This is a genomic window from Pseudomonas sp. NFACC51, assembly GCF_900103575.1.
Lineage (GTDB): Bacteria > Pseudomonadota > Gammaproteobacteria > Pseudomonadales > Pseudomonadaceae > Aquipseudomonas > Aquipseudomonas fluorescens_Q.
This window is the reverse complement of the sequence record NZ_FMXH01000009.1, coordinates 134,751-191,173: the sequence shown is the minus strand read 5'-3', so window position 1 is coordinate 191,173 and position 56,423 is coordinate 134,751. Positions and strand designations below refer to the sequence as shown.

General features: G+C 61.1%; 52 protein-coding genes. 30 read left to right on the top strand and 22 right to left on the bottom strand.

Annotation, left to right across the window (positions count from 1 at the left end; all coding sequences use genetic code 11):
- Positions 1-2: 2 nt before the first annotated feature.
- A complete protein-coding gene (locus BLT00_RS19295; protein ID WP_092148845.1) occupies positions 3-980 on the bottom strand; it encodes an NADPH:quinone reductase in 978 nt (325 codons plus the stop codon).
- A 329-nt stretch (positions 981-1,309) separates the two neighbouring features.
- On the opposite strand from BLT00_RS19295, the gene hemF reads away from it, so the two are divergent.
- Positions 1,310-2,224, top strand: coding sequence for an oxygen-dependent coproporphyrinogen oxidase (gene hemF, locus BLT00_RS19290; protein WP_063323592.1), 915 nt, complete (start codon positions 1,310-1,312; stop codon positions 2,222-2,224).
- Between the two features lie 13 nt (positions 2,225-2,237).
- Positions 2,238-3,059, top strand: a complete 822-nt coding sequence (gene aroE, locus BLT00_RS19285; protein ID WP_092148848.1) for a shikimate dehydrogenase — start codon at positions 2,238-2,240, stop codon at positions 3,057-3,059.
- Positions 3,060-3,204: 145 nt separating this feature from the next.
- Here the strand turns inward: aroE and BLT00_RS19280 are convergent, their stop codons facing one another.
- From BLT00_RS19280 to betC, 3 genes are all read right to left on the bottom strand, one after another.
- Positions 3,205-4,773 (bottom strand): SulP family inorganic anion transporter, encoded by a 1,569-nt coding sequence (locus tag BLT00_RS19280; protein ID WP_092148853.1) that lies wholly within the window; start codon positions 4,771-4,773, stop codon positions 3,205-3,207.
- A 307-nt stretch (positions 4,774-5,080) separates the two neighbouring features.
- Positions 5,081-6,001, bottom strand: a complete 921-nt coding sequence (gene choX, locus BLT00_RS19275) for a choline ABC transporter substrate-binding protein (protein WP_092148856.1) — start codon at positions 5,999-6,001, stop codon at positions 5,081-5,083.
- Between the two features lie 15 nt (positions 6,002-6,016).
- Positions 6,017-7,531: a choline-sulfatase gene (gene betC, locus BLT00_RS19270; RefSeq protein WP_092148859.1), complete on the bottom strand. Its 1,515-nt coding sequence runs from the start codon at positions 7,529-7,531 to the stop codon at positions 6,017-6,019.
- 114 nt (positions 7,532-7,645) lie between these two features.
- Between betC and BLT00_RS19265 the strand changes: the two genes are divergently transcribed.
- Positions 7,646-8,596, top strand: coding sequence for a choline sulfate utilization transcriptional regulator (locus BLT00_RS19265; protein ID WP_092148862.1), 951 nt, complete (start codon positions 7,646-7,648; stop codon positions 8,594-8,596).
- A gap of 84 nt (positions 8,597-8,680) precedes the next feature.
- Here BLT00_RS19265 and BLT00_RS19260 read toward each other — a convergent pair whose 3' ends face one another.
- Positions 8,681-9,340, bottom strand: coding sequence for an NAD(P)-dependent oxidoreductase (locus BLT00_RS19260; protein WP_092148865.1), 660 nt, complete (start codon positions 9,338-9,340; stop codon positions 8,681-8,683).
- 85 nt (positions 9,341-9,425) lie between these two features.
- On the opposite strand from BLT00_RS19260, the gene BLT00_RS19255 reads away from it, so the two are divergent.
- The 10 genes from BLT00_RS19255 (at position 9,426) to BLT00_RS19210 (ending at position 20,654) form a co-directional block, all read left to right on the top strand.
- Positions 9,426-9,764, top strand: a complete 339-nt coding sequence (locus BLT00_RS19255; protein ID WP_092148868.1) for a DOPA 4,5-dioxygenase family protein — start codon at positions 9,426-9,428, stop codon at positions 9,762-9,764.
- A gap of 365 nt (positions 9,765-10,129) precedes the next feature.
- Entirely contained in the window at positions 10,130-11,437 is a 1,308-nt protein-coding gene (locus BLT00_RS19250) for a CitMHS family transporter (protein ID WP_092148871.1), read from the top strand.
- A gap of 59 nt (positions 11,438-11,496) precedes the next feature.
- Entirely contained in the window at positions 11,497-12,264 is a 768-nt protein-coding gene (locus BLT00_RS19245; RefSeq protein ID WP_092148874.1) for a TerC family protein, read from the top strand.
- A 268-nt stretch (positions 12,265-12,532) separates the two neighbouring features.
- Positions 12,533-14,191, top strand: a complete 1,659-nt coding sequence (locus BLT00_RS19240) for a Na/Pi cotransporter family protein (RefSeq protein WP_092148877.1) — start codon at positions 12,533-12,535, stop codon at positions 14,189-14,191.
- A 186-nt stretch (positions 14,192-14,377) separates the two neighbouring features.
- Entirely contained in the window at positions 14,378-15,769 is a 1,392-nt protein-coding gene (locus BLT00_RS19235; RefSeq protein WP_092148880.1) for a M16 family metallopeptidase, read from the top strand.
- A gap of 286 nt (positions 15,770-16,055) precedes the next feature.
- On the top strand, positions 16,056-17,081 hold the full coding sequence (locus BLT00_RS19230) for a DUF5924 family protein (protein ID WP_092148883.1): 1,026 nt from the start codon (positions 16,056-16,058) through the stop codon (positions 17,079-17,081).
- Positions 17,082-17,133: 52 nt separating this feature from the next.
- Positions 17,134-18,282: an ABC transporter permease gene (locus BLT00_RS19225; RefSeq protein ID WP_092148886.1), complete on the top strand. Its 1,149-nt coding sequence runs from the start codon at positions 17,134-17,136 to the stop codon at positions 18,280-18,282.
- Positions 18,279-19,082 (top strand): ABC transporter ATP-binding protein, encoded by an 804-nt coding sequence (locus BLT00_RS19220; RefSeq protein WP_092148889.1) that lies wholly within the window; start codon positions 18,279-18,281, stop codon positions 19,080-19,082. Before BLT00_RS19225 ends, BLT00_RS19220 begins: the two co-directional genes overlap by 4 nt.
- Position 19,083: 1 nt before the next feature.
- Entirely contained in the window at positions 19,084-20,022 is a 939-nt protein-coding gene (locus tag BLT00_RS19215; RefSeq protein ID WP_092148892.1) for an MlaD family protein, read from the top strand.
- Positions 20,019-20,654: an ABC-type transport auxiliary lipoprotein family protein gene (locus tag BLT00_RS19210; RefSeq protein ID WP_092148895.1), complete on the top strand. Its 636-nt coding sequence runs from the start codon at positions 20,019-20,021 to the stop codon at positions 20,652-20,654. The genes BLT00_RS19215 and BLT00_RS19210 overlap by 4 nt, the downstream gene beginning before the upstream one ends.
- A 20-nt stretch (positions 20,655-20,674) precedes the next feature.
- On the opposite strand, the gene BLT00_RS19205 is transcribed toward BLT00_RS19210, so the two are convergent.
- The 5 genes from BLT00_RS19205 to BLT00_RS19185 form a co-directional block, all read right to left on the bottom strand.
- A complete protein-coding gene (locus BLT00_RS19205) occupies positions 20,675-21,904 on the bottom strand; it encodes a nucleoside recognition domain-containing protein (protein ID WP_092148898.1) in 1,230 nt (409 codons plus the stop codon).
- Between the two features lie 180 nt (positions 21,905-22,084).
- The gene (gene gltP, locus BLT00_RS19200; RefSeq protein ID WP_092148901.1) at positions 22,085-23,416 is read right to left on the bottom strand and encodes a glutamate/aspartate:proton symporter GltP; all 1,332 of its coding nucleotides are present in this window, start codon (positions 23,414-23,416) and stop codon (positions 22,085-22,087) included.
- A 703-nt stretch (positions 23,417-24,119) separates the two neighbouring features.
- Positions 24,120-24,584 (bottom strand): inhibitor of vertebrate lysozyme family protein, encoded by a 465-nt coding sequence (locus BLT00_RS19195; RefSeq protein ID WP_092148904.1) that lies wholly within the window; start codon positions 24,582-24,584, stop codon positions 24,120-24,122.
- Between the two features lie 2 nt (positions 24,585-24,586).
- The gene (locus tag BLT00_RS19190) at positions 24,587-24,751 is read right to left on the bottom strand and encodes a DUF1328 domain-containing protein (protein ID WP_003177151.1); all 165 of its coding nucleotides are present in this window, start codon (positions 24,749-24,751) and stop codon (positions 24,587-24,589) included.
- An 80-nt stretch (positions 24,752-24,831) separates the two neighbouring features.
- Complete coding sequence (locus BLT00_RS19185; RefSeq protein ID WP_092148907.1) at positions 24,832-25,152, bottom strand: hypothetical protein; 321 nt, start codon at positions 25,150-25,152, stop codon at positions 24,832-24,834.
- Between the two features lie 437 nt (positions 25,153-25,589).
- Here BLT00_RS19185 and algB point away from each other — a divergent pair, with 437 nt between their 5' ends.
- Together algB and BLT00_RS19175 are read left to right on the top strand one after the other, a co-directional pair.
- A complete protein-coding gene (gene algB / locus BLT00_RS19180; protein ID WP_063323612.1) occupies positions 25,590-26,936 on the top strand; it encodes a sigma-54-dependent response regulator transcription factor AlgB in 1,347 nt (448 codons plus the stop codon).
- Positions 26,937-26,946: 10 nt separating this feature from the next.
- The gene (locus BLT00_RS19175) at positions 26,947-28,737 is read left to right on the top strand and encodes an ATP-binding protein (RefSeq protein WP_092148910.1); all 1,791 of its coding nucleotides are present in this window, start codon (positions 26,947-26,949) and stop codon (positions 28,735-28,737) included.
- A 19-nt stretch (positions 28,738-28,756) separates the two neighbouring features.
- Here BLT00_RS19175 and BLT00_RS19170 read toward each other — a convergent pair whose 3' ends face one another.
- From BLT00_RS19170 to BLT00_RS19140, 7 genes are all read right to left on the bottom strand, one after another.
- Positions 28,757-30,370 (bottom strand): EAL domain-containing protein, encoded by a 1,614-nt coding sequence (locus BLT00_RS19170; RefSeq protein WP_170862087.1) that lies wholly within the window; start codon positions 30,368-30,370, stop codon positions 28,757-28,759.
- A 75-nt stretch (positions 30,371-30,445) separates the two neighbouring features.
- The gene (locus BLT00_RS19165) at positions 30,446-31,225 is read right to left on the bottom strand and encodes an N-acetylmuramoyl-L-alanine amidase (protein ID WP_092148916.1); all 780 of its coding nucleotides are present in this window, start codon (positions 31,223-31,225) and stop codon (positions 30,446-30,448) included.
- 104 nt (positions 31,226-31,329) lie between these two features.
- Positions 31,330-33,438 carry a GGDEF domain-containing protein gene (locus tag BLT00_RS19160; protein ID WP_092148919.1) on the bottom strand — a complete coding sequence of 703 codons (2,109 nt, stop codon included), beginning with the start codon at positions 33,436-33,438 and terminating at the stop codon, positions 31,330-31,332.
- Positions 33,435-34,313 (bottom strand): endonuclease/exonuclease/phosphatase family protein, encoded by an 879-nt coding sequence (locus tag BLT00_RS19155; RefSeq protein ID WP_003196237.1) that lies wholly within the window; start codon positions 34,311-34,313, stop codon positions 33,435-33,437. The genes BLT00_RS19160 and BLT00_RS19155 overlap by 4 nt, the downstream gene beginning before the upstream one ends.
- Before the next feature lie 15 nt (positions 34,314-34,328).
- A complete protein-coding gene (locus BLT00_RS19150; RefSeq protein WP_092148922.1) occupies positions 34,329-34,970 on the bottom strand; it encodes a thiol:disulfide interchange protein DsbA/DsbL in 642 nt (213 codons plus the stop codon).
- Between the two features lie 198 nt (positions 34,971-35,168).
- Positions 35,169-35,780 carry a c-type cytochrome gene (locus BLT00_RS19145; protein WP_063323618.1) on the bottom strand — a complete coding sequence of 204 codons (612 nt, stop codon included), beginning with the start codon at positions 35,778-35,780 and terminating at the stop codon, positions 35,169-35,171.
- A 46-nt stretch (positions 35,781-35,826) separates the two neighbouring features.
- Entirely contained in the window at positions 35,827-36,117 is a 291-nt protein-coding gene (locus tag BLT00_RS19140) for a c-type cytochrome (RefSeq protein WP_003196231.1), read from the bottom strand.
- A 191-nt stretch (positions 36,118-36,308) separates the two neighbouring features.
- Here BLT00_RS19140 and yihA point away from each other — a divergent pair, with 191 nt between their 5' ends.
- A complete protein-coding gene (yihA, locus tag BLT00_RS19135; protein WP_003196227.1) occupies positions 36,309-36,950 on the top strand; it encodes a ribosome biogenesis GTP-binding protein YihA/YsxC in 642 nt (213 codons plus the stop codon).
- A 374-nt stretch (positions 36,951-37,324) separates the two neighbouring features.
- Here the strand turns inward: yihA and polA are convergent, their stop codons facing one another.
- Positions 37,325-40,093 (bottom strand): DNA polymerase I, encoded by a 2,769-nt coding sequence (polA, locus tag BLT00_RS19130; protein ID WP_092148924.1) that lies wholly within the window; start codon positions 40,091-40,093, stop codon positions 37,325-37,327.
- A 74-nt stretch (positions 40,094-40,167) separates the two neighbouring features.
- Here polA and BLT00_RS19125 point away from each other — a divergent pair, with 74 nt between their 5' ends.
- Both BLT00_RS19125 and BLT00_RS19120 read left to right on the top strand, forming a co-directional pair.
- The gene (locus BLT00_RS19125; RefSeq protein WP_025211087.1) at positions 40,168-40,455 is read left to right on the top strand and encodes a DUF2782 domain-containing protein; all 288 of its coding nucleotides are present in this window, start codon (positions 40,168-40,170) and stop codon (positions 40,453-40,455) included.
- A 59-nt stretch (positions 40,456-40,514) separates the two neighbouring features.
- On the top strand, positions 40,515-41,465 hold the full coding sequence (locus BLT00_RS19120) for a homoserine kinase (RefSeq protein ID WP_092148926.1): 951 nt from the start codon (positions 40,515-40,517) through the stop codon (positions 41,463-41,465).
- A 160-nt stretch (positions 41,466-41,625) separates the two neighbouring features.
- Here the strand turns inward: BLT00_RS19120 and znuA are convergent, their stop codons facing one another.
- Positions 41,626-42,555: a zinc ABC transporter substrate-binding protein ZnuA gene (znuA, locus tag BLT00_RS19115; RefSeq protein WP_092148929.1), complete on the bottom strand. Its 930-nt coding sequence runs from the start codon at positions 42,553-42,555 to the stop codon at positions 41,626-41,628.
- A gap of 66 nt (positions 42,556-42,621) precedes the next feature.
- Here znuA and zur point away from each other — a divergent pair, with 66 nt between their 5' ends.
- From zur to BLT00_RS19095, 4 genes are read left to right on the top strand one after another with little or no spacing between them, the layout of a single operon-like run.
- Entirely contained in the window at positions 42,622-43,104 is a 483-nt protein-coding gene (zur, locus tag BLT00_RS19110; protein WP_063323623.1) for a zinc uptake transcriptional repressor Zur, read from the top strand.
- Entirely contained in the window at positions 43,104-43,886 is a 783-nt protein-coding gene (znuC, locus tag BLT00_RS19105) for a zinc ABC transporter ATP-binding protein ZnuC (protein ID WP_063323624.1), read from the top strand. The genes zur and znuC overlap by 1 nt, the downstream gene beginning before the upstream one ends.
- The gene (znuB, locus tag BLT00_RS19100; protein WP_003196213.1) at positions 43,879-44,667 is read left to right on the top strand and encodes a zinc ABC transporter permease subunit ZnuB; all 789 of its coding nucleotides are present in this window, start codon (positions 43,879-43,881) and stop codon (positions 44,665-44,667) included. The genes znuC and znuB overlap by 8 nt, the downstream gene beginning before the upstream one ends.
- Positions 44,668-44,704: 37 nt before the next feature.
- Positions 44,705-45,418: a PA5502 family lipoprotein gene (locus tag BLT00_RS19095; protein WP_092148932.1), complete on the top strand. Its 714-nt coding sequence runs from the start codon at positions 44,705-44,707 to the stop codon at positions 45,416-45,418.
- Between the two features lie 101 nt (positions 45,419-45,519).
- Here BLT00_RS19095 and katE read toward each other — a convergent pair whose 3' ends face one another.
- Positions 45,520-47,658, bottom strand: coding sequence for a catalase HPII (gene katE / locus BLT00_RS19090; RefSeq protein WP_092148936.1), 2,139 nt, complete (start codon positions 47,656-47,658; stop codon positions 45,520-45,522).
- A 264-nt stretch (positions 47,659-47,922) separates the two neighbouring features.
- On the opposite strand from katE, the gene BLT00_RS19085 reads away from it, so the two are divergent.
- The 3 genes from BLT00_RS19085 to BLT00_RS19075 all read left to right on the top strand — a co-directional run bounded on the left by BLT00_RS19085 (position 47,923) and on the right by BLT00_RS19075 (position 50,457).
- Positions 47,923-48,930 (top strand): methionine ABC transporter ATP-binding protein, encoded by a 1,008-nt coding sequence (locus BLT00_RS19085; RefSeq protein WP_063323627.1) that lies wholly within the window; start codon positions 47,923-47,925, stop codon positions 48,928-48,930.
- Positions 48,930-49,604: a methionine ABC transporter permease gene (locus tag BLT00_RS19080; protein ID WP_003196204.1), complete on the top strand. Its 675-nt coding sequence runs from the start codon at positions 48,930-48,932 to the stop codon at positions 49,602-49,604. Before BLT00_RS19085 ends, BLT00_RS19080 begins: the two co-directional genes overlap by 1 nt.
- A 79-nt stretch (positions 49,605-49,683) precedes the next feature.
- On the top strand, positions 49,684-50,457 hold the full coding sequence (locus BLT00_RS19075) for a MetQ/NlpA family ABC transporter substrate-binding protein (protein ID WP_072407698.1): 774 nt from the start codon (positions 49,684-49,686) through the stop codon (positions 50,455-50,457).
- Between the two features lie 493 nt (positions 50,458-50,950).
- Here the strand turns inward: BLT00_RS19075 and BLT00_RS19070 are convergent, their stop codons facing one another.
- On the bottom strand, positions 50,951-51,310 hold the full coding sequence (locus BLT00_RS19070; RefSeq protein WP_072343771.1) for a DUF6124 family protein: 360 nt from the start codon (positions 51,308-51,310) through the stop codon (positions 50,951-50,953).
- A gap of 691 nt (positions 51,311-52,001) precedes the next feature.
- On the opposite strand from BLT00_RS19070, the gene BLT00_RS19065 reads away from it, so the two are divergent.
- Positions 52,002-52,376, top strand: a complete 375-nt coding sequence (locus BLT00_RS19065) for a lysozyme inhibitor LprI family protein (protein ID WP_092148941.1) — start codon at positions 52,002-52,004, stop codon at positions 52,374-52,376.
- Between the two features lie 149 nt (positions 52,377-52,525).
- Here the strand turns inward: BLT00_RS19065 and BLT00_RS19060 are convergent, their stop codons facing one another.
- Positions 52,526-53,221 carry a glutathione S-transferase gene (locus BLT00_RS19060; protein ID WP_092148944.1) on the bottom strand — a complete coding sequence of 232 codons (696 nt, stop codon included), beginning with the start codon at positions 53,219-53,221 and terminating at the stop codon, positions 52,526-52,528.
- Positions 53,222-53,372: 151 nt separating this feature from the next.
- On the opposite strand from BLT00_RS19060, the gene BLT00_RS19055 reads away from it, so the two are divergent.
- The 4 genes from BLT00_RS19055 to BLT00_RS19040 form a co-directional block, all read left to right on the top strand.
- Complete coding sequence (locus BLT00_RS19055; protein WP_092148947.1) at positions 53,373-53,936, top strand: TetR/AcrR family transcriptional regulator; 564 nt, start codon at positions 53,373-53,375, stop codon at positions 53,934-53,936.
- 208 nt (positions 53,937-54,144) lie between these two features.
- On the top strand, positions 54,145-55,269 hold the full coding sequence (locus tag BLT00_RS19050; RefSeq protein WP_092148950.1) for a GGDEF domain-containing protein: 1,125 nt from the start codon (positions 54,145-54,147) through the stop codon (positions 55,267-55,269).
- 490 nt (positions 55,270-55,759) lie between these two features.
- A complete protein-coding gene (locus BLT00_RS19045) occupies positions 55,760-56,179 on the top strand; it encodes an organic hydroperoxide resistance protein (protein ID WP_003196182.1) in 420 nt (139 codons plus the stop codon).
- A gap of 41 nt (positions 56,180-56,220) precedes the next feature.
- On the top strand, positions 56,221-56,423 hold a 203-nt coding region (locus BLT00_RS19040), incomplete at its 3' end, for a hypothetical protein (RefSeq protein ID WP_092148953.1).

Sequence of the window (56,423 nt, the reverse complement as noted above, 5' to 3'; positions counted from 1 at the left end):
TCTCAGGGCAGGAGAATGGTCGACCCGGTCGTGCGCCGTGCCGACAACTCGGCCTGGGCCTTGGCCGCTTCCGCCAGGGGATAACGCTGGTTGATGTCCACCTTGATCTTGCCGCTGCTGATCATCCCGAACAACTCGTCGGCCATGCGTTGCAGGTTTTCGGCGTTGTTGGCGTAAGTCGCCAGGGTCGGGCGGGTGACGTACAGCGAGCCCTTGGCCGCGAGAATTCCCAGGTTCACCCCTTCCACCGCACCCGAGGCATTGCCGAAGCTCACCACCAGGCCACGGGGGGCGACGCTATCCAGCGACGTCAACCAAGTATCCTTGCCAACCCCGTCGTACACCACGGGCACCTTCTTGCCGCCGGTCAGTTCAAGCACTCGCTGTGCGACGTTTTCCTTGCTGTAGTCGATGGTTTCCCAAGCGCCGTGGGATTTGGCGATGGCGGCCTTTTCCGGCGAGCTGACGGTGCCGATCAGCTTCACGCCCAAGGCCTTGGCCCACTGGCAGGCCAGGGAACCCACGCCACCGGCGGCAGCGTGGAACAGGACGGTTTCGCCACCCTTGAGTTCATAGGTCTGGCGCAGCAGATACTGCACGGTCAGGCCCTTGAGCATCACGCCGGCCGCCTGTTCGAAACTGATGGATTCGGGCAGATGAACCAGGTTGGCCTCGGGTAACACATGCACATCGCTGTAGGCCCCCAGTGGGCCGCTGCCGTACGCCACCCGGTCGCCGACCTTGAACCGCGTGACGTCCGAGCCGACCGCCTCGACCACGCCCGCGCCTTCGGCACCCAGGCCCGATGGCAACGCCGGTGGCGGATAAAGGCCGCTGCGGTAGTAGGTGTCGATGAAATTCAGGCCGATCGCCTTGTTGCTGACGCGCACCTGCTGCGGGCCGGGCTCGGCAGGCGAGTAATCGACGTACTCGAGCACTTCGGGACCGCCATGGGAACTGAACTGGATACGTTTGGCCATCTTCACTTTCTCCTTGTCGCAGTGATGCTATTGACTTAAGGCCACCGACAAACCCATGGCGAGGGAGCTTGCTCCCGCTCGGCTGCGAAGCAATCGTGATTCGTCGGCGCGGTGTGCCTGATGCGGCGCATTCGGCAAGTTTTGGGGCCGCTTCGCGACCCAGCGGGAGCAAGCTCCCTCGCCACAAGACTTTTTACCAAGCCTGCTATCGGACTCCTAAGCTTGACCGTCGTCAACTGTGGCGTGGGCAAGTGCGGTGGTATCCTGTGCGCCCATTTGCCACCGGCCCGCCATACGCCGCGTAGCGTAGCCCTGATCAAGGTGATGTCATGTCCACTCGCACCGAGGCCGTGAAAGCCTACCTGCTCGACCTGCAAGACCGTATCTGCACCGCCCTGGAAACCGAAGACGGCGGCACTCGCTTCGTCGAAGATGCCTGGACCCGGCCGGCCGGTGGTGGCGGTCGCACGAGGGTGATCGAGAACGGCACGGTGATCGAAAAGGGCGGCGTCAACTTTTCCCACGTCTTCGGCAGCGGCCTGCCACCCTCCGCCAGCGCCCATCGGCCAGAACTGGCCGGGCGCGGCTTCGAAGCCTTGGGCGTGTCGCTGGTCATTCACCCGCACAACCCGCACGTGCCGACCTCCCACGCCAACGTGCGCTTCTTTATCGCCGAAAAGGAAGGCGAAGAGCCGGTCTGGTGGTTTGGCGGCGGCTTCGACCTGACGCCTTACTACGGCGTCGAGGAAGACTGCGTCCATTGGCACCGTGTCGCCGAGCAGGCCTGCGCGCCGTTCGGCCCCGAGGTGTACCCGCGCTACAAAGCCTGGTGTGACAGCTATTTCCACCTCAAGCATCGCAACGAGCCCCGGGGCATTGGCGGCCTGTTTTTCGACGACCTGAACACGTGGGATTTCGACACCTGCTTCGCCTTCATCCGCGCCATCGGTGACGCCTACATCGATGCCTACCTGCCGATCGTACGCCGCCGCAAGCACGATGCGTTCACCGCCAAACAGCGGGAATTCCAGGAGTTTCGCCGTGGGCGCTACGTGGAATTCAACCTGGTCTACGACCGCGGCACCCTGTTCGGGCTGCAATCGGGCGGGCGTACCGAATCGATCCTGATGTCCCTGCCACCGCAAGTGCGCTGGGGCTACGACTGGAAAGCCGAGCCGGGCAGCGAAGAAGCGCGGCTGACGGAGTACTTCCTGCAGGATCGCGATTGGCTGGCGACGGCCTGAACGAGGATTGTCCATGGACCGCTACGTTGTAATGGGTAACCCGATCGGCCACAGCAAGTCGCCGTTGATCCATCGCCTGTTTGCCGAGCAGACCGGGCAAACCCTGGACTACAGCACGCTGCTGGCGCCCTTGGAGGATTTCGCCGGTTGCGCCCGAGAATTTTTCCACGAGGGACGTGGGGCAAACGTCACGGTGCCGTTCAAGGAAGACGCCTTCCGCCTGGCCGACACCCTGACCGAGCGGGCCCAGCGGGCCGGGGCGGTCAATACGTTGAGCAAACTGGCCGACGGTCGCCTGTTGGGTGACAACACCGACGGCGCCGGGCTGGTCCGGGACCTGACCGTCAATGCCGGCTTCAGTCTCAAGGGCAAGCGCATTCTGTTGCTCGGGGCCGGCGGCGCGGTGCGCGGTGCCCTGGAACCGCTGCTGGCCGAAGCGCCGGCCTCGGTGATCATCGCCAATCGCACGGTGGAAAAGGCCGAATTGCTGGCCGAGTTGTTCGCCGACCTGGGCCCGGTCTCCGCCAGTGGGTTCGACTGGCTGCAAGAGCCGGTGGACCTGATCATCAACGCCACCTCCGCGAGCCTGTCGGGGGATGTGCCACCGATTGCCGCCAGCCTGATCGAGCCCGGCAAGACGGTTTGCTACGACATGATGTATGGCAAGGAACCGACCTCGTTCTGCCGCTGGGCCAGTGAGCATGGGGCGGCGGTGTCGATGGATGGCCTGGGCATGTTGGCCGAGCAGGCGGGCGAAGCCTTCTTCTTGTGGCGTGGAGTTCGTCCGGACACCGCGCCAGTGCTGGCGGAGTTGCGCCGCCAGTTGGCGCTCTGACCCCCTGTTTGGTCCGGGGACATGGTTAACCCCCCTGTGGCGAGGGAGCTTGCTCCCGCTGGGCTGCGAAGCAGCCCTAAAATACTCGACATGACAGGTTTGCGGGCGCTTCGCACCCGAGCGGGAGCAAGCTCCCTCGCCACGGTTAATCCTCGAAGAGAATCGGGCAATTCTGCGCCCCTTCCAGCTTCTTCAACTCCTCCACCACATGCGGCCTGGCCTTGCGCAACGTCAGGCTACGCCCCTGGCCGCGCAGGCGCCGGGCTTCCTGGTGGAGCATTTCCACCCCGGAATAATCGATGAAGTTGATCTGCTGGGCATCAATCACCACCCGCGGCGCTTGCAGCCGTTGCAACCGGACTTGCAAGTAATGGCTGGCACCAAAAAAGATCGAGCCACCCACCCGTAGGATGTCTGCCCCCCCTTCGTGGGAATGGTGCACCCGCGGCTGTGAAGTGCGCTTGAGGTAAAAGAACAACGAAGCCAGCACACCGGCATAGATGGCGGTTTGCAGCTCCAGCAACAGTGTGGCCAGGCAGGTCAAGCCCATTACCACGAATTCGGCGCGGCTCACGCGGTACAACGCACGGATGCCGCGATGGTCCACCAGCCCCCAAGCGATCAGCAGAATGCTGCCGGCCATGGCCGGAATCGGGATGTGCGCGATCAGGTTCGCCCCGGCGACCGCAAACAACGCCACCCACAAGGCCGAGAACACCCCAGCCAGGGGCGAGCAGGCCCCGGCTTCATAGCTGAGGCCGGAGCGGGTAAAGGAACCAGCCGACAACGATCCGGAGAAAAATCCGCCCACGATGTTGGAAAGCCCCTGCGCCCTCACCTCCTGATTCGCGTCGAGCAATTGCCCGGAACGCACCGACAACGAACGGGCGATGGACAGGCTGGTGACCAGCCCGAGCATGCCCACCGCGACGGCACCGGGCAGCAGGCGCAGGATCAACTCCAGGTCCAGCGGCAGCGGCGTGAACGGCGGCAGGCGCCCGGCGAAAGCGCTGACCAGCGCCACATGCCCGAACATCGCCGGCCACAACCAGACCACCAGGCTGCTGATGACCAACGTTATCAACAGGCTCGGCCAACGCGGCAGCAAGCGCTTGAGCACCACGCCCAGGACCAGGGTCCCCAAGCCCAGCAGCAGCGATGGCTTATCCACAGCCCCGATGTGGCTGACCAGCATCAGCAGCCCCCTCAACGCCGTGGCTTCGTTCGGCAGGTCGAGGCCCAGCAGGTTCGGCAACTGCCCAAGGGCGATGACCACCGCCGCGCCCAGGGTGAAACCCAGCACCACCGAGTGCGAAACGAAATTCACCAGCGCCCCGAAACGCAGCAGCCCCAGCAACCATTGGAAAATACCCGCCAACACCGTCAACAGCAGGATCAAGGTGATGTAGTCCTGGCTGGCGGGGACGGCCAGCGGACTGACGGTGGCGTACAAGACGATGGAAATCGCCGCCGTGGGCCCGCAGATCAGGTGCCACGACGAACCCCACAGGCAGGCGATCAGTACCGGCACGATCGCCGCATACAAGCCGTATTCCGGTGGCAAACCGGCAATCAGGGCGTAGGCAATGGACTGCGGCAACGCGAGAATCGCACCGCTCAGGCCGACAACAAGATCGCGGCCGACACTGGCTCGGGTCTGCCGGGGCAGCCAGCTCAGGAACGGAAAGAGTGAATGGCGAGTGGGGATTGCCATGGGGCCTCAAAGACTGGGTTTGGCGCAAGAGTATCAGGACAGGGCACCGCTCTCCCTGTGCCAGGGGATTTATCTGTGGCCAGGCCTGTATCTGTGGTCATGGAGATTATCTGTGGCGAGGGGATTTATCCCCGCTGGGGTGCGAAGCGCCCCCAAAACGACTGAACACAATTGACCTGACATACCGAGTCGACGCAATTTGGGGCCGCTGCGCGGCCTAACGGGGATAAATCCCCTCGCCACAGATAAATCCCCTCGCCACAGTGCTCCGCGTCACTCAGGGAGAGCACGCGGAGCAGCATGTTGGTCAGAGCTTGGCCTTCACCACCGCCAGCGCATCCTTGCCATCCAGGGTCTTCACACCGTCCAGCCATTTATCCAGGACCGCCGGGTTGGCCTTGATCCAGGCCTTGGCCGCGTCGGCGTTGCTGACCTTGTTGTTCACCACCTCGGCCATGATGCTGTTTTCCATTTCCTGGGTGAAGCTCAGGTTGGTCAGCAGCTTGCCCACATTCGGGCAGGCCTGTGCATAACCTTTGCGGGTCAGGGTGTAGACACTGCCCGTATCGCCGAAGTATTTCTCGCCGCCTTTGAGGTAGTGCATTTTCAATTGCACGTTCATCGGGTGCGGGGTCCAGCCGAGGAAGGTCACGAACTTCTGTTTCTTCACCGCCCGGGAGACTTCCGCCAGCATCGCCTGCTCACTGGATTCCACCAGTTTCCACTCGCCCATGCCGAAATCATTGGTCTTGATGATTTCTTTCAGGGAGAGGTTGGCCGGGGCGCCGGAGCCGATGCCGTAGATCTTCTTGTCGAACTTGTCGGCGAATTTGTTCAGGTCGGCAAAGTTATGCACACCAGCGTCCCAGACGTAGTCCGGGACCGCCAGGGTGAACTCGGTGCCGTCCAGGTTCTTGGCCAACTGCGTGACGTCGCCATTGGCCACGAACTTGTCATAAAAGCCCTGCTGCGCCGGCATCCAGTTACCCAGGAACACATCCACCTGGCCATCCTTGAGGCCACCGAAGGTGATCGGCACCGCGAGGGTGTCGACCTTGGCCTTGTAGCCCATCCCCTCCAGCAGGAAACCGGTGATGGCATTGGTGGCGGCGATATCGCTCCAGCCCGGGTCGGCCATCTTCACCGTTTCGCAGCTTTGCTCGGCCCAGGCCGAAACACTGCTCAATGCCAACAGTCCAGCGGTCAGTACTGTGGATAACTTTTGCATGGCTTGCCCCTTACGTTATTGGTTTTGGCAGGGTTGTGGATAACGGGCCTTGCGCTCCAGATCGTCGAGGTCGATGTGGTTACGCATGTACTGCTGGCTGGCGTCCACCAGCGGCTGGTGATCCCAGCTCTTGAGTTTGCCCAGGGTCAGCGCCTGGGCGACGAAACGGCGGCGGCGCTGGCTGGCGAGCACCTGTTGATGAATGGTCGAAATGTCCCACTTGGCGCGCGCTTCGGCGAGAAAATCGGCGAACAGAGCCTGATGCTCAGGGGATTGGCTGAGGTTCTCCAGTTCTTTGGGGTCGTTGCGCACGTCAAACAGCAGGCACGGGTCATCTTCGCTGTAGATGAATTTCCATGGGCCGCGACGGATCATCATCAGGGGGCTGATGGTGCCTTCGGCCATGTATTCACCGAAGACTTCATCATGCCCGCCCTGCCCTTGCAGATGGGGCACCAGCGAACGGCCATCCAGCGGCAAGCCCGGTTCCAGCATGCCGCCGGCCAGCTCCACCAGGGTCGGCAGCAAGTCGGCGGTGGACACGGCCGCGCCCACCCGGCCACTGGCGAACTGCCCCGGAGCGCTGATCAGCAACGGCACGCGGGCGGCCATTTCGAACCAGTGCATTTTGTACCAGAGGCCCTTTTCGCCGAGCATGTCCCCGTGATCGCCAGAGAACACGATGATCGTGTCGTCCAGTAGACCGGTGTCTTCCAAGGTCTGCAGCAGCTTGCCGACATTGCTGTCAATGTAGCTGCATGCGCCGAAATAGGCGCGGCGGGCATCCCGGATCTTATCCACAGGCAGCGGCTTGTCCCACAGGTCATAGACCTTCAGCAGCCGCTGGGAATGGGGGTCGAGCGTCGTTTGCGCCGGGGTCTGCGGCAAAGGGATGTCGTTGTCGTCATACAAATCCCAGAACGCCTTGGGAATCGTGTACGGGTCGTGTGGGTGGGTCATCGATACGGTGAGGCAAAACGGCTGGTCACCGTCTTCGCGGATGTGGTCGAACAGGTACTGCTGGGCCTTGAACACCACTTCTTCATCGAAATCCAGCTGGTTGGTACGCACGCACGGCCCGGCCTGCAACACCGACGACATGTTGTGATACCAACTCGGCCGCACGTCCGGCTCGTCCCAGTTCACCGCCCAGCCGTAATCGGCGGGGTAAATGTCACTGGTCAGGCGTTCTTCGTAGCCGTGCAGTTGGTCCGGCCCGCAGAAGTGCATCTTGCCGGACAGCGCCGTGCGGTAGCCGAGGCGACGCAGGTAATGGGCATAGGTCGGCACGTCCGCCGGGAAATCCGCCGCGTTGTCGTACGCACCGATCTTGCTCGGCAACTGGCCGCTCACCAGGGTGAAACGCGACGGTGCGCACAGCGGGCTGTTGCAGTAGGCGGCATCGAACACCACGCCCTCGGCGGCCAGGCGCGAGAGGTTCGGCAGCTTGATCGGCGAAGGACCGTAGATCGGCAACATTGGCGCGGCCATTTGATCGGCCATGATGAAAAGAATGTTCTTGCGCTTCATGTATTCGCGGCATTCCATAGTAGGCAGTTATGCGACATTGCTGCGATTGAGCATGTAGCCCCCGGGTTTTGGGGTAAAGCCCATGCAGGATAATGACTAGGATAAGCACAGCTTATGTATGACGCCCTGGGTAACCTGTCCCTGGAACTGTTCCGTGCCTTTGAAGCCGCAGCCCGCCAACAAAGCTTTACCGCAGCGGCGATTGAGCTGGGCACCACGCAACCGGCCATCAGCCAGCAGATCAAGCGCCTGGAGGAGCAACTGGGTACGCGGTTGTTCGACCGCATCTATCGCGGGATCGAACTGACTGAGGCCGGGACCATCCTGTTCGAGCAGGTCCAGGCCGGCTTGCAGAGCATCGATGCCGGGCTGAGTGCAATCACCGCCCAGCATCAGCATGAGGTGCTGCAAGTCGCCACGGACTTCGCATTCGCCGCCTATTGGCTGATGCCGCGCCTGCATCGCTTTCACGCCGCCAACCCCCAGGTGGATGTGAGCCTGGTGACCAGCGAGCGCAACCACAACATGTTGCGCACCGATATCGACGTTGCCGTGCTGTTCGGCGACGGTCGCTTCAAACAAGGTGAAAGTCGTTGGCTATTCAGCGAAGAAGTCTTTCCGGTGTGCAGCCCGCTGTTGCTCAAGGATCGTCCCCTGCCCTTGTCCGCGCTGGCCTTGGCGGAGTTTCCATTGCTGCACCTGCGCGCGGGCAACAGCAACAGCTGGTTCGACTGGAGTGGGGTATTCCGCGAGCTGGGCATCACGTCACCACCGGCGCCCGGGCAACTGCGCTTCGACAACTACACACTACTCATCCAGGCGGCGATTGGCGGTCAAGGCGTCGCCATCGGCTGGCGGCACCTTGTGGATAACTTATTGGCCCAGGGGCTGCTGTGTCGTCCGATCGCTGAAACGGTGCTGTCGCGGCTGGGGTATTACGTGGTCTTGCCTCAGCGTAAACGGCGCGGTGTGTTGATCAGACAATTCGTCGATTGGCTGATGGAAGAACAGGCCAACAGTGCTGAATCGCTCACGGGGTTGCCGTTGCCTTCGATTGCGGTTTGAGGCCGTGGCGAAAGCCATGTTTTTGGGGCTGCTTCGCAGCCCAGCGGGAGCAAGCTCCCTCGCCACGGATGTGGATGTCGACAGCTAGTGGGCGGCCACAAAGCTGACATGCTCGCCCACATGCAGGTTCAGGCGCAGCTCATCGGCGATGCCGACCGCCACCCGGTTGAGCCGCTCCAGGGATTCGGCCATGCCGGGTTCTAGGCTGGTACTGACCTGGCTGAAATGCTCGATGCCCAAGCCTGGCGCGGTATAGGGGGCGTTGATCAAGGTCCACTGCAAGGTGCTGTTCTTCAGGGCATCGAGCACTTCTTCGGCGGCGTGGCGCTGCAAATCGTCGTCCGTCGGCTCCTCGTCGAGCATCGCAAAGTCGCCCACCAGGAACAGCCGGGGAATATTCACCGCCTGCATGCCAGCGATCAGTGCATCGACGGCCAATACTTGCTCCACCGGGCCGGGAATCAGTGTGCGCTCCACTTGTTCGCTGTTCATCGGCAACCCTGGCGCGTTTAACAGGCACACCACGGCGCTGGCACCGGCAACACTTTGCTTGACCCGCTCGGGATCGAAAAGATCACCGGTCTTGGTCCGCAGGCCCGGGCGTGGAGCCAGGGCAGTAAGATCGTCGAGAATGGCGATGACTTCGTGCTGGCGCCGCAGCATTTCAGCCATCAACGCACTGCCGAGGCTGCTCATGGCACCATAGAGCACCACTTTGATGACCGGGGTTTCGGCGTTTTTCATGGCTGTTTTCCTCTTTAATCCCGCCTGTAAAGGCTCTGACCCGTGGCAAACGGCGAGGGTTCGGCCTCTTTTCAAGGAGTGACAGATGCAGCGGATCAAGGGCTACCACGCCCACGTGTATTTCGATGCCAACACCCTCGACCAGGCGCGGGCCCTGTGCGAGGAAGCGGCGCAACTGTTTGCGCTGAAAATGGGCCGCGTCCATCAACGCCCGGTCGGCCCGCATCCGGACTGGAGCTGTCAGCTGGCATTCGACCCGCAGTACATTGGCGTGGTCTTGCCGTGGCTGGCGCTCAATCGCAAAGGGCTGGTGATTTTCATGCACCCGGAGACCGGCGATGAGCTGATCGACCACACCGAGCATGCAATCTGGATGGGGGCGGTGCGGCCGTTGGATCTTTCGGTGTTTAAAGCAAATCCCTGACTTGCCTCTGTGGCGAGGGAGCTTGCTCCCGCTGGGCAGCGAAGCGGCCCCAAGATTTTGCGGTCGCTGCGCAACCGAGCGGGAGCAAGCTCCCTCGCCACCAAAGCTGGATCAACCAATCTCACTGGCGAAAGCTTGCTGAAAGCTAGCGCGATTAGGATCACCGCACTTCCGGCAAAAGACCGGTCGGCCAAAAGCGAGTCTTCAAGGCTCGTTCGGCCCTTTTAACAACAACAATGGTGATTCTGATGTCCGCTGCTATCCGTCCCGCTGCACCCACTCCATCCGTCCCCCTCGTGCTCTGCATCTCGCGCTGACCCGTCCGGTTCGCCTTTCATAGCCGCGCCACGCCTGGAGTATTTCCCATGCTGACTTTCCTTGGCTTCGCCATGGTCATCACGTTCATGTTCCTGATCATGACCAAGCGCCTCTCCGCGCTGATCGCCTTGATCATCATCCCGATCCTGTTCGCCCTGTTCGGTGGTTTTGCACCGAAAATCGGTCCGATGATGCTCGAAGGCATCACCAAGCTCGCCCCGACCGGGGTGATGCTGATGTTCGCGATTCTGTATTTTGCCCTGATGATCGACTCCGGCCTGTTCGACCCGGCCGTGCGCAAGATCCTCAAGCTGGTCAAGGGCGACCCGTTGAAAGTTTCGGTCGGTACCGCCGTTCTGGCGCTCGTCGTTTCCCTTGATGGTGACGGCGCGACCACTTACATGATCTGCGTGGCGGCGATGCTGCCGCTCTACAGCCGTATCGGCATGAGCCCACGCATCATGGCTGGCCTGATCATCCTCGCCGGCGGCGTGATGAACATGACCCCGTGGGGCGGTCCTACTGCCCGGGCGGCCAGTGCGTTGCATGTCGATCCGTCCGACATCTTCGTGCCGATGATTCCGGCGATGCTGGCCGGTGTGGTGGCGATCCTGGCGATTGCCTACATGTACGGTAAACGCGAACGCGCTCGCCTGGGTGAATTGCATCTGGTGGGTGATGAAATCGACCACAGCGAAATCAGCGTTTCCCAGTTCCCGGACGCCCGTCGTCCGAAGCTGATCTGGTTCAACGGCGCGTTGACCCTGGGCCTGATGTGCACCCTGATCGCCGGCCTGTTGCCGCTGCCGGTGCTGTTCATGGTGGCCTTCAGTATCGCGATGATCGTCAACTACCCGTGCCTGCAACAGCAGAAGGATCGCGTTGCGGCCCACGCCGGCAGTGTACTGGCGGTGGTCGGGCTGATTTTCGCGGCCGGTATCTTCACCGGCATCCTGTCCGGCACCGGCATGGTCGACGCCATGTCCAAGAGCCTGCTGGCGGTCATCCCGGAATTCCTGGGTCCTTACCTTGCGGTCATCACTGCACTGGTAAGCATGCCGTTCACTTTCTTCATGTCTAACGATGCATTTTATTACGGGGTGTTACCGGTTCTCGCCGAAGCCGCCAGCCACTACGGCATCACGGCTGTCGAAATGGCCCGTGCCTCGATCGTCGGCCAGCCCGTCCACCTGTTAAGCCCGCTGGTTCCGTCGACTTACCTGCTGGTGGCGCTGGCCGGGATCGAGTTCGGCGATCACCAACGCTTCACCCTGAAGTGGGCAGTATTGGTTTGCCTGTGCATAATGTTCGCCGCGTTGCTGATGGGGATTTTTCCGCTGTTCAGCACTCTATAAAAGCAATGCCTGCTGCGTCGCTCGTCGGCGCGGCTTAACACTCGCTCAAAGGAACTCACATGGAATGGCTGACCAACCCGGAAATCTGGGTTGCCTTCTTCACCTTGACCGCCCTGGAAATTGTCCTGGGCATCGACAACATCATCATGATTTCGATCCTGGTCAGCCGCATGCCCAAGCACATGCAGGCGCGCACCCGGATTTTCGGCCTGGCGCTGGCCATGGTCACGCGGATCCTGTTGCTGCTGTCCATCACCTGGGTCATGCGCCTGACCGCCGATCTGTTCGAAGTGCTCGGCCAGGGCATCTCCGGACGTGACCTGATCCTGTTCTTCGGCGGCCTGTTCCTGCTGTGGAAAAGCTCCCAGGAGATGTACCACGCGCTGGAAGGCGAAGATGAAACCAACGAGGCGCCTTCGGGCAAGGGCGGCAATTTCATCTACACCATCATCCAGATCGCGATCATCGACATCGTGTTCTCCCTGGACTCGGTCATCACCGCCGTCGGCATGGTTTCCCATGTGCCGGTGATGGTGGCGGCGATCATCGTCGCCGTGCTGGTGATGATGCTGGCCTCGGCGACCATCAGTGAGTTCATCGACAAGCACCCGTCGCTGAAGATGCTGGCGCTGTCGTTCCTGCTGGTGGTCGGTACCGTGCTGATCGCCGAGTCGTTCGACGTGCATGTGCCAAAAGGCTACGTCTACTTCGCCATGGCGTTCTCCCTGGCGGTGGAAGCCATCAACATCAAGATGCGCACTGCGATTGCACGCAAGCGCAAGCAGCAGGACCCGGTGAAACTGCGCAAGGATATGCCGGGTCAGTAATGGCGTGGGGCATTTGAATGAAGGGGCTCTTTGGAGCCCCTTTTTCATGCCGGTATGAAAGTGGCCCGCTCCCACAGGCCCGCGCTCGCCTGATCGATATAGGAGGCTTCAAGATCGTCGGCGTATTTCTATGACAGTTTTGTTTCAAACGATTCTTTAGCTGTGCAATGCTGGCGCCCGAACCGTTCGCCAACTACAGCTTAAGTACAAGAAAGAAGAATGTGGCATCGTCAATTTGTCCCTTTGGGACGCTAACAGGGGGCTCCTCATGCTGACCCTGCTGAATTTGCTCTCCGCCGTCGCCCTGCTGATCTGGGGCACGCATATCGTGCGTACCGGCATCTTGCGGGTCTATGGCTCGAACCTGCGCCATGTCATCGGCCAGAACATGTCCCGGCGCTGGCTGGCCTTTGTCGCGGGGATCATGGTCACGGCCATGGTCCAGAGCAGCAACGCCACGGCCATGCTCGTCACCTCGTTCGTCGGCCAGGGCCTGATGGCGCTGACCCCGGCCCTGGCGACCATGCTCGGCGCCGATGTCGGCACCGCGCTGATGGCACGGGTGCTGACCCTCGACCTGTCGTGGCTGTCGCCGCTGCTGATTTTCCTCGGGGTGATTTTTTTCCTGTCGCGCAAACAGACCCGCGTCGGGCAAATGGGTCGGGTCGGCATCGGCCTGGGCCTGATCATCCTGGCCCTGCAATTGATCGTCGAAGCCGCGACGCCCATCACCCATGCCCAGGGCGTGAAAGTGATCTTCGCCTCGCTGACGGGCGACATCCTGCTCGATGCGTTGGTCGGCGCGATGTTCGCGATGATCTCCTACTCCAGCCTGGCGGCCGTGCTGCTGACCGCCACACTGGCCGGCGCTGCGGTGATCAGCCTGCCGGTGGCCATCGGCCTGGTGATTGGCGCCAACATTGGTAGCGGCGTCCTGGCCTTTCTCAGCACCAGCATGCAGAACGCCGCCGGGCGCCAGGTGGCGTTGGGCAGCCTGTTGTACAAGCTGATCGGCCTGTTGCTGATCATTCCGGTACTCGATCCGCTGGTGGGCTGGCTGGACAGCCTGGATTTCAGCCCCCAGGAAACCGTCATTGGTTTCCATCTGCTCTATAACACCGTGCGTTGCCTGGTGCTGCTGCCCAGCGTCGGCCCCATGGCGCGGCTCTGTGCCTGGTTGCTGCCGGAACGTCCGGACACCAACGGCACGGCCAAGCCGCGACATCTGGACCCTACCGCCCTCGCCACTCCGAGCCTGGCGCTGGCGAATGCGGCCCGGGAAACCCTGCGTATCGGCGACCTGATCGAAAACATGCTCGAAGCCATGCTGGACGTGCTGCGCGGCCAGCAGACCGCGGTGACCCAGGACGTGCGGCGCATGAGCGATGACGTCGAGGCGCTGTGCAGTGCAATCAAGTTGTACATGGCGCAAATGCCCCGTGAAGACCTCAGCGAACAGGACAGCCGCCGCTGGGCGGAGATCATCGAACTGGCGATCAACCTCAAACTCGCCAGCGACCTGATCGAGCGCATGTTGCGCAAGGTCCAGCAACAGAAGACCTCGCAACGTCGCTCCTTTTCCGACGTGGGCCTGGAGGAGTTGGCGGGGCTGCACAGTCACTTGATCGCCAACTTGCGGCTGGGGCTGTCGGTATTCCTCAGTGCCGACCGGGAAAGCGCCCGCCAGTTGCTGCGTGAGAAACGTCGCTTTCGGGCGCAGGAACGGCGCATGGCCCATGCCCACGTCAGCCGCTTGCAGCGCAAGGTCGTGCAAAGCCTGGAGACCAGCTCCCTTCACTTGGAGCTGATTGCCGACATGAGGCGCCTCAATTCGCTGTTTTGCGGCAGTGCCTATGTGGTCCTGGAGACCGCCGAGATAGGCGCACTGGCGGCGGATGAAATTAGCGACATTACCCATTCGCCGTGAACGACTGGCGCATTGGTCAGTCAGTAACATTGGCTCGGGCCTGAAACCGTTCACCGGCCCGCCTGCTCCCGTTGTCATGAATACCGCATAGATTCGATAGGGGGAGCGAGCCGACTCCGGGCGACGATCCGCCGATGACGGCCTGCCCGACACCATGGACCTCCACTCAGCCGCCAGGAAGCCCTTATGCGTTGTCTGTTGTTCGCCTTTCTTTTACTCGGCTCACTGCCCGTGGTCGCCCTGGACCGGTTCCAGGTCGAAGGCTATACGTTGCCCAACGGCATGCAGCTGATGCTCAAGCCGGGCAGCGAGCGCGGGCATGTGGCGATCCGCCTGGTGGTCGGCGTGGGCCTGGACGACTTCAGTTGCGCCGACAAGGAACTGCCGCATCTGCTCGAACACCTGCTGTTCAGCGGCGTCGATGAGAGCGGTGAAGGCGGCCTGGAAGAGCGCATGCAGGCCTTGGGTGGCGAGTGGAATGCCTTCACGAGCAACGCCGACACCACGTTCGTGATCGAGGCGCCGGCACGCAATCAACGCAAGATCCTGGACCTGCTGCTGGCGCTGTTGACCCGCACCCGCATCGATGAAAAAGCCCTGGAGGCGGCCAAGCGGGTGGTTGAACGCGAGGACGGCGGCCACTACACCCACCTGCAACGCTGGCTCGATCACCAGGACCTGGGCCACAAGGCCAGCAACCAGTTGGCGGTTGAGCTGGGCCTGCGCTGCGCGGAACGGGCCGAGGTCGGGCGCCATACCCTTGCCCGACTCGAACAAGTGCGCAAGGCCTGGTATGCACCGAACAACATGACCCTGATCGTGGTCGGCGACCTCGACCGACTGTTGCCGGCCTACCTGGAGCGCGCCTTTGGCGAACTCGAGCCGGTGGAGCCCAGCCCACACGAGGCGCTGCCACAGATCCGCTACAAGGCGGTCACCAAGCGCAACCTGATCCATGGCCTGGTCGGCAATAGCGCCAAGCTTCATTGGCTGTTCCCGGAGCCGGTGCTGGATGAGCAGCATGACGAAACCTTCGACCTGCTCAAGGATTACCTGGACTGGGCGCTCTATCGCCAATTGCGCCTGGCCCGTGGCTTGTCCTACGGGCCGTGGACCGAACGCGAGGTGTTCGGCGGCGTCGGCTTCTTCAGCCTGAACGCGGACCTGTCCCGCGAAGACTTGCCCGAAGCCGAACAGGCGCTGGAAGAACTGCGCAAGAGATTGCTCAAGGATGGCCTGGACCCCGCCGATTTCGTGCGCATCAAACGTGCGGCCATTGCCCATCAGTCCTGGGCGGTTCAAGGCAACAGTGCACTGGCCGATTACTACTGGGGCGCCCTGGGCGATTATGAAGACGGCCGTTTCGCCAACCCGGCCCTGCGCCTGCAGGAGGTGAGCCTGGAACAGGCCAACGTGGCCCTGCGCGAACTGCTCAAGGACCCGGGTTACCTGCGCATCGAAAAGCCGTTGCTCAGTGACGATGAGCTCGTCTGGGGGCTGGGCGGTCTGCTGGGGGTGCTGTTGCTTGGGTTGGTGGTGTGGCAAGTGCGTCGGCGGGCCCGACCAGAATCTGGTTGATCCGCCCTGGGGGAGCTTGCTCGCGATGACTCCAGCCCAGGGCAACTCAAATCCCGTGGCGAGGGAGCTTGCTCCCGCTCGGCTGCGCAGCAGGCGCAAACCGGGCGATGCGATTTACCTGGATAGATTTACCTGGATAAATGCTGGGGCCTGCTTCGCAGGCCAGCGGGAGCAAGCTCCCTCGCCACAAAAGAGCATCACGGCACGCGTCGCGATCCTCGCCATGTCACCGCCCTGACGATACTCTGTCAGGGATATTTCCTACGACTTACTGCGAAACTACCGAATGCAAAACCTGACGGTCTATATCCAGCGCCTCCTTGAATTGATGAAGCGCTATCCAGGGGTCATTGCGCTCGGTGGCTTCATTTCCGGGGTCGGCAGCTTCATGCTGGTGGATCGCCAGCAGGGCCTGGCGACCTGGATCGCCATCATGATGCTGGTGAGCTGGCTCTGGCTGATGGTCGAGAACAGCATGACCCGGCTGTTCGCGCGGATTTTCAAACGGGAAATCCCCCAGCCGCTGTTGCGCTACGCCACGCAGATGATTCACCAGGAAAGCCTGTTTTTCGTCCTGCCGTTTTTCTTCATCACCACCACCTGGAACAGCAGCCAACTGCTTTTCACCGGCCTGCTGACGATCGCGGCGCTGATCTCGATCACCGACCCGCTGTACTACAAATGGCTGGCGCCTCGGCGCTGGGCGTTCCTGGCCTTGCACACGCTGACGCTATTCGCCGCCCTGCTCACCGCGCTGCCGGTAATCCTGCACCTGACCACCGACCAAAGCTTCAAGCTGGCGCTGGGCATTGCGATGCTGCTGTCGTTTCCCAGCCTGGCCTCGATCTTCCCGATCCGCACCGTGCGCAACGCCCTCGCCATTTTGTGTATCACCGTCGGGATTGGCGCCGCCGGCTGGGTGCTGCGCTCCTGGGTGCCACCGGCCACGCTGTGGATGACCGAAGTGGCGATCAGCACCCAACTGGAAGATCGCACGCCGGGCGCCAGCCTCAAGGAAGTCAGCGCGGCCCAGATTCGCGGCAACGGCCTGTACGCCTACACCGCGATCAACGCGCCACGTGGGCTCGACGAGCGGATCTATCACGTCTGGCAGTTCAACGGTAAAGAAGTCGACCGCATCGCCCTGGACATCCACGGCGGACGCAAGGAAGGCTATCGCGCCTGGACCCACAAGCAGAACTTCCCGCAAGACCCGACGGGCAAATGGCAGGTGCGGGTGCTGACGGAAAATGGTCAGATGATCGGCGTGTTGCGTTTCAACGTGAGCGCTGACGCACCCGAGGCAAAATAACGGCGGTCGTGCTATTAGGTAGCGCTGTTCAAGTCGAACGAGCATGGAGCTTATGACCCTCGGATCCCACACTGGCACAGCCCGGCTGGACACGTCTCGCTCTCCGGCCCGACTCTGGGTCGGCGGCGACTGGACGCTGGCCCATTACGCGCAGCTCAAGCGCTTGAGCGAATCCTTGCGCGGCCAATACGACGAGCACACCCTGATCGATCTCAACGGCCTCGGCGCCCTCGACACTGCCGGGGCTTCGTTGCTGGTGGAACTGCTGGGCTCCGAACGGCTGGGCAAGACCACCGAGCACCCCGATTGCAGCTTGCCGGCCGCCGAGCGGGCGCTGTTGCAGACGGTCTATTGCTCGCTGACGGACTTCTGTGTGCCGGTGAAAGAGCCGCAGGTCAGCGTGCTGACACAACTGCTGACCCGTATCGGCCGCGCCGTGGAAAAAGTCTGGCAAGACACCCTGCAACTGCTGGGTTTTGTCGGCCTGATTCTGGAAACCCTGGCCCGCAACCTGTTTCGCCCCAGGCGCTGGCGCATGACAGCGATGGTCGTTCACATCGAACAGACCGGCCTGGACGCAGCCCCCATCGTCGCCCTGCTGACGTTCCTGGTGGGCGCAGTGGTGGCCTTTCTCGGCGCAACGGTGCTGGCCGATTTCGGCGCCAGCATCTTTACCGTGGACCTGGTGGCGTTCTCGTTCCTGCGTGAATTCGGCGTGTTGCTGACGGCGATCCTCATGGCGGGCCGCACCGCCAGCGCGTTCACCGCGCAGATTGGCTCGATGAAGGCCAACGAAGAAATCGACGCGATCCGCACCCTGGGCCTCGATCCGGTCGAGTTGCTGGTGATTCCACGGGTACTGGCGCTGTTGGTGGCGCTGCCGATGCTGACCTTCCTGGCCATGCTCTCGGGCATTATCGGTGGCGGCGTGGTTTGCGCTTTGTCGCTGGGTATTTCACCGGCCATGTTCCTCACGCTGTTGCAGTCGGACATTGGCGTGCAGCATTTCCTGGTGGGGATGGTCAAGGCGCCGATCTTTGCCTTCCTGATCGCTGCCGTGGGTTGCCTGGAAGGTTTCAAGGTCAGTGGCAGTGCCGAATCGGTCGGGGCTCACACCACGTCCAGCGTGGTGCAGTCGATTTTCGTGGTGATTGTGCTCGATGCCGTGGCCGCGCTGTTTTTCATGGAGATGAATTGGTGAGCCAACCCTTGCGACCGCCCACCGAGACGGTGATTCAAGTGCGCGGCCTGTGCAATCGCTTTGGCCGCCAGAGCGTGCATGAAAACCTCGACCTGGACGTGTACAAGGGCGAGATCCTTGCCGTGGTCGGCGGCTCCGGCAGCGGCAAATCGGTGCTGCTGCGCAGCATCGTCGGCCTGAACCGACCCAGCGAAGGTTCCGTGCGGGTGTTCGGCGAGGACTTGCCGAGCCTGCCCCCGGAACAACGTTCGCGGGTGGAACGGCGCTTTGGCGTGTTGTTCCAGAAAGGCGCGCTGTTCTCATCATTGACCGTGACAGAAAACGTCGCCCTGCCGCTGATCGAACACGCCGGGCTCAGCCGGGCCGACGCCGAGCACCTGGCGGCGGTGAAGCTGGCCTTGGCCGGGCTGCCGTTATCGGCCGCCGACAAGTACCCCGCCTCGCTGTCCGGTGGCATGATCAAGCGCGCCGCCCTGGCCCGTGCACTGGCCCTGGACCCGGACATTCTGTTCCTCGACGAACCCACCGCCGGCCTCGATCCCATCGGTGCGGCGGCGTTCGACCAATTGATCCTGACACTGCGCGATGCCCTGGGCCTGAGCGTGTTCCTGGTCACCCACGACCTGGACACCCTCTACACCATCACCGACCGGGTGGCGGTACTGGCGCAGAAAAAAGTCCTGGTGGCCGATGTCATCGACAAGGTGTCGGAAACCGACGACGCCTGGATTCACGAATACTTCCATGGCCCTCGCGGCCGCGCGGCGTTATCGGCCGCTACACAATCGAACGAGGTTTGACATGGAAACCCGAGCCCATCATGTGCTGATCGGCCTGTTCACCGTCATTGTGGTGGCTGGCGCGCTGTTGTTTGGCCTGTGGCTGGCCAAGTCCAACGTGGACAGCGAATTCAAGTACTACGAAGTGGTGTTCAACGAGGCGGTCAGCGGGTTGTCCCGGGGCAGCTCGGTGGAATACAGCGGGATCAAGGTCGGCGACGTCGTCAACCTGCGCCTGGACCCGAACGACCCGCGCCGGGTTCTGGCGCAGGTGCGCTTGAGTGGGGAAACGCCAATCAAGCAAGACACCCAGGCCAAGCTGGCACTGACCGGCATTACCGGTACCTCGATTATCCAGCTCAGTGGCGGTACGCCCCAGAGCCCGGCACTGACCGGGCACGACGGGGAACCGCCAGTGATCATCGCCGCGCCCTCGCCTATTGCCCGCCTGCTCAACAACAGCGATGACTTGATGACCAGCATCAACCTGCTGCTGCACAACGCCAATGAGGTGTTTTCCTCGGACAACGTCCAAAGCCTGGGCAAGACGCTTGAGCATCTGGAGCAAACCACCGGGGTCATTGCCGAGCAGCGCGGCGATATTCGCCAGGCCATGCAGCAACTGGCGTCCATCGGCGAACAGGCCAGCGCCACGCTGGAACAGACCACGGCGTTGATGCGCAACGCCAATGGTTTGCTCAACGACCAGGGCAAACAGGCGTTCGGTAGTGCCGGCCAGGCCATGCAATCCCTGGCCCGCAGCACGGCAACCCTCGACAAACTGCTGAACGACAATCGCGATTCGTTGAATAACGGCATGCAGGGCCTCAATGCCCTGGCGCCAGCCGTGCGTGAACTGCGCGAAACCCTGAGCGCCCTGCGGGGAATCTCCCGGCGCCTGGATGCCAACCCCAGCGGCTATTTGCTGGGCAACGACAAGGACAAGGAGTTCACGCCATGAAGCCGTGCAACCGGTTTATCCGCCCTATTCTCTTACTGGCAGGATTGCTCCTGGTGGGCGGTTGCTCGATTTTGCCCAAGGCCGAACCCTCGGATGTGTATCGCTTGCCCGTCACCCAGGCCCCGGCGTCTGCGGGCCCGGCGGTGAGCTGGTCGCTGCGCCTGGCCAGCCCCCAGGCCAGCGAAGTGCTCAACAGCCCGAAAATCGCGGTGATCCCCCAAGGCAATCTGTTCAGCAGCTACGCCGCCTCGCGCTGGAGCGACCCAGCCCCCGTGCTGTTGCGCAACCGCTTGCTCGATGGCTTCGCCCAGGATGGACGCGTCAGGTTGTTGAGCGTCGCCGACAGCAACCTGCAAGCGGATCTGGAACTGGGCGGGCAATTGCAGGCGTTCCAGACCGAATACCAGGGCACTGCGGCCAGCGTGGTGATTCGCCTGGACGCGCTGCTGGTGCGCGGCTTCGACCAGCGCATCCTGGCCAGTCGCCGTTTTGAAGTGCGCCAGCCGTTGAGCGATGTGAAAGTGCCGGCGGTGGTGGACGGCTTTGGCCGGGCCGGCGACCGGCTGACGGCCGAAGTGGTGGCCTGGACATTGGAGCAAGGCCAGCGTTTCGCAACGCCGACTCAACCCTAGAGGCGGCGGGAAGACTCAGGTCAACCGAAGAACCAGTAGCAAACGCCAATCGCCGCCACGACCCCGGCCAACTCCGCCAGCAGCGCGCACCCCACGGCATGGCGTGCCCGCTGGATGCCCACGGCGCCGAAATAGACCGCCAGCACGTAGAACGTGGTCTCGGTGCTGCCCTGGATGGTCGCCGCCACCAGGGCCGGGAAGCTGTCGACGCCGGAGGTCTTCATGGTCTCGATCAACATCGCCCGGGCGGCGCTGCCGGAAAACGGCTTGACCATGGCGGTCGGCAAGGCATCGACGAAACGCGTATCCCAGCCGGCCCACTCCACCAGGTGCCGAATGCCGTCGAGGCCGAAATCCAGCGCCCCCGAGGCGCGCAGTACACCCACGGCACAAAGCATTGCCACCAGGTACGGCAGCAAGGTCTTGGCGACGTCGAAGCCCTCTTTGGCGCCCTCGATGAAGGTTTCGTACACCTTGACCTTGCGCAGCGCGCCCACCACCAGGAACAGGATGATCAGGCCAAACAGAGTCAGGTTGCCCAGGATCGATGACAACCCCGCCAGCGCCGTGGCCGAAAGCGTTGCCAGCAGCGCCATGAAACCACCCAGCACCAGCGCACCCGGGATCAGATAAGCCAGCACCACCGGGTCCCACAACCGCAGGCGCTGCATGAACGCCACCGACAGCAGCCCCATCAGGGTCGAGGCGCTGGTGGCGAGCAGGATCGGCAGGAATACCAGGGTCGGGTCCGGCGCGCCTTGCTGTGCGCGGTACATGAAGATCGTCACCGGCAGCAGCGTCAGCGACGAGGCGTTGAGCACCAGGAACAGGATCTGCGCATTGCTGGCGATAGTCGGGCTGGGGTTGAGATCTTGCAGGGCGCGCATGGCCTTGAGGCCGATGGGGGTGGCTGCGTTGTCCAGTCCCAGGCCGTTGGCGGCGAAGTTGAGGGTGATCAGGCCGATCGCCGGGTGGCCGGCAGGCACTTGCGGCATCAAGCGCAAGAACAGCGGCCCGAGGGCCTTGGCCAGCCAGTCGACGATGCCGGCCTTTTCGGCGATGCGCAGGAAGCCCAGCCACAGGGTCAAGGTGCCGAACAGCAGGACCATGACCTCCACCGACAGCTTGGCCATGGCGAAAATGCTTTCCACCATGGCCGCGAAGATCCCGGCGTTGCCGCCGATCAACCACTGCGCCAGCGCCGACACGGCAGCCACGATAAAGAAGCCAAGCCACAGGCCATTGAGCATCAGTTAAATCCCCCGAAGATGCCGCGAATGATAGCGGGGCTGGCAGAAACGACAAACCCCGGATTGCTCCGGGGTTTGCTTGGCACTGCGCAAGGGCTGACAAAATGCCTATGGCAGAATCCCATGAGAGCCGGGGTTGTTCAGGCACTTTGCTGCTAGCCCAAACTCCCACAATGAATCTCAACGGCTGGAAGGCTCCCCCACCGGCAGCGGCTCCTTGCTGCGCCAGTGCGGCAGGGAGTTCCAGTAGCGCTGGCCCTTGGCATCGTCGTACATGCCTTCCCAGCGAGCGATGACCAGCACGGCCAGGGCGTTGCCGATGACGTTCAGCGCGGTACGGGCCATGTCCATGATGCGGTCCACACCGGCAATGAAGGCCAGGCCTTCCAGCGGAATGCCCACGCTGCCCAAGGTCGCCAGCAGCACCACGAACGACACGCCCGGCACACCGGCGATGCCTTTGGAGGTGACCATCAAGGTCAGCACCAGCAGCAATTGCTGGCTGATGGACAGGTCGATGCCGTACAGCTGGGCGATGAAAATCGCCGCGATGCTCTGGTACAGAGTCGAACCGTCGAGGTTGAACGAATAACCGGTGGGCACCACGAAGCTGCAGATGGCTTTCGGCGCGCCGTAGGCTTCCATCTTCTCGATCACGCGTGGCAGCACGGTTTCGGAACTGGCGGTGGAATAGGCCAGCACCAGCTCATCCTTGAAGATGCGCATCAGCTTGAGCACCGAGAAGCCGAACAGGCGGGCGATCACGCCCAGCACCACGAAGGCAAAGAAGGCGATGGCGACGTAAACCAGGATCACCAGCTTCGCCAGCGGCAGCAGCGACGCGAAACCGAAGTTGGCGACGGTCACCGCGATCAGGGCGAACACACCGATGGGGGCGTATTGCATGATCATGTGGGTGACCTTGAACATGCTTTCCGACACGCCCTGGAACATTTTCACCAGCGGATCGCGCAGGTCCGATTGCAGGCTGGACAGACCCAGGCCAAACAATACGGAGAAGAAAATGATCGGCAGCATCTCGCCACGCGCAACGGCGGCGAAGATGTTCGACGGGATCAGGTTGAGGATGGTCTGGATGAACGCATGTTCATGCTGGACTTCCGCGGCCGTGGCCTGGTACTTGGAGATATCCACCGTACCCAGGGTGCTCATGTCGATGCCGCTGCCCGGCTGGAAGAAGTTGGCCAGCAGCAGGCCGACGACGATGGCGATGGTGGTGACGACTTCGAAGTAAAGGATGGTCTTGAGACCGATGCGCCCGAGCTTCTTGGCATCACCGACCCCAGCGATGCCGACGATCAACGAGGAAATCACGATCGGGATCACGATCATCTTGATCAGACGGATAAAGATATCGCCCGCCGGTTGCAGCACATTGCTGATCCACCAGGCCTTCTCGGCACTGAAATGGTTGAGCAGCGCGCCCAATGCAATCCCGAGCACCAGACCGATGAGGATCTGCCAGGCGAGGCTTAGTCGTGCCTTCTTCATATTGTTACCCTTACTTCAGTTGGACTCGGACAGTGGCGCGAATGGATCGTCGATGACGAAAAACACTCATGCCCCTGCCCCCGTATAAGGTCACCCCGAGCGCGTTAGCGGCTTACTGGCAGGCGAAAAAAGGCGCAACTATTGCGATGCAAGGGGGGCTCGTCTAATGCCATAAACGCCTACCCCATGCCGAATCGGCATGAGATTTTTCAAACGAAACCCGCCTTCCAAGCGGTTCGAATGCGACATTTATGCAGGCATAAGTGCCGTGAACCGGCCGTTTCAGCGTAGCTGGGCTTTCTCTCGCAAGTGTGGGGAACCGATGAAACGGCAGCGACTCAAGACGCGGCCCATGGGAGAAATTACCTCGGCATTCTCCGATATACGGTTGGGCAAAGGGGGATAAATCGGCGGAAGGAGACAAAATGCCGCATCGCCGAGGGACTTGCCGCGGCCAATCCACCCACCGCTCTGGCGCACGCATTTTGCGAACAAGAAGCTCTACGCAAGTTCGCCAAGCCGCGATGGCTTTGCGAACTTGCGTCGCAGCTTTTACCTGACCCGGCCCTTTCGCAGGCACCCCTTGTGCCCGTAGGTCACTCCGACTCTCATCAGTCAGAACGTCCCAGCCCCTTGGTCATGCACCGGCCCTCCTCGGGCTGTGCAGCAGAGAAAAGCAGGGCTGCTTTTCCCATTTTCAGAATCAGTACCAGTTCGGATCTTTCTTGAGTTGTTCCATTAACAGTTTCTGCATACCTTCATCGGGCTTGCCGAGGAATCGGTAGTCGGCATGCCGCGTCGGGGACTTGTCGGCTGGCAGCCCCGCAGGGACTTCCACCAACATGGCATAGGCTTCGTCCTTGTCGAAACTGAAGGCGACGATCAGACGCTTGCTGCGACACGTTGCCTGGGTTTCACACAGCGGCCCCACCAAATACTTGTCGCCATCTTCTTCGACAGCATTCATCTGGTCCGAATCGCCCGTCAGGTTCATCACCCATTCGGGTAGACGTTCTTCTTTTTTCACGACGTGCTGCCAGGTCTCGCGATATTGCGCGTCGGCCTGCAGCAACTGGTTGACGCGCATCTGCCCGTCATTGGCAGCCATTGCCATGGCACTGCCGCCCAGCAACAGGGCGGCAGCCAGTCCTTTGAATGAAACGTTCATGGTCAGCCTCGGCCACGACGGCCAAAGAAGAAGGAAGCGATGAACATCACCAGGAACACAACAAAGAGAATCTTGGCGATGCCCGTGGCGGTGCCTGCGATACCACCGAAGCCTAGTACGGCGGCGATGATGGCAATGATCAGGAAGGTAATTGCCCAGCTCAACATGGTGATTCTCCTTACGCTTTTCTATTTAGTGAAGGTCTTGCGGTGATGGTTCCGGCGCAATGGACGACCGGTTCATCGGGTTAAAACACCCAGCGCTCTTCACGCGGCATGGCGCTCAATGGCTGGGCCTGGTCGACATCCATCATGCGCATTGAAGCGGACGCTTCTTCAAGGCTGCTGACGGCACTGAAATGGGTCTGTGGGGCACGGTGAATCGAAACCTGCGGCGCTTGGGGCTGTTGGCTCTGATACCAGAGCAACCATTGCTGGCCCGTTACGAGGGTGACCAGCAGCGCCAAGGCAGCCCATGCGCCCTGCTGGACGTGCAGGGAAGAGAGGCGCAATGGGGCGGCACTTTTGAAGTGGGCGAAGCCAAATTGAGTGACACTTTGACGATTCATCCTGGAATTCCTCCCCACCCGAGTGCGGTGATCTGGTTGAGGCGCGCTACGCCACGTTGATCAGAGCATTGCAGTCGCCGTGCCAGGATTTTTTGTCAGATAAAAACCTTTAAAATCAATAAGTTAATAAATAAGTGCAACATACCGGGAGCGCATCCTGCACGATGACGCAGGCGTCGGTCGTGCGTATTGCACGAATCAGCAGGAAAAGTCGTTAGATTGTTTTTGAATTGGCTGTCAGACACAGCTGTCGGAATGAGCGATGCGAACCGTCCGAACCGGACGACTCGTAAAAAAAGGAACTCAAATCAGGCTTTTAGGAGTCAGACGTCCACAGGGCCATTCTTGATGAGTAATATCCCCTCAGAATCGACCATGCAACTTGCCCGATTTTTCTGACACTAACCAACATCATTCATTAAAGGAGCGTAGGAAAAATGGAATCCGCCACTGAGCACCAAGGCCGCATTCTGCTGGTAGACGACGAGTCCGCCATCCTGCGTACATTCCGATACTGCCTGGAAGACGAAGGCTACAGCGTCGCCACCGCCAACAGCGCCGCCCAGGCCGACGCACTGCTGCAACGCCAGGTGTTCGACCTGTGTTTCCTCGACCTGCGCCTGGGGGAGGACAACGGCCTGGATGTCCTGGCACAAATGCGTATCCAGGCACCCTGGATGCGCGTGGTCATCGTCACCGCTCACTCGGCAGTCGATACCGCGGTCGATGCGATCCAGGCCGGGGCGGCCGATTATCTGGTCAAACCGTGCAGCCCCGATCAATTGCGCCTGGCGACCGCCAAGCAATTGGAAGTACGCCAGCTGTCGGCAAGGCTCGAAGCCCTTGAAGGGGAAGTGCGCAAACCCAAGGATGGCCTGGACTCCCACAGCCCAGCGATGAAAGTCGTCCTGGAAACCGCGCGCCAGGTCGCCAGCACCGACGCCAACATCCTGATCCTCGGCGAGTCCGGCACCGGCAAGGGCGAGCTGGCCCAGGCGATCCATGGCTGGAGCAAGCGGGCGAAGAAGTCCTGCGTCACCATCAATTGCCCGTCGCTGACCGCTGAACTGATGGAAAGCGAATTGTTCGGCCATAGCCGTGGGGCTTTCACCGGGGCCAGCGAGAGTACGTTGGGTCGGGTCAACCAGGCCGACGGCGGCACGCTGTTTCTCGACGAGATCGGCGATTTTCCTCTGACATTGCAACCCAAGTTATTGCGTTTCATCCAGGACAAGGAATATGAGCGGGTAGGGGATCCAGTCACCCGTCGCGCCGACGTACGGATTCTCGCAGCGACCAACCTCAACCTCGAAGACATGGTGCGCGACGGACGTTTTCGCGAAGACCTGCTGTATCGCCTGAACGTCATCACCCTTCACCTGCCGCCATTGCGAGAGCGCGCCGAAGACATCCTGACCCTGGCCGACCGCTTCCTGGCCCGCTTCGTCAAGGAATACGCGCGCCCGGCCCGGGGTTTCAGCGACGAAGCGCGCGAAGCGCTGCTAGGCTATCGCTGGCCGGGCAACATCCGGGAACTGCGCAATGTGGTCGAGCGCGCCAGCATCATCTGCCCTCAGGAAAAAGTCGAAATCAGTCACTTGGGCATGGCCGAGCAACCGGTCAACAATGCGCCGCGCATCGGCGCCGCGCTGAGCCTCGACGAATTGGAAAAAGCCCACATCGGCGCGGTGCTGGCCACCGCCGACACCCTCGACCAGGCGGCCAAGACCTTGGGTATCGATGCCTCCACGCTGTACCGCAAACGCAAGCAGTACAACCTGTGAGCGACACCTTATGAAACTGGCGATGAAGCTGCGCACACGACTGTTTCTCAGTATCTCGGCCCTGATCACCGTGGCCCTGCTGGGATTGGTGCTTGGCCTGGTCAGCGTGATGCAGATGGCCAATACCCAGGAACAATCGGTACGCGACAACTTCATCCTGCTGGACCTGGGCCTCAAGCTGCGCCAGACGCTCGGCGATCAGTTGATGATCATGCTCGACGACAAGCCCGACCTGGCTGTGCTGGAGGCCTCCAAGCAGCAATACCTGGCGCTGATCGACGAAGGCATCGCCCACGAACAGGGGCTGGATGAAGCGGCAGTCAGCTTCAGCAGGGCCAAGGCCGACTACATTGAGTTTTTTGAAGCCTTCACCGCGTCTCGCCAGCAGCCGAGCCAGCTCGCGAACATCAAGGACCTCACCGAAAAATTCAATGTGCTGCGCAATGGACTGATCGAGGGCTATCGCCGGGCCCTGACCAACATCAGTGAAACCCAGGATCGCGCCCGTGAGCGCGCGATGTGGATTTCCGGACTGCTGGGGTTGGTGGGGTTTGCGGTGCTGATCATCGGGTTTATCACGGCCCATGGCATTGCCCGGCGTTTCGGCGCGCCGATCGAGGTACTGGCCGCGGCGGCGGACGACATCGGCCAAGGCAATTTCGAGGTCACGCTACCCGTGTCCTCGGCCGCTGAGTTGAATCTCCTGACCCGTCGCTTCGGGGTCATGGCCGAGGCCTTGCGTGAGCATCAGGCCACCAACGTCGATGAGCTGCTCGCCGGTCAGCAACGTTTGCAAGCCGTGCTCGACAGCATCGACGACGGCTTGCTGATGATCGACCGCAAAGGTCAGCTGGAGCACCTCAACCCGGTGGCCCAGCGTCAATTGGGCTGGGATGAGGAACGCCTCGGCCAAGGACTGGGCGAGGCGCTGGGACGCCTTGAACTGGATGAAGAATTGCACCTGGTGCTGCGCGGTGGAAGCCTGGAGCGCGCGCCGGAAGACCTGAGCGTCGAAGTGGATGGCGAGTCGCGGGTGCTCACCTACAGCCTCACCCCGGTCAGTCATACCCAGGGCCACATTCTCGGCGCGGTCATGGTGCTGCATGACGTCACCGAGCAGCGCGCCTTCGAACGGGTGCGCAGCGAGTTCGTCTTGCGTGCCTCCCATGAGCTGCGCACGCCCGTGACGGGCATGCACATGGCCTTCGGCCTGTTACAGGAGCGCCTGCATTTTTCAGAAGAGTCGCGCGAGGCCGACCTGCTCAACACCGTCACAGAAGAGATGCAGCGACTGATGCAGCTCATCAATGACCTGCTGAACTTCTCTCGCTACCAGAACGGCCTGCAGAAGCTGACCCTGGCGCCTTGCTCCATCGACGATCTACTGGAAGCGGCCCGGTTGCGGTTTGCCGAGCAGGCCCAAACCAAGGGTATCGAGCTGCTGGTGGCGATCCAGGGCCCGCTCCCGCGCCTGCATGCCGACGCTGCGCAATTGGATCGCGTGCTCGATAACCTGATCGATAACGCCATGCGCCACACCGCCGAAAACGGCCAGATCCGCTTGCAGGCCCGACGGCATGGCGAGCGGGTGATCATCAGCGTCGAAGACAACGGTGAAGGCATTGCCTACGGCCAGCAGGGACGGATCTTCGAACCTTTCGTCCAGGTCGGACGCAAGAAGGGGGGGGCGGGCCTCGGCCTGGCGCTGTGCAAGGAGATCGTCCAGCTCCACGGCGGGCGCATGGGCGTTTATTCAAGGCCGGGGCAGGGCACACAGTTCTACATGGCGCTGGCAGTCTGAGCTCATGGCCTGAGGAGACTCAGGCTTCGTCATCGAGGCGCCGACCACGCAGGCGCCGGCCACGGGTAATCAGTTCAATGAGCTGAACCGCGCTGAGGGCATGGGCAAACAGCCAACCCTGGCCGAACCTCACCCCTTCGCTGCTCAAATAGGAAGCCTGGGCTTCATGCTCGATGCCTTCGGCTATCACCTTGAGTTGCAGCGCATGGGCCATGCGAATGATATGCGGGGCCACGCCGCTGCTGGCGGCATCGTGGCCCAAGGCGTCGATGAAGGCCTTATCGATTTTCAGGCAGTCCACCGGCAGGGTTTGCAAGTAGGCCAGGCTGCAATAACCGGTGCCGAAATCGTCGATCAACACCTGATGCCCGACGTCGCGCAGCGATTGCAGGTTATCCCGGGCGACCAACACATCGACCAGCCCACGCTCGGTCACTTCGAAGGCAATCTGGTGCGCCGACACGCGATGCAGCGCCAGCAGGCGGGCGATCACTTCGCCAATACGCGGCACCATCACATCGCAGGCCGCCAGATTCACCGAGATATACAGCTGCGGATTGGCCCGCAACAGCTGGCCCAATTGATCGAACAGCCGCTGCAGCACGAAATCGGTGATCTGGCGGATCTGCCCCGTGTTCTCGGCCATCGGGATAAACAGGTCCGGGCTGGTCAGGGTGCCGTCCGGTCGTCGCCAGCGCAGCAAGGCCTCCGCCCCGACACAGTTACGGCTGCTCAGGTCGAAAATAGGCTGGTAAAGCACCTGCAATTCACCACGCCGGATAGCCCCATGCAGTTCGGCGTCCATGGACTGGCGCTGACGCGCCAGCAGAAACACCTGGAAACCAATCCCCAGGCCCAGCATCAGGCTGATGGGCAGCATCCACCAGGCATTGGCCGGAACCTTAAAACCGTTGCGCTGGGCGATAAGCACCAGTTGATAGACCGGGCTTTCGGTCGGCATCCGATAGATCAACCGGTTCTGCGTCACTTGCAAGGCATTGTGGCTTTTCGGTGGCCAAGGTTCGACCGGCGGCCAGTGTTGGTCCGTCCCGAGCACGGGAATGGCCCGTTTACCGTTATCCAGGACAACCAGCAGGCTGCTGCCCGGTGGTAAATCGACCACATCGGTCAAATGCCCGCGGGACGTGGCCACCCGAAAGTTGCCGCGGCCCAGCATCAATGCGGCGCGGTCTTCGTCAGGCTCGGTGGTGGTGTTGAGCCAGTAATTGTAGGTCGGCCCGCGGATGTCGGGCGGGCGGGTCACTGACAAGCCGCCCTGGCGTGGACGATTGGAGCAGACGCCGCTGCCATCGATATACGCCGCCTCGTAGACAAAACGGTAGTTGAAGCTGACCTGTCGCAATGTGGCGATCATGTCGTCGTTGCATCCGCGCAACGGCTGGTTTTGCAAGTCGTCGAGGCTTTCACGCAATTGCCCGAAAAGCTGTTCCAGGCGCTGCAGAAAGCGCTCGCCCTGGGCATTCATCTGGTCGCTTTCGCGCTGCTGGATCTGCTGCACGACCACGAACAGACTCCCCGCCAGCAGCAGGACGGTACTTAGGGCAGTTGCCACCATCGCCAGGAAAACGGGGCGATGGAGCCAGCTGTGTAGGGTTTCGCGGGTGGCCGTCATCATGGGTAATCCGAAAGTTACCAATGAGTTATAGCTTCTGATTTGGATTTGGCCCGATTCGTCAGACGGGCGTCATTATTTTGTCTGGTTGAGCACCTGCAGAATCGCCGCGCTTTGCGCATCCGGCGTGCCATCGAAGCGGGTCGGACGGTAGTGCATCTGGAAGGCGGCCAGCACATGGTGGGTGGCCACGTCCCACTCGCCGGTCTGCGGCGTCGGGTAGCCCAGGCGGGCCAGCTCGGCCTGGAACCAACCGGCAGGCGGCAGCTGCGGCGTGAAGACGGCCTGCTGGCGGGCGACGGCCTGTTCGTCTGGCCAGACTCCTAAACCAGCTTGCGCCAGGCGCTTCCAAGGGAACAGCGGGCCCGGATCGAGTTTGCGCAGGGGCGCGATGTCGCTGTGACCGATGATGCTGCGCGGGTTGATGCCGTTGCGCTGGATGATGTCCTTGAGCAATACGATCAAGGTCTGGACCTGGGCTTCGCTGTAGGGATACCAGAGGCGCCCGGTAGGCGTGTCGACAAAACCCGGATTGACGATTTCGATGCCGATGGAACTGGAATTGAGCCAGGTCCGGCCTTCCCATTCACTTTCCCCGGCATGCCAGGCGCGTTGGCTTTCATCCACCAGTTTGTAAATGGTCGCGCCTTTATCGTCGCCGATCAGGTAATGGGCACTGACTTCGCCATGAGTCAGCAGGGCCAGCGAGCGCTCCAGGGAAGCCGAGGTGTAATGCACCACCACGAATTGGATACGGTTGTCATGGTTGACGGAAGGATGACGGGTGTCGAGTCGCGGGCCACTGGCGCAGCCGGCCAGGATAAATAAAGAAACAATGAGCGAGAAAAATTTCATGGCGGAAGGCAATACGCACTGGGAGTAATGCAACAGTGTAACGTATCGCCTCGCGATGATCCGGTGCGCGCGGCGATATTAAACAAATTGGAACAATTAGCCCCCTAGCCCAATTCCACATGGTTGCGCCCGGAACTTTTCGCCCGATAAAGCGCCTGATCGGCTCTTTTAAGCACCAAGTCGCTGTGTTCGCCGGGTTTGAAGGCGGTCAGGCCGATGGATACCGTCACCGTCACCGGCTCGCCCTTGAAATGAAACGGACAGCCTTCGATGGCCAGGCGCAGCGCCTCGGCCAGCTTGGCGCCAGCAGCCAGGGAGGTATTGGGCACCAGCAGCACAAACTCCTCGCCCCCAAAACGCGCAATGAAATCGCCGCTACGCAGGCGTTTACGCAGGACCGAGGCGATGAGTTTCAACACCCGGTCACCGGCCAGATGGCCATAGTTGTCATTGATGCGCTTGAAATGATCGAGATCGAGCATGGCCAGCAGCAAGCTGTTGCCGTGTTGTTGCCACTGGGCGACTTCATGTTCCAGACGCTCGGACCAGGCGGCGCGGTTGGGCAGCCCGGTGAGCGGATCAATCAGGGCTTTTTGCCGCTGTTCCTCGAGATTCTCCCGCACGACCTGGGCATCCTGCTCCATCAGCGCAACGCGATCGGCCAGGCTTTTCAGGCGAGCCGAGACCTCCTGCTCACGTTGATCACGTTGCTGGCGGTGGTGGTCCATCGTACCGAGCAAGCCTTCGAGGTGATTCTCGAGCACCTGCTTGAGGCCTTCCAGGTCATCGGCTTCCTTCACGCTGCTTTGCAGGCCGTCCACCTGCTCGCGAATCTGGGTATCCATTTCCCTGGAGGCCGACAGGTTTTCGGCGTGGTCTTCACTGGCGGCCTGCAGGCTGCTCTGGAATGACTCGAGCCGATCGTTGAGGCGCTGCAAGTACGCCTCGAATTCATGCTGGCCGGTGTCCGTGATGGCCAGCATCAGTACGGCCAGATCATCGAGGATCGGCAGCAACTCGTACCAGTTCAAGCCATTGCGCAGACGCTCACACATGGCTTCGGCTTGTGGTCGATGACGCTCGGGCAAGGTCAGGTCGCCCAAAAGGCCCAACAGCGTGTCTTCGATATGCTTGGCGACCGAACTGTAGGATGGCTCCGGCGAGTCGGGCAGGGCGTACTGGGCGTCAGCCACATCGGCGCCTTCCAGGGGCTCGTCGAGCTCCGCAGGCGGTAGCGAAGGGGCGGGCAGGCCCTGGGCAGGCTCCTCGGGCATCAGCTCGTCGGGATTCTCGAGTGCGGGCACCACAACCGGGGGTACTTCGGCGAGCGGCGTCAGCAGCGGCGCGGGCTCGGTTGCCTGGTCGTCCGACTCACTGGCGGGCTGAACCACTTCGGCTGCCGGTGCTGGAGCGGGCGCTGGAACGATCTCGATCTGCGGTGCAGTCGGGGCAACCGGTTCGGGCGTTGTCTCCAAGGCAGGCGCTTGCTCCGCCACCGAGGGCTGCGGTGCCGGTGCCGGTGCCGGTGCCGGTGCCGGTGCCGGTGCCGGTGCCGGTGCCGGTGCCGGTGCGACGGATTCTGCGGCCGTTGCCGGCGCCACGGCTACGGGCAGGGCCATTTCTGACGCAGGTGCCACGCGGGCCTGGGCAGGGTCGTGGGGCTGGGGCTGGGGTGTCGCGTCCTCATGGCCTTGGCCACCAAACAGCCGTTGCAGCAGGCCGGGGCGACTCGGTTCGACAGGGGCATCCAGGGCACTGAGTGCCTTGCCTTGCAAGCTGCTCAATTCGCTGAGCAACAGCGGAATCTCCCGAGCCTGGCCGGCCCGATCCTCCAGTTGCTTGGCAAACTTCTTCAGCGGCCGCCTGACTTCCTTGGGCAGCGGCAGGCTCTGCAACTGGGCAACCAGGGCGGTCAACGCGGCGCTCGTCTGCTCGACCCGGGTCTCGCGGCGCTGCTCGGAATCGAGTACGGCTTTCTCCAGGCGCGGCAGCAGGGCAGCGAGGCCGGCATCCATGTCATTGGTGCGCACCACCTCGCGCATCTCTTTCATGCATTGATCGACAGCCCTGTCAGTGCCCTCGGCGGCCAGGGTGCTGCGCACCAGGCCACGACGCAGCAAGTCGAGCCGAGCCTCCCAACGGCGCTCAAGCTTTTCCTGCTGTTCGATACTCTTGAGGTACTTCTCTCTCCAGCGTTCGGCGTCGTCGCTCATTCATCGGATCCGCGAGGGGCAGGACTCAGCGCGGGAAACGCATCGGCCGTGAGCGAACCCGGCAAACGAATTTCGACCGCGACCGGCAGGTGATCGGAAATGGGTTGGGCCAGCACCTCGACACGTTCCAGGGTCAGGGTCGGGCTCAACAGGATATGATCCAAGCAGCGCTGGGGGCGCCAGCTGGGGAATGTCGCTTCCAGTTGTGGAGCGAGCAGGCCGAGATCGCGCAGGGGCGAAGTCTGCAGCAAATCGGTGGCATGGGTGTTCATGTCGCCCATCAACACCTGATGCTTGTAGCCGCCGATCAATTCGCGAATGTACGCCAGCTGCATCGTCCGGGTACGCGCCCCGAGGGCCAGGTGCATCATGACCACGACCAGCGCCTCGGGACCTTCGCCGAAACGCGCGAGGATTGCCCCGCGGCCCTTGGGTCCCGGCAACGGATGATCTTCGATCGCCCAGGGGCGCAAGCGACTCAACACGCCATTGCTGTGCTGGCCGAGACGCCCGAGGTTGCGATTGAGTTGCTGGTACCAGTAGGGAAAGGCGCCCAATTGGGCCAGGTGTTCCACCTGATTGACGTAGCCTGAGCGCAAGCTTCCGCCGTCGGCCTCTTGCAGGGCCACCAGGTCGAAGTCCTTGAGCAGGTCGCCGATTTTCTGCAAGTTCCCGGCACGCCCGGTGTGCGGCAGCAAATGTTGCCAGCCGCGAGTCAGGTAATGCCGGTAGCGCTCGGTGCTGATGCCCACCTGGATATTGAAGCTGAGCAGCCGCAAACGACTGTCGCCAGGCAGGCCCGTGGACATGACATGATGCTCGTTGACCCGCGGTTCGTGCAGGCCAACGATGCGCTCGGTGCTCCAGCGGGCCATGGGCGTGGGCCGCGCTTAGTTGGCAGCAGCCTTGGTGGCCGCTCGCTCTTTGGCGATCAGCTGGTCGGCCAGTTGCAGGGCTTCATTTGCGCCACCGGCGGAGCCGATGTCAAAGCGGTATTTGCCGTTGACGACCATGGTCGGTACGCCAGTGATCTCGTATTTCTTCGCCAGCTCGCGGGCCTTCTTGATCTGGCCCTGGATGGCAAAGGAGTCGAACGTGGCGAGGAACTTGTCTTTGTCGACGCCCTGGGTGGCGAGGAAATCGGCCATCTCTTCTTTCTTGACCAGCTTCTTGCCTTCTTTCTGGATCGCGTTGAATACCGCGGCGTGGACCTTGTGCTCGACGCCCATGGCCTCGAGTGTCAGGAACATCTGGCCGTGGGCATCCCACGGGCCGCCGAACATGGCGGGAATACGCACGAAGTTAACGTCCGAAGGCAGTTTCTCGACCCATGGGTTGATAACCGGTTCAAAAGCGTAGCAATGCGGGCAGCCGTACCAGAACAGCTCCACGACTTCGATCTTGCCAGGCGCCGCCACCGGAACGGGGTTGGTCAATTCGACATAAGGTGCGGCAGGCTTTTCAGCCGCTTGGGCAGTTACGCCGAACAGGCTGGCGGCGACGAGCGCGGCGCTGATGATCAGATTACGCATGCTTTACTCCTGGACAATGAGGGGGCCTCGCGAGGCCTGTTTCTAAGACAGACCGTGGCGGGTTCAAGTTCTCTAGTGTAACGGCAGCGGCCACAAAAAAGGGCGGCCAAAGCCACCCTTTTGATGTTCGCATCGACAGATTAATCGAGCGTTAACGTTGCAAGGGATGTACGCCCCTTGCAACGCCAGCCAAAGGCCTCAGTGCAGGCCCTGGATGTAGCTGGATACCGCAGCGATATCTTCGTCGCTCAGCTTTTTCGCAATGCTCTGCATCGGCTTGGTATCGCCGTCGTTGGTCCGGCCACCCTCTTCTTTGCGGAAGTCGGTCAACTGCTTGCCTACGTACTGGGCATGCTGGCCGCCCAAGTGTGGGAAGCCGGCTGCCGCGTTGCCCTTGCCGTCAGGCGAGTGGCAGCCGGTGCAGGCTGGAAGCCCCTTGTTCAAGTCACCCCCACGAAACAGCGCTTCACCACGGGCCACGAGTTTCGGATCGGCAGCGCCGACGCTGCCCTTCTGGCTGGCGAAATACGCCGAGATGTCCGCCAGGTCCTGATCGCTCAGGTTGGTCAGCAGGCCGGTCATTTCCAGCACCGTGCGCTTGCCGGACTTGATGTCGTGCAGTTGCTTGTTCAGGTAACGTTCGCCCTGGCCCGCCAGTTTCGGAAAGTTGGGCGCCATGCTATTGCCATCCGGGCCGTGGCAGGCTCCGCATACGGCCGCCTTCGCCTGACCGGCAGCGGCATCGCCAGCGGCGTGGGCTACGCCGGATATCCCCAAGGTCAACAGCAGACTCACGATCAGTTTGTTCATCAGCTAATCCAACTACGGCTAAGGGTTAAAGAGTTATGGACCGGGTTCACTCGCTCATCCACTGGATGATGGCTCGGTAATCCTCGGCACTGCAGTCCATGCACAAACCACGCGGCGGCATCGCCTTGAAACCCTGGGTCACGTGTTGCACCAGCGTCTCCATACCTTTCGCCAACCTCGGCGTCCAAGCTTCCTGATCGCCCTTGCGGGGCGCCATGGGGAGTTGGCCGGAATGACAGGCACCACAAACACGGTTGTACACAGCTTCCGGATCCTGTGTAGCCTGAGCGCTGTAAAGCGGCATCAAGACACCGGCAGCTAGCAGCCATTTCGTCATAAAACGACCTTTTCAGGGTTGGGAACGAGCTGCGTTCTAACGCGCAATTTCGGTCGGTCGCTCCCGTGAGCTTCATCCTACGCTGGGACAAAGCGCACACAAAATCTGCGGCATTATATACTGGCGTCACTGAAACGGAAACGACACAGCTTGCCGCGTCCATTCCCGACGCCGCCCACATCGGAAATCCCATGCAACTGAAGAACCCCATCCTCGGCCTGTGCCAACAGTCCACCTTCATGCTCAGCGCCGCCAAAGTCGATCAATGCCCAGACGACGAAGGCTTCGAAGTGGCTTTTGCCGGACGTTCCAATGCCGGCAAATCCAGCGCGCTGAACACCTTGACCCATGCAAGCCTGGCACGCACCTCGAAAACCCCGGGTCGCACGCAACTCTTGAACTTCTTCAAGCTAGACGATGAACGGCGTTTGGTCGACCTGCCCGGCTACGGCTACGCCAAGGTACCGATCCCGCTCAAGCAACACTGGCAGCGCCACTTGGAAGCGTATTTGGGCAGCCGCGAGAGTTTGAAAGGCCTGATCCTGATGATGGACATTCGCCATCCGATGACCGACTTCGACCTGTTGATGCTCGATTGGGCGGTCGCCAGTGGCATGCCGATGCACATCCTGTTGACCAAGGCCGACAAGCTCACCTACGGCGCGGCCAAAAATACCCTGCTCAAAGTGCAGTCGGAAATTCGCAAAGGCTGGGGTGACGCGATCACCATCCAGCTGTTCTCGGCGCCCAAGCGCATGGGCCTGGAAGAAGCCTACACGGTGCTGGCCGACTGGATGGAATTGGCGGACAAGGGCAGCGAAGAGGCCGAATAAGCCGGATCGCAGGCAAAAAAAACCCCGGACTTCTTATGGGGAGGGGGAAGTTCGGGGTCCAAGTTCCGGACCGCTAGGGCGGGGTCCAGATATCTGCCAACACTTAACACAACATAGGAGCATTGAAGGGCTTCACCAGCCATTCAGAATCTCTGAGTGGCATTTGACGGGTTTAGTTCAGATTATTTTTGGAAATAGCCTTAGGAATTTTCCGAACTAAAGACATCGTCCCGGGGTTTCAGTGAGCCAATGTGGCGAGGGAGCTTGCTCCCGCTTGAGTGCGAAGCGCTCACAAAATGTTTGGGGCGGCTGCGCCACCCAGCGGGAGCAAGCTCCCTCGCCACGGGACCTGCGCCAGCTTCAGAGCCTACGACTCAATGCGCCTCATCCCAGTTATTGCCCACGCCCACTTCCACCAGCAGCGGCACGTCCAGCGTGGCGGCGGCGCTCATGTGCTGACGGATTTCCTCGCGCACCTGGTCGACCAGGTCTTCACGCACTTCCAGCACCAGTTCGTCGTGTACCTGCAGGATGACCTTCGCATCCAGCCCGGACGCCGTCAGCCAGCGATCCACGGCGACCATGGCTTTCTTGATGATGTCAGCCGCCGTGCCCTGCATCGGCGCGTTGATGGCCGTGCGCTCGGCGCCTTTGCGCAGGGCCGGGTTTTTCGCGTTGATGTCCGGCAGGTACAACCGGCGACCGAAAATGGTTTCGACAAAACCTTGCTCGGCCGCCTGGGCGCGGGTGCGTTCCATGTACGCCAGCACACCCGGGTAGCGGGCGAAGTAGCGGTCGATATAAGCCTGGGACTGCTTGCGATCGACGCCGATCTGCTTGGCCAGGCCGAACGCACTCATGCCGTAGATCAAGCCGAAGTTGATCGCCTTGGCGCTACGGCGCTGGTCATGGGTGACCGCGTCCAAGTCGACGCCGAACACCTCGGCGGCCGTGGCCCGGTGCACGTCCAGGTCATTACGAAACGCATGAAGCAACCCTTCGTCCTTGGCCAGGTGCGCCATGATCCGCAGTTCGATCTGCGAATAGTCCGCCGCCAGCAGCTTGTAGCCTTTCGGCGCGACGAACGCCTGACGAATCCGGCGGCCTTCGGCCGTGCGGATCGGAATGTTCTGCAGGTTCGGGTCGATGGACGACAGGCGCCCGGTCGCGGCGACGGCCTGTTGATAATTGGTATGGACACGGCCGGTGCGGCTATTGATCTGCTCCGGCAAACGATCGGTGTAGGTGCTCTTGAGCTTGCTCAGCGAGCGATACTGCATCAGCACCTTGGGCAGCGGGTAATCCTGCTCCGCCAGCTCGGCGAGCACCGCTTCGGCGGTGGACGCCTGGCCCTTGGCGGTTTTGCTGAGCACCGGCAAGCCAAGTTTTTCGTACAGGATCACGCCCAATTGCTTCGGCGAACCCAGGTTGAACTCCTCGCCGGCGATGGCAAACGCCTCACGCTCCAGCGCCACCAGTTTTTCCCCCAGCTCGACACTTTGCACACCCAGCAGGTTGGCATCGACCAGCGCCCCCTGGCGCTCGATGCGCGCCAGGACCGGCATCAGCGGCATTTCGATGTCATTGAGCACGGTGCCCAGGCTTGGCGTGGCCGCCAGTTTTTCCTGCAGGGCCTGGTGCAGGCGGAAGGTCACGTCGGCGTCTTCGGCGGCGTAAGGGCCGGCCAGTTCCAGGGAGATCTGGTCGAAGGTCAGTTGCTTGACCCCTTTGCCCGCGATGTCCTGGAAATCGGTCTTGCTCTGGCCCAGGTACTTGAGCGCCAGGCTGTCCATGTCGTGGCGGGTCGCGGTGGAGTCCAGCACGTAGGATTCGAGCATGGTGTCGAAGGCGATGCCCTGGACCAGGATGCCGTTATTCTGATCGCCATCAATGGCGCAGTTGGCCAGGATGTTGGTTTCGAACTTGGCGTGCTGGCCGACCTTGAGCTTGTTCGGGTTTTCCAGCAGCGGCTTGAGGGCCTTGAGCACCGTGTCGCGGTCCAGTTGCTCCGGCACACCCATGTAGGAATGGGTCAGCGGGATGTAGGCTGCCTCGAAAGGGGCCACGGCGAACGACAAGCCGACGAGTTGCGAATGCTGGGCATCGCCGCCGTTGGTTTCGGTGACGAAGGCAAACAGCGGCGCTTTGTCCAGTTTGGCCAGCCACGCGTCGAAGCGCGCCTGATCGAGGATGACCTCGTACTTGGCCTCGGCCGCGCCGGGCTGTTCTTCGGCAACTTCAACGATCTCCTGGCCGGCACGCTTGGCGTCCCGCTGGTTTTCTTCGAACCAGCTCTTGAATTCCAACAACGTGTACAGCTCGGCGAGTTTCTCGTGATCCGGTTGGCCCATTTGCAGGTCGTCGAGGCCGACATCCAACGGTACGTCGGTCTTGATGGTTGCCAACTCGTAGGAAAGCAACGCCATTTCCTTGTGCTCTTCGAGCTTGGCAGCCAGGGTCTTGGCGCCACGGATCGGCAAGGTGGCGACGATGTCCAGTTGCGCGTACAGCTCGGTCAGGCCGCCATTGACGCCCACCAGCAGGCCGGAAGCGGTCTTCGGCCCGATACCCGGAACGCCCGGGATGTTGTCGGAAGAATCGCCCATCAACGCCAGGTAATCGATGATCTGCTCGGGAGCGACGCCAAACTTCTCCTTCACGCCAGCCACGTCCAGGGCGCTACCGGTCATGGTATTGACCAAGGTAATGTGCCCATCGACCAATTGCGCCATGTCTTTGTCGCCGGTGGAGATCACCACCGGACGGTCGGCCGCCGCGCTACTGCGGGCCAGGGTGCCGATCACGTCATCGGCCTCGACGTTGTCCACGCACAACAGCGGGAAACCCAGGGCCTTGACGCTGGCATGCAGCGGCTCGATCTGCACACGCATGTCGTCGGGCATGCTCGGGCGGTTGGCCTTGTATTCGGCGTACAACGCATCGCGAAACGTCCCACCCTTGGCGTCGAATACGACGGCAAACGGACTGTCCGGATACTGCTTGCGCAGGCTCTTGAGCATGTTCAGCACGCCCTTGACCGCACCGGTCGGCAGGCCTTTGGACGTGGTCAGCGGTGGCAGCGCGTGAAAGGCGCGGTACAGATAAGAAGAACCGTCCACCAGGACGAGGGGGGCTTGGCTCATGAGCAGGATCAACCTTTTCGGCGGGTCCGGGGCTAGAATAGCGGGACCGTTGACGACAAAGGGACAAGGTTATCATGCGTACACTAAATCGCCTGTTACTGGCTGGCTTGTTTGCAATCACCCCGTTGGCCGTCATGGCGGCGGACGACGCACCCTCGGCGGACCCGGATGTCACCATCCGCACCGAAGGCGATAAAACCATTCAGGAGTACCGGCAAAACGGCTTTTTGTACGCGATCAAGGTCACGCCCAAGAACGGCAAGCCTTATTTCCTGGTGCGGGCCGACGGCAGCGATGCAAACTTCATCCGTTCGGATCAGCCGGATATGCTGATTCCGTCGTGGAAAATCTTTGAGTGGTAATACCGCTCTGCACTTCAACCGGCGCCCGCTGAAGGGCGCCCGTACTGGCAGTTTTAACCATGTCTGTGTTCACGCCCCTGGCTCGGCCCGAGCTGGAAACCTTTCTCGCCCCTTATGGGCTTGGCCGCCTGCTTGATTTCCAGGGGATCGCCGCCGGCAGCGAAAACACCAATTTCTTTATCAGCCTGGAGCAGGGCGAATTCGTCCTGACCCTGGTCGAACGCGGTCCGGTGCAGGAAATGCCGTTCTTCATCGAACTGCTGGACGTGCTGCATGACGCCGACCTGCCGGTGCCTTACGCCTTGCGCACCACCGACGGCGTCGCGCTGCGGGAACTGGCGGGCAAGCCGGCGCTGCTGCAACCGCGCCTGGCCGGCAAGCACATCAAGCAGGCCAACACCCAGCACTGCGCCCAGGTCGGCGAGCTGCTCGCGCACCTGCACCTGGCAACCCGCGACAACATGATCAAGCGCAAGACCGATCGTGGCCTGGACTGGATGCAGGAGGAGGGCGCCAAGCTGCTCTCGCACCTCGACGCCGAGCCGCGTCGGCTGCTCGAAGCGGCGCTGGATGAAATCTCGTTGCAGAAAGTCGGCATCCTGGCGCTGCCGCGCGCCAACATCCACGCCGATCTGTTCCGCGACAACGCGATGTTCGAAGGCACGCACCTGACCGGGCTGATCGACTTCTACAACGCCTGCTCGGGGCCAATGCTGTATGACGTTGCCATTGCCTTGAACGACTGGTGCTCGGACGACAACGGCGCGCTCGACGGACCCAGGGCGCGAGCGCTGCTGGGCGCCTATGCGACGCTGCGACCGTTTACCGCCGCTGAGGCGCAACTGTGGCCGACCATGCTGCGCGTGGCGTGCGTGCGGTTCTGGCTGTCGCGGTTGATCGCTGCTGAATCCTTTGCCGGGCAGGATGTGTTGATCCACGACCCGATGGAGTTCCAGCAGCGCTTGGCGCAGCGGCAGACGGTTCACGCGTTGCTGCCGTTCGCCCTGTAACAGCAGACAAGCGCGAAGCGGGCTGCTCTTGTGGCGAGGGAGCTTGCTCCCGCTGGGGTGCGGAGCAGCCCCAAAATCTTGCGGTCGCTGCGCAACCGAGCGGGAGCAAGCTCCCTCGCCACACGGGCCCCATGTTCGGCAGGAGAGAGCGGGGCTGGGGTTATAGCGACTCCAGGCACCCCGCCAGATCATTGCCCAGCTTCTCCAACAACTGCTCATATCCCTGCGCCGTCGCCGGGGTATAGCCGCCCAGTGCATCGAGCTCCGCCAGCTTCACCGGCAACCCGGCCACCAGGGTTTCGGCCAGGCGCGGGCGCAGGGGCGGTTCGCTGAACACACAGGTCTTGCCCACGGCCTGCAAGCGCGTGCGCATTGCCGCCACATGCTGGGCACCGGGCTGGACTTCGGCGGCCACGGCGAACACCCCGGCGTGCTTGAGGCCGTAGTTGTCTTCGAAATAGTCGAACGCCTCGTGGAAGACGAAATACGGCTTGCCCGCGACCCCGGCCAGGCGCGCCTTGAGACGTGTGTCCAAAGCATCGAGACGCTGGTTGAAGCCCTTGAGGTTGCTTTGATAACGGGCCGCGTTGGCCGGATCCGCCGCGCTCAGGTCGGTCGCCATTTTGGCGGCGATCACCCGCGCATTGAGCGGCGAGAGCCACAAGTGGGCATCCACGGTGCCAGGGCGATGGTCGTGATCGTGTTCGTCGCCGTCATGGTCATCGTCCTCGTGGGACGCGCTGTCCTGGGCGAAGTGACGCAACTTGAGCCCCGGCAAATCCTGGATGGCGACGGAGGGCAGCGTGCGACCGTTGAGCACCCGCGGGAGAAAGCCTTCCATATCGGGGCCGATCCAATAAAGCAGGTCCACCGACTGCACCTTGCGAACATCCGATGGCCGCAACGCATAGTGATGCGGCGAAGCCCCTGGCGGCAGCAACACCTCTGGAACGGCTACGCCATCCTGCACAGCGGCGGCAATCAGTTGCAGCGGCTTGATGCTGGTGAGCACCTTGACCTCGGCCTGGGCCGGGCCAATCAGTAGAAAACTTGCGACAAAAGCGACAAAGAGCGAAAAAAATCGGGACACGATGACCACTCGTAGAGGCGAGAACGGGTAACATAATAACGTCTCTCACTAAACTCGTCGCTGCCCATGCCTATTACACCCCTTGCCAGTCGTCCCCACGATCACTCCCACTGCGTGCACAGCGCGCTGTCCGAGGCCGACGCCATCTGCGCGCGCCAAGGGTTGCGCCTGACCGCCCTGCGTCGGCGCGTGCTGGAATTGGTCTGGCAAAGCCACAAGCCACTGGGCGCCTACGACATCCTCGCCGTGCTCAGCGAGCAGGACGGCCGCCGCGCCGCACCGCCGACGGTCTACCGGGCGCTGGATTTCCTCTTGGAAAACGGCCTGGTTCATCGCATTTCGTCGCTGAACGCCTTCGTCGGCTGCAACCACCCGGAGCACGCCCACCAAGGCCAGTTCCTGATCTGCCGGCAATGCCACGCCGCCATCGAGCTGGAACAGAAGTCCATCAGCGATGCCATCATCGCCAGCGCCAAGGACGTCGGCTTCGTGGTCGACACCCAGACCGTCGAGGTGGTCGGTCTCTGCTCCGGCTGCCAGGGGGCCTGATGAGCAATGCGTTGATCCGCCTCGAACAGGTGGCCGTGACGTTCGCCGGGCAGAGCGTGCTGGACAACATCCACCTGAGCGTCGAGCCGGGGCAGATCGTGACCTTGATCGGCCCCAACGGCGCCGGCAAGACCACCCTGGTGCGCGCCGTGCTGGGCTTGCTCAAGCCCGACAGCGGCAGCGTCTGGCGCAAGCCCAGGTTGCGCGTCGGCTATATGCCGCAAAAACTTCACGTCGATCCGACGCTGCCGCTGTCCGTGCTGCGCTTCCTGCGCCTGGTGCCGGGCGTGGACCGCGCCCGCGCCTTGGCCGCGCTCAACGAAGTGGGCGCCGAACAGGTGATCGACAGCCCGGTGCAAAGCGTCTCCGGCGGCGAGATGCAGCGCGTATTGCTGGCTCGCGCCCTGCTGCGCGAGCCTGAGCTGCTGGTGCTCGACGAGCCGGTGCAAGGCGTCGATGTGGCGGGGCAGGCCGAGCTGTACAGCCTGATCACGCGCCTGCGCGACCGCCACGGCTGCGGCGTGCTGATGGTCTCCCACGACCTGCACTTGGTGATGAGCACCACCGACCAGGTGGTCTGCCTCAATCGTCACGTATGCTGTTCCGGGCATCCCGAGCAAGTCAGTGGCGATCCGGCTTTCGTCGAGTTATTCGGAAAAAACGCACAAAGCCTGGCGATTTATCACCATCACCATGACCACGCCCATGACCTGCATGGCTCGGTGGTCAGCGCCCCTTCCGCTTCCAATCATGTTCATGGAGATGGCTGCAAGCATGGCTGATTTTCTGTTGTACGCCCTGCTCGCAGGCTTGGCACTCGCCCTGGTAGCCGGCCCCTTGGGTTCGTTCGTGGTCTGGCGGCGCATGGCCTATTTCGGCGACACCTTGTCCCACGCGGCGTTGCTCGGCGTGGCCTTGGGGTTTCTGCTGGACGTCAGCCCGGCGGTGGCGGTGACCGTTGGCTGCCTGTTGCTGGCGGTGGTACTGGTGACCTTGCAACACCGCCAACCGCTGGCGTCCGACACGCTGCTGGGTATTTTGGCGCCGAGCACCCTGTCCCTCGGGCTGGTGGTACTAAGCTTCATGCATGACGTGCGGATTGACCTGATGGCCTATCTGTTCGGCGACCTGTTGGCGATCAGTCCGACGGACCTGTCGTGGATCCTCGGCGGTAGCGCCGCGGTGCTGCTGTTGCTGGTGGCACTCTGGCGTCCCTTGCTGGCCGTCACCGTGCACGAGGAACTGGCCCGGGTAGAAGGCCTGCCTGTGCTGGGGTTGCGACTGGCACTGATGCTGCTGATTGCGGTGGTCATCGCGGTGGCGATGAAAATCGTCGGGGTGTTGCTGATTACGTCATTGCTGATCATCCCGGCGGCTGCGGCACAGCGTCACGCCCGCTCACCCGAGCAAATGGCCCTGGGCGCGAGCCTGCTGGGAATGCTCGCGGTGTGTGGCGGCCTGGCACTTTCCTGGTTCAAGGACACTCCGGCCGGCCCATCGATCGTGGTCAGCGCCGCCGCGCTGTTTCTGCTGAGTTTTGTCCTACCTCGTCGAGGGGTGTAGACTTGCTCGCTTTTTGCGCAAATAGAGAGTCGCAGGAATGAAGCCGTTCGCCTCCCGTTATCTGCTCCTTGTCGCGTTTTCCCTGCTGCTGGGCGCGTGCCAGAGTACGCCGCCGGTCACCGAGGCTCCCGATACCCGGGGCCCGGCCATCGCGCAGCTCGAGCAAAGCCTTGCCAGCAATGAGCTGGCCACCGCCGAAGACCAGTTGGCCGCCTTGCAAGCCCAGTCACCCGAAGACCGGTCGCTGGAACCCTATCAGCGGCAACTGGCCGAGGCGTATTTGCGCCGCAGCCAAATCGATCTGCAAAAAGGCGATGTCAACGCCGCCGCCACCGCCCTGAGCCGTGCCCGAGCCTTGATGCCCAAGGCCCCAGCGCTCACTGGCGAGGTCAACAGCGCCATTGCCGAAGCCCGCAAGGCCGACCTGGATAAAGCCGAGGCCGACCTCAAGGCCGCCGAAGCCAAACCGGTCGCCAAAGTGATCGACCCGAGCGCCCCCAGTACCACAGTTGCGCTCAACCTAGCCGATATACAGCAAATGCGTCGGCAACTGGATGCCATCGCCACCGACGTGGTGAATTATCAGTGTGACGTCACCATCCAGGCGCCGCGCACCGATGATTATCCGTGGTTGGCGACGTTGCTGACCAAGCGGGTCAAGAAACTGGACCCGGGGTTTGATTTGAAGCTGCAAAAGCAGATTTTGCGCAGTGTGCCGGCGCAGATGGTGCTGACACCGCATAAGCCCTAAAAAGCATCGTCGGAACGCCGCCCGGAGCAAGCTCGCTCCCACAGGGACCCCATGTGGAGCGAGCTTGCTCGCGATAGCGCCCTACCAGACAACAAATCTCTTTAGGCTGGAACCGCCTTAGCCTTAGCCTCCCGCGCCCAGACCCGATGCTGAGCAATCGCCGCGAAAAACCGCGAAAAACCGCTCGTATCCGCATCTTCGATCAACCCCGCATCCACCTCCAGCTTCAACTCCACCAACAACTGCCGGGCCTCACCATGAAGCCCAATGGCTTTCAGATGCTTGTAGGCCTCCAGCACGTAATGCAACGCCACGCCGTCGCGACTCAAAGCCTTGATCGACTCCGCCCCACCCGGCACGAACACCGCGTCAAAGGCAATCGACGGCAACCCCTCCATGGACGCATCCACCGCCAGCGTTTTTCCATCGGCCGTGGTCACTGGTGCGGAAGTCGGCCCCAGCACTTTGGCGTGGGCGCCCTCGGCCTTCAGCGCCTTCTTGAGGGCATCGATGATCGCTGCATCGACACCGTTAGCCACCAGCACCGCCACTTTTCGCGTCTTGATGTCCCCAGACAGCAGGTTCGCCTGGCTCAAGGCCGGAGACTGCTCCAGCGACGGCGTTGGCACATCGACGGTGCCCGCGGTAGGCGCCGGCAACCCGAGGTTCTTCGCCACTCGCCCGGCCAGTTCCAGATCGATATTGGCGAGGATCTCATTGACCTGCCGCGCCCGGATGAACTCACGCTCCACCTTGCCCAGCTCGAAACTGTAGGCCGCGATGATGTGCTCTTTTTCATGGGCGCTCATGCTTCTGTAGAACAGCCGCGCCTGGGAGAAATGGTCGGCGAACGAATCGCTGCGTTGGCGGATCTTGTAGGCATCGATGCGCTCCGGATAACTCTCGAAGCCACCGTCTTCCGGGCCAGGCGGGGTTTCCTTCGGCCAGCCACCGTCGATGGAGTTCGGCTCGTAGGACGCACGCCCCTTGTCGATGGTGGTGCGGTGCATGGCATCCCGTTGGCCGTTGTGTACCGGGGTGATCGCCCGGTTGATCGGCAGCTCATGAAAATTCGGCCCACCGAGTCGGCTGATCTGCGTATCGGTGTAGGAAAACAGCCGCCCTTGCAGCAACGGGTCGTTGGAAAAGTCGATACCCGGCACGATATGCCCGGGGCAGAAGGCGATTTGCTCGACCTCGGCAAAGAAGTTGTCCGGGTTACGGTTGAGCACCATCTTACCCAGGGGCGTGATGGGCACCAGCTCTTCAGGGATGATTTTGGTCGGGTCGAGCAGGTCGAAGTCAAACTTATGCTCGTCCTCCTCGGCGACGATCTGCACGCCGAATTCCCATTCCGGGTAGTCGCCCATCTCGATCGACTCCCAGAGATCGCGACGGTGATAGTCCGTATCTTTGCCCGCCAGTTTCTGGGCTTCGTCCCATACCAACGAGCAGGTGCCAACCGTAGGGCGCCAGTGGAATTTGACGAAGCTGCTTTTGCCTTCGGCGTTGATCATGCGGAAGGTATGCACCCCAAAACCCTGCATGGTGCGTAGGCTTTTTGGAATGGCCCGGTCAGACATCGCCCAGATCACCATATGAGCCGATTCCGGCACCAGCGAGACAAAATCCCAGAACGTGTCGTGGGCCGAGCCGCCTGTAGGAATTTCGTTATGGGGCTCGGGTTTTACCGCGTGGACAAAATCCGGAAACTTCACCGCGTCCTGAATGAAAAACACCGGCATGTTGTTGCCCACCAGATCGAAGTTGCCTTCGTCGGTGAAGAACTTCACCGCGAAGCCGCGCACGTCCCGCACGGTGTCGCCGGAGCCGCGTGGGCCCTGCACAGTGGAAAAACGCACGAACACAGGGGTTTTCTTGCTCGGGTCTTGTAGGAAACCGGCCTTGGTCAATGCCGAATGCGCATCGTAGCTCTGAAAATAACCATGGGCGCCGGTCCCGCGGGCGTGGACGATGCGTTCCGGAATGCGTTCATGGTCAAAGTGCGTGATTTTTTCACGCATGATGAAATCTTCCAGCAGCGAAGGTCCGCGGGGGCCGGCGCGCAGGGTGTTCTGGTTATCGGCGATCTTCACGCCCTGGTTGGTGCGCAACGCCTGTTCGGTGGCGTCGGAGCGAAACTGTTCCAGGCTCTCGAGCTTGGCGTTGGTGTTGCCGCGATCCAGCGTGTCGGTCCCGGCCAGTTGGCTCTTGTTGACCGTGGGCTTTTTGATACTCATCAGGCATGACTCCTCTTTGCGTTCCTCGCCGGGGCCAGGAATCTGAGTTCGATACCGCAGGTGCATGACCCCGGCATTTCGAGTGGCTTAATGAGTGACCGATGCCGTTTGGCCGTGTTCCTTTTTTTATGGCCTTTGATCGCGTTATTGCCAAATGACAGGTCTGATCGCAAATAAATGCTAAGAACCTCTATACGGACAGGCTAAAATGCGCGCCCGGCTAACCGCTGATCCTTTTCCAACGCGCCCCACAAGGTTCGCTACGTGATCGAGTTTCAAGACGTCCATAAAACCTACCGAGTCGCCGGTAGGGATATCCCCGCCCTGCATCCGACCAGTCTGACGATTGAGAACGGTCAGGTCTTCGGCCTGATTGGCCATTCCGGTGCGGGAAAAAGTACTTTGCTGCGCCTGATCAATCGCCTGGAAGATTCCACAGGCGGCAAGATCATCGTCGACGGCGAGGAAGTCACCGCCCTGGACGCCAGCGGCCTGCGCCGCTTCCGCCAGCAAGTCGGGATGATTTTCCAGCACTTCAACCTGCTGGCGTCCAAGACCGTGGCCGACAACGTGGCGCTGCCACTGACGCTGGCCGGCGAATTGTCCCGCAGCGAAATCGACCAGCGCGTCGCCGAGTTGCTGGCGCGGGTGGGCCTGTCCGACCACGCCAGGAAATACCCGGCGCAACTGTCCGGCGGCCAGAAACAGCGCGTCGGCATCGCCCGCGCCCTGGCGACCAAACCCAAGATCTTGCTGTGCGACGAGGCCACCAGCGCCCTCGACCCGCAGACCACCGCCTCGGTGCTGCAACTGCTGGCGGAAATCAACCGCGAGCTGAAACTGACCATCGTGCTGATCACCCATGAAATGGACGTGATCCGCCGGGTTTGCGATCAAGTGGCGGTGATGGATGCCGGCGTGATCGTCGAGCAAGGCCCGGTGGCCGAGGTGTTCCTGCACCCCAAGCACCCGACCACCAAGCGTTTTGTCCAGGAAGACGAGCAGATCGACGAAAGCGAACAGCGTGACGACTTCGCCCACGTGCCCGGGCGCATCGTGCGTCTGACGTTCCAGGGCGACGCGACCTACGCGCCATTGCTCGGCACCGTCGCCCGGGAAACCGGCGTGGACTACAGCATCCTGGCCGGTCGTATCGACCGCATCAAAGACACCCCCTACGGGCAACTGACCCTCGCCATCACCGGCGGTGACATGGAGGCGGCGTTCGCCCGCTTCACCGCGGCCGATGTCCACATGGAGGTGCTGCGCTAATGGAACTGTTGAGTTCGTTCTTCTCCAACATCGACTGGCTGGAAATCTGGCTGGCCACCGGCGACACCTTCCTGATGCTGTTCGGTTCGCTGCTGTTCACCGTGCTGCTCGGCCTGCCCCTGGGTGTGTTGCTGTTCCTCTGCAGCCCACGTCAGTTGCTTGAGGCCCGCGGTGTGTACGCGCTGCTGTCGCTGATCGTGAACATCCTGCGTTCGCTGCCGTTCATCATCCTGTTGATCGTGATGATCCCGTTCACGGTATTGATCACCGGCACCTCCCTGGGCGTGGCCGGCGCGATCCCACCACTGGTGGTCGGCGCCACACCGTTCTTCGCCCGCCTGGTGGAAACCGCCCTGCGCGAAGTCGACCGCGGCATCATCGAAGCGACCCAGGCCATGGGCGCCACCACGCGGCAGATCATCGTCAATGCCTTGCTGCCGGAAGCCCGTCCAGGCATTTTTGCCGCGATTACGGTGACAGCGATTACGCTGGTGTCCTACACGGCCATGGCCGGTGTGGTCGGCGCCGGTGGTTTGGGCGACCTGGCGATCCGCTTCGGCTACCAGCGTTTCCAGACCGACGTCATGGTGGTCACGGTGGTGTTGCTGCTGGTGCTGGTCCAAGTCCTGCAAACCGTGGGCGACAAACTGGTTGTACATTTTTCTAGAAAATAAGGCCTCGCGGCCAATAAACCATGAGCCGGCCATTCGCTGGCAGGCGCCAAGAGCAGGCGCCTCAAAAGGAGTTAGCTGAATGAAAAAACTACTGGTTGCCTTCGCTGCCGCCGCAGCGTTTTCCGCCCACGCCGCCGACACCCTGACCGTCGCCGCAACGCCGGTCCCGCACGCGGAAATCCTCGAATTCGTCAAACCAGCCCTGGCCAAAGAAGGCGTCGATCTGAAGGTCAAAGTCTTCACCGACTACATCCAGCCGAACGTACAAGTTGCGGAAAAGCGCCTGGACGCCAACTTCTTCCAGCACCAGCCGTACCTGGATGAATTCAACAAGGCCAAGGGCACCCACCTGGTGAGCGTGGCCGGTGTGCACCTGGAACCCCTGGGCGCGTACTCCAGCAAGTACAAGGCACTGACAGAACTGCCGGGCGGCGCCAACGTGGTGATCCCGAACGACGCCACCAACGGCGGCCGTGCGCTGTTGCTGCTGGCGAAGGCTGGGGTGATCAAGTTGAAAGATTCGAACAACATCCTGTCGACGACCAAGGACATCACCGAGAACCCGAAGGATTTGAAGTTCCGTGAGCTGGAAGCGGCGACTATTCCGCGGGTGCTCACCCAGGTGGATCTGGCGTTGATCAATACCAACTATGCGTTGGAGGCGAAGCTTGACCCTTCCAAGGATGCACTGGTTATCGAAGGTAACGACTCGCCTTATGTGAACATCCTGGTGGCTCGTGAGGATGACAAGGACAGTGAGGCGATGAAGAAGCTGGTTGCGGCGCTGCACACGCCGGAAGTGAAGGCTTTTATTCTTGAGAAGTACAAAGGCGCGGTTTTGCCGGCGTTTTGAGCTGATTAGGTGGTGAAAAAACGGGGCTGCGTGGGAATGCAGGCCCGTTTTTTTTGCTTGGAAATATGCGGCGTTACGGAAAGGCCCTCAAGATCATGGGCATCCATCACCGTGATTGACATAGCGATTGTTCCGCAATAATGATTGTCCCAACGCATGAGGGTGTGACTCTCGTGCCTACCTTCCGAGGCCCGCTTGAGAGAAATCTCTGCGGGCTTTCGTGTTCCTATGACAAGGAATCCGGTCGCTATGGCGCATTACGTCGCGTACCTGGACAAATTCGGGCACCTCGGCCAGTACGTCTCACGCCTCCATCCAAGGTACAAAACCCATCCCGCTTTCGGGTTTGCTGGCCCGATCCTGCCGGCTACCGAAGTCCGCAAGTTCGCAATCTACTAATGCCCCTCATGATTTTTGTTCCCTTAAAACGAGCAAAAATAAAGCACACCCAACATAGGATGCCGGGTGTGCTTTTTGAGAGGACGTTTACCTGCTAACGCGGATCAACGTTATCCAACACCCGATTCGCCAGCAATGAACTCAATTCGATCAATTGCTGTATACCGAGAGCAATATGACGGCGAGGGCCTTCCAGGTCGAAAGCCAGGTTGCTGACCATCGCGTCGGCTGCCGCCAAGGTTTCGCTGAGGTTCGCGAGGAGGGATTCGTTGTCGGCGTTTTTTGCGACGGTGAAGAGCTGGCCCGGTTGGGACGCATCTTCGGATTTTTCCGGTTTTGGTAGCAGGTAGTGATCCAAGACGCGTTTGGTGGCTTCGTCGTGCTTTTTGGCTTTGGATTTGATGTGCGGTGGGGCTTGGTCCGTTTCCGGAGGGTTTGGAGTTATTTTGAACATAAGCTGGAATCCTCGAGTTAGGCCGCGACCTCTTCCCTACTAAAAGAAGGGTGGCGGCTGTACGCAGGTTAGTAGACCGGGGATTCCAGCATTGCCGGCGCGCCGAAGCGCCCTGCGCACAGCCACCATCAAGGACAGGAATTGGAACACCTGCCTGAGTGGAGAGCTCATGCATCTTGCGGAAAACCTCGGGCTACTAAACCCGACCACTGATGGGCAGTGGCAGGGAAACGATAGAACCCGGGGGCAAGGCGCACAAGCGGGCGGATTCTGGCGTAGTTGTAGGCAAAGGCGCAAGGTTGGGTGGCCTGGTGGAATGGTTGGGGTTGGAGGATAAACGGGCGGCGTTTATTACCTGTAGTTCGGGGATAGAGGGGTGCTTGCGAATGGGCGGAGTGGCTGGCGGGGTTGGTCTGTAGGAATGTGTTTGGCTGGTTTGGGGCTGCTACGCAGCCCAGCGGGAGCAAGCTCCCTCGCCACGGGGATTGGGGCGTAGAGGAAGTGGGGGCAGTCGCATCGGCGGGAGCGATGCAGCCTTTTTCAGCAATCACTTGCTCCCACATCCCTATCAGCATTTGCCCCTTGTTCGGGCCGAATGAACCATAGGATCTGCTTCATTGTTCTACAACCCCCATGATAAATTCCCCGCCGCGACCTCTAATCAATAGAGGGCATTCAGGGAGAGAAGTAAGTGATCAAGTCTTTGTTGGTTGGGGCATTGTTGGCAATGGCATCAGCATCGGCATCTGCGATGAGTTGCGATAATCCTAGAAACGCCTATGACAGGACCTATTGCGCGTCGCTGAAAATGGTTCAGTCGGATCAGGAAATCAACGAGCAGTACAAGAAGACCATGAGTGCCCTGAACCCGGATCAAAAGAAAAAAGTGAAAGCTGCTCAGATCCAGTGGATCAAAAATCGTGACAGCGCCTGTTCCAACGATGGCCTGCTCTACCTGGACTGTGCCAATGAGAAGACCGAGGCGCGTATCGTCATACTCAAGGCTGTCGAGCGCGAGTGCCGTGCTGCCGGTTGCGACGACGCCAAGCTGTCGCAAGTCGAGTAACCCGTAGACAACGTCGGGCTTGCAGTCGTATCCCACGAAAAACCCGACGTAAAGCGTCGGGTTTTTCTTTGGTGGGTTCACCTGCTATCGCGGCTCAACTCGCCCTTGCTCCTTCTTTCATGCCTGACGCAGGCTGGTCATGATCAGTGCTACGCAGCACCGCGCTCGACCATGGCACGCCATGCCTGGACGCTGGAGCGTTCCTCCATCCTGGCATGCCATGCTCGAAGCGCCACGCACTCTTCAGGCACGGCGAGTTGCACCAACGAGGCGAAGATCATGCCGCCCAGTACCGCAATGTCGGCCATCGAAAACTTGTCGCCCGCCACAAAGGGCCGGTCTTTGAGAAGGTTGTCGAAATAGTGCATGCCCCTGATCGCCTTATCGCGCATCCGGGCGCCCCACTCGGCATTCTGGTACAGCTCGACATCGGGGCCGAGGCCCGGCGTGGCATGGTGAAAGTACGCGCTGACGGCATCGAGAAACTCGATCTCGGCACGTTTGGTCATCATATGGATGATGCCTTTCTCAACAGCCGTTTGGCCCGTCAACGTCGGATGACCGTCCAGGCTATCCAGGTACTGGGTGATCGCCGTGCACTCGGCGATCCGCGTCCCATCGTTCAGCTCCAGCACGGGCAGTGTCCCGGAGTAATTGATGGCCAGGAACTCGGGTTGCTTGTGCTCGCCGTTCCAGAGATTCACCGGTACGAATTCGATGTTGGGCAGCAATCCTTTTTCCGCCAGCGCAATGCGGACGCGGGCGGGGTAGGGGCCGTTGAACCAATCGTAGATTTTCATCGTAGGAACAGTGGAAACGTCAACGCGCTGCTGTGAAGAAGTCATGATTCAATCACCTGCCTGTCAATTGGTAGGCAAAGATTGAGCCGACACTCAGGTGCTGTCAATCCCCTACCTGTCAATTGGCAGGTAAACGGCTCCGGGCGTAGAATCGCGGTTACCTAAGTGAATAGAAATCTCGAAATGAGGCTGCAACGTGAACGAAAATGCTCGAGAAGCCATCTTGGCGGCAGCGAAATCCGCTGCCCAACTGCACGGTTACAGCGGTATCAATTTCCGTAGCATTGCCGACCAGGTGGGTATCAAGAACGCCAGCATTTACTACCACTTTCCGAGCAAGGCAGGCCTGGCTGCGGCGGTCGCTGAGCGCTACTGGCAGGACGCGTTGCGAGTGCTTGAAGGGATACGCGCTGCCAATGTCGATCCAAAGAAGTGCCTGCAGCTGTACGCATCCATTTTTCGAAAGTCGCTTGAGGACGGCAACAGGCTTTGTCTGTCCAGCTTCATGGCAGCCGAATACGAAGACCTTCCCGATGAAGTATCGCGAGAGATCAGGGCTTTTGCGGACGTTAACGTGGCGTGGCTCGCCCAGGTACTGGCAGATGCTGGAACAGGTAGCGCAGAAGAATGTGAACGCCGAGCGCGGGCCATTTATACCGCTGTTGCGGGTGCTCAGTTAATTGCGCGGACTCGAGCGGATGTCGGTCTGTTCGATGATTTGATACTGAGCTACCGGGAAGCGGGGTTGATTCCGGCCTGATTGCTCGTTTCTTAGGCTGATGACACGGTTGGTCTGTTGGAATGCTTGGGGCTGCTTTGCAGCCCAGCGGGAGCAAGCTCCCTCGCCACGGGGGGTGTTCCTGCATAGCGTTTGGGGATAAATCCCCTAGTCACAGTAATTCAGTTGTTTACGGTAATAGCAGGGTGCCACAATCGTTTTTTTGTTGCGTCATAACCAGGTGGTCCAAATGTATGGCCCAAGATTGCGCAATGGCCAGGATTTTGTAATAGCCGAGCAGGTGCGCACCGACCGATTGCAGCAGCTGTTTCGCCAATCCGTTTCTGCGGTTTTTGGTAGTTACCTCGCGGCCATCATGCTGAGTTGGCTGTGTTGGGATCGTTTTGAGCACGGCGCTATTTTTTGGTGGATGGCCATTCTGACCGCATCGACGCTGTTGCGTATCGCGATGTTCGTTGCCTATTTCCGCAGCGACGAAAGTCAGCGCACGCCTCGACATTGGGAGCGCAAATACTGGGTCACACTGGTGCTATCCGCCAGTATCTGGGGCGGCGGGGCGTTCGTTCTCATGCCGGCGGACGATCTGTTGTCACAGGCGTTGGTCATGCTCTTTACAGTCGGCATGTCCGTCAGTGCGGTGTCCTGCTACTCGGCCTATCGCGATATGACACTGGTCTCCATTGGCGTGGTGCTGTTGCCGTGCACGATCTGGCTGCTGTTTCAACCGTCCCCGATTCAACTCGGCATGGCCCTTTCGATTCTGGTGTTCGCGGCATTTGCGGCCCGCGCCACGCACAAAATGTCCCAGGCACTGGAGATCGCCTTTCGACTCACCCGTGAAATGGAACAGGCGAACAGCATTTCAACCCGCGCCGCTCAAACCGATGAACTGACCGGCCTGAAGAGTCGAAGGGCGTTTTTCGAGCATGCCCAGCAGCTTTACGACGAATGTAAGGCCAAGCGGCAAGGATTGTGCGCGGTCATGTTGGACATGGATCACTTCAAGCACATCAACGACACCTACGGCCACCAGGTCGGCGATCAGGTTTTGCGCCAGATGGGGGCGGTCATCAGTTCGTCATTTCGGGTAACGGATATCCACGGTAGGCTCGGGGGCGAAGAGTTCGCCATTCTGCTCCCGAACACTTCCATTGAGGTTGCCACCCAGATTGCAGAACGGCTCATCGATACGATTGCGGGCTTGATGGTCGAGCCTGTCCTCTGCATATCAGCCAGCCTCGGCGTCGCGTCGACGGAGGCCTGTAATAAGGATCTTCACAGCTTGATGAACGATGCGGATAAAGCCCTGTATCGGGCGAAGGCGTTGGGGCGTAATCGGGTGGCTGTTGCTTAGTCGGGTTGGATTTGCCCAGCGCGAAACCAAAAAACCGCCAATTCGGCGGTTTTTTTACTTTTCCCTGATCCCGCGTTTGATCGTGCCGGCGCTGCGTGGGTATGCATCCCGTGACGCTCTGCGTCACTTTCCAAAAGCGGAACGCGGAGCGTCCCTGGCGGCGTTCCCACGCAGAGCGTGGGAGCGATCGAAACCCATCATTCTGCTTATGAATTTCCCTCTCTTTGAAGGCCTGCAATTGCGCTGGCCCTGCTGATCCCCTAGCAACCTCCTTCCCGTGGCTCACCTCCCAGCTCACCCGGGCTGGCGACATTGCAAAACCAAAAAATAAATTCCCTTTTAGATCAATTTGTTAACTCAAAATCGATAAATTTATCAAAATTTATCTTGCGCACTAACTATTAACCCGTTAAGTTTATCTCAACTGGTTAGCGCACAAACATTTAGCGCAAACAATTTCGATCCACCCATCAGCAATAGAGGAAACACCATGAACGTTCTCTACACCGCAGTCGCAACCTCCACCGGTGGCCGTGATGGCCGTGCTGTTTCCAGCGACAAGATTCTCGACGTGAAACTGGCCACTCCAAAAGCCTTGGGCGGCGCTGGTGGTGAAGCCACCAACCCTGAGCAGTTGTTCGCTGCCGGCTACTCCGCCTGCTTCATTGGCGCATTGAAGTTTGTCGCCAGCCAAAGCAAACGCAGCATTCCTGCTGATGCATCGATCACGGCACATGTCGGCATCGGCCAGATCCCTGGCGGTTTCGGCCTGGACATCGACCTGCACATCAACCTGCCAGGTCTGGATCAAGCCGATGCTCAAGCGCTGGTCGACGCGGCTCACCAGGTTTGCCCGTACTCCAACGCGACACGCGGCAACGTCGATGTCCGTTTGCACGTCACCGTCTAACTCACTAACTCACTTTATCTACGAATAAAAAGGATCAGGACATGAACACTCTCGGCAAAACTCTCGTTGGCTCGCTTCTGGCACTGTCGCTCGGCAATGCGTTCGCGACTTCTTCTGTTCAACCTATGTTCGCTGAGGGTGGTTCGGATCGCCTGATCGAAAAACGCGTAGCCGAAGGCGGCTCGGATCGACTGATCGAAAACCGTGTAGCCGAAGGTGGCTCGGATCGACTGATCGAAAACCG

Excerpts from the sequence above, each read along its gene's own strand:
- BLT00_RS19150 (WP_092148922.1), bottom strand. The coding sequence starts at position 34,970 with ATGCGTAATCTGATCATCAGCGCCGCGCTCGTCGCCGCCAGCCTGTTC.
- znuB (WP_003196213.1), top strand. The coding sequence starts at position 43,879 with ATGGCTGATTTTCTGTTGTACGCCCTGCTCGCAGGCTTGGCACTCGCC.
- algB (WP_063323612.1), top strand. The coding sequence starts at position 25,590 with ATGGAATCCGCCACTGAGCACCAAGGCCGCATTCTGCTGGTAGACGAC.
- BLT00_RS19120 (WP_092148926.1), top strand. The coding sequence starts at position 40,515 with ATGTCTGTGTTCACGCCCCTGGCTCGGCCCGAGCTGGAAACCTTTCTC.
- BLT00_RS19060 (WP_092148944.1), bottom strand. The coding sequence starts at position 53,221 with ATGACTTCTTCACAGCAGCGCGTTGACGTTTCCACTGTTCCTACGATG.
- BLT00_RS19240 (WP_092148877.1), top strand. The coding sequence starts at position 12,533 with ATGCTGACCCTGCTGAATTTGCTCTCCGCCGTCGCCCTGCTGATCTGG.
- zur (WP_063323623.1), top strand. The coding sequence starts at position 42,622 with ATGCCTATTACACCCCTTGCCAGTCGTCCCCACGATCACTCCCACTGC.
- BLT00_RS19195 (WP_092148904.1), bottom strand. The coding sequence starts at position 24,584 with ATGAACGTTTCATTCAAAGGACTGGCTGCCGCCCTGTTGCTGGGCGGC.
- aroE (WP_092148848.1), top strand. The coding sequence starts at position 2,238 with ATGGACCGCTACGTTGTAATGGGTAACCCGATCGGCCACAGCAAGTCG.
- BLT00_RS19225 (WP_092148886.1), top strand. The coding sequence starts at position 17,134 with ATGACCCTCGGATCCCACACTGGCACAGCCCGGCTGGACACGTCTCGC.
- BLT00_RS19095 (WP_092148932.1), top strand. The coding sequence starts at position 44,705 with ATGAAGCCGTTCGCCTCCCGTTATCTGCTCCTTGTCGCGTTTTCCCTG.
- yihA (WP_003196227.1), top strand. The coding sequence starts at position 36,309 with ATGCAACTGAAGAACCCCATCCTCGGCCTGTGCCAACAGTCCACCTTC.
- BLT00_RS19080 (WP_003196204.1), top strand. The coding sequence starts at position 48,930 with ATGGAACTGTTGAGTTCGTTCTTCTCCAACATCGACTGGCTGGAAATC.
- znuC (WP_063323624.1), top strand. The coding sequence starts at position 43,104 with ATGAGCAATGCGTTGATCCGCCTCGAACAGGTGGCCGTGACGTTCGCC.
- BLT00_RS19215 (WP_092148892.1), top strand. The coding sequence starts at position 19,084 with ATGGAAACCCGAGCCCATCATGTGCTGATCGGCCTGTTCACCGTCATT.
- BLT00_RS19255 (WP_092148868.1), top strand. The coding sequence starts at position 9,426 with ATGCAGCGGATCAAGGGCTACCACGCCCACGTGTATTTCGATGCCAAC.
- betC (WP_092148859.1), bottom strand. The coding sequence starts at position 7,531 with ATGAAGCGCAAGAACATTCTTTTCATCATGGCCGATCAAATGGCCGCG.
- BLT00_RS19185 (WP_092148907.1), bottom strand. The coding sequence starts at position 25,152 with ATGAATCGTCAAAGTGTCACTCAATTTGGCTTCGCCCACTTCAAAAGT.
- BLT00_RS19140 (WP_003196231.1), bottom strand. The coding sequence starts at position 36,117 with ATGACGAAATGGCTGCTAGCTGCCGGTGTCTTGATGCCGCTTTACAGC.
- BLT00_RS19175 (WP_092148910.1), top strand. The coding sequence starts at position 26,947 with ATGAAACTGGCGATGAAGCTGCGCACACGACTGTTTCTCAGTATCTCG.
- BLT00_RS19170 (WP_170862087.1), bottom strand. The coding sequence starts at position 30,370 with ATGACGGCCACCCGCGAAACCCTACACAGCTGGCTCCATCGCCCCGTT.
- BLT00_RS19210 (WP_092148895.1), top strand. The coding sequence starts at position 20,019 with ATGAAGCCGTGCAACCGGTTTATCCGCCCTATTCTCTTACTGGCAGGA.
- BLT00_RS19245 (WP_092148874.1), top strand. The coding sequence starts at position 11,497 with ATGGAATGGCTGACCAACCCGGAAATCTGGGTTGCCTTCTTCACCTTG.
- BLT00_RS19145 (WP_063323618.1), bottom strand. The coding sequence starts at position 35,780 with ATGAACAAACTGATCGTGAGTCTGCTGTTGACCTTGGGGATATCCGGC.
- BLT00_RS19190 (WP_003177151.1), bottom strand. The coding sequence starts at position 24,751 with ATGTTGAGCTGGGCAATTACCTTCCTGATCATTGCCATCATCGCCGCC.
- BLT00_RS19205 (WP_092148898.1), bottom strand. The coding sequence starts at position 21,904 with ATGCTCAATGGCCTGTGGCTTGGCTTCTTTATCGTGGCTGCCGTGTCG.
- hemF (WP_063323592.1), top strand. The coding sequence starts at position 1,310 with ATGTCCACTCGCACCGAGGCCGTGAAAGCCTACCTGCTCGACCTGCAA.
- BLT00_RS19230 (WP_092148883.1), top strand. The coding sequence starts at position 16,056 with ATGCAAAACCTGACGGTCTATATCCAGCGCCTCCTTGAATTGATGAAG.
- BLT00_RS19050 (WP_092148950.1), top strand. The coding sequence starts at position 54,145 with ATGTATGGCCCAAGATTGCGCAATGGCCAGGATTTTGTAATAGCCGAG.
- BLT00_RS19160 (WP_092148919.1), bottom strand. The coding sequence starts at position 33,438 with ATGAGCGACGACGCCGAACGCTGGAGAGAGAAGTACCTCAAGAGTATC.
- BLT00_RS19280 (WP_092148853.1), bottom strand. The coding sequence starts at position 4,773 with ATGGCAATCCCCACTCGCCATTCACTCTTTCCGTTCCTGAGCTGGCTG.
- choX (WP_092148856.1), bottom strand. The coding sequence starts at position 6,001 with ATGCAAAAGTTATCCACAGTACTGACCGCTGGACTGTTGGCATTGAGC.
- polA (WP_092148924.1), bottom strand. The coding sequence starts at position 40,093 with ATGAGCCAAGCCCCCCTCGTCCTGGTGGACGGTTCTTCTTATCTGTAC.
- BLT00_RS19260 (WP_092148865.1), bottom strand. The coding sequence starts at position 9,340 with ATGAAAAACGCCGAAACCCCGGTCATCAAAGTGGTGCTCTATGGTGCC.
- gltP (WP_092148901.1), bottom strand. The coding sequence starts at position 23,416 with ATGAAGAAGGCACGACTAAGCCTCGCCTGGCAGATCCTCATCGGTCTG.
- BLT00_RS19125 (WP_025211087.1), top strand. The coding sequence starts at position 40,168 with ATGCGTACACTAAATCGCCTGTTACTGGCTGGCTTGTTTGCAATCACC.
- BLT00_RS19165 (WP_092148916.1), bottom strand. The coding sequence starts at position 31,225 with ATGAAATTTTTCTCGCTCATTGTTTCTTTATTTATCCTGGCCGGCTGC.
- BLT00_RS19070 (WP_072343771.1), bottom strand. The coding sequence starts at position 51,310 with ATGTTCAAAATAACTCCAAACCCTCCGGAAACGGACCAAGCCCCACCG.
- BLT00_RS19295 (WP_092148845.1), bottom strand. The coding sequence starts at position 980 with ATGGCCAAACGTATCCAGTTCAGTTCCCATGGCGGTCCCGAAGTGCTC.
- katE (WP_092148936.1), bottom strand. The coding sequence starts at position 47,658 with ATGAGTATCAAAAAGCCCACGGTCAACAAGAGCCAACTGGCCGGGACC.
- BLT00_RS19235 (WP_092148880.1), top strand. The coding sequence starts at position 14,378 with ATGCGTTGTCTGTTGTTCGCCTTTCTTTTACTCGGCTCACTGCCCGTG.
- BLT00_RS19155 (WP_003196237.1), bottom strand. The coding sequence starts at position 34,313 with ATGGCCCGCTGGAGCACCGAGCGCATCGTTGGCCTGCACGAACCGCGG.
- BLT00_RS19250 (WP_092148871.1), top strand. The coding sequence starts at position 10,130 with ATGCTGACTTTCCTTGGCTTCGCCATGGTCATCACGTTCATGTTCCTG.
- BLT00_RS19075 (WP_072407698.1), top strand. The coding sequence starts at position 49,684 with ATGAAAAAACTACTGGTTGCCTTCGCTGCCGCCGCAGCGTTTTCCGCC.
- BLT00_RS19265 (WP_092148862.1), top strand. The coding sequence starts at position 7,646 with ATGTATGACGCCCTGGGTAACCTGTCCCTGGAACTGTTCCGTGCCTTT.
- BLT00_RS19045 (WP_003196182.1), top strand. The coding sequence starts at position 55,760 with ATGAACGTTCTCTACACCGCAGTCGCAACCTCCACCGGTGGCCGTGAT.